Annotated in this window: 54 protein-coding genes; 8 read left to right on the forward strand and 46 right to left on the reverse strand. The window is 71.3% G+C overall.

The features are described from left to right. Positions 1-40: 40 nt before the first annotated feature. From P3G67_RS07965 to proS, 18 genes are all read right to left on the reverse strand, one after another. A complete protein-coding gene (locus P3G67_RS07965; protein WP_276093061.1) occupies positions 41-607 on the reverse strand; it encodes a TetR/AcrR family transcriptional regulator in 567 nt (188 codons plus the stop codon). Between the two features lie 58 nt (positions 608-665). Further along, positions 666-1,514 carry an RNA polymerase sigma factor WhiG gene (gene whiG, locus P3G67_RS07970; RefSeq protein ID WP_269859004.1) on the reverse strand — a complete coding sequence of 283 codons (849 nt, stop codon included), beginning with the start codon at positions 1,512-1,514 and terminating at the stop codon, positions 666-668. A gap of 270 nt (positions 1,515-1,784) precedes the next feature. Next, the gene (gene dprA, locus P3G67_RS07975; protein WP_276092825.1) at positions 1,785-2,939 is read right to left on the reverse strand and encodes a DNA-processing protein DprA; all 1,155 of its coding nucleotides are present in this window, start codon (positions 2,937-2,939) and stop codon (positions 1,785-1,787) included. Then, complete coding sequence (locus P3G67_RS07980; protein ID WP_276093062.1) at positions 2,936-4,555, reverse strand: YifB family Mg chelatase-like AAA ATPase; 1,620 nt, start codon at positions 4,553-4,555, stop codon at positions 2,936-2,938. Before P3G67_RS07980 ends, dprA begins: the two co-directional genes overlap by 4 nt. Further along, positions 4,555-4,914 (reverse strand): YraN family protein, encoded by a 360-nt coding sequence (locus P3G67_RS07985; RefSeq protein WP_269859006.1) that lies wholly within the window; start codon positions 4,912-4,914, stop codon positions 4,555-4,557. The genes P3G67_RS07980 and P3G67_RS07985 overlap by 1 nt, the downstream gene beginning before the upstream one ends. 169 nt (positions 4,915-5,083) lie before the next feature. Further along, complete coding sequence (locus tag P3G67_RS07990; RefSeq protein ID WP_269859007.1) at positions 5,084-5,410, reverse strand: DUF2469 domain-containing protein; 327 nt, start codon at positions 5,408-5,410, stop codon at positions 5,084-5,086. Between the two features lie 39 nt (positions 5,411-5,449). Then, positions 5,450-5,989: an NUDIX hydrolase gene (locus P3G67_RS07995; protein WP_391858223.1), complete on the reverse strand. Its 540-nt coding sequence runs from the start codon at positions 5,987-5,989 to the stop codon at positions 5,450-5,452. Positions 5,990-6,029: 40 nt separating this feature from the next. After that, a complete protein-coding gene (lepB, locus tag P3G67_RS08000; RefSeq protein WP_276092826.1) occupies positions 6,030-6,773 on the reverse strand; it encodes a signal peptidase I in 744 nt (247 codons plus the stop codon). A 32-nt stretch (positions 6,774-6,805) separates the two neighbouring features. Then, a complete protein-coding gene (gene lepB / locus P3G67_RS08005; RefSeq protein ID WP_391858224.1) occupies positions 6,806-7,789 on the reverse strand; it encodes a signal peptidase I in 984 nt (327 codons plus the stop codon). Next, on the reverse strand, positions 7,683-8,750 hold the full coding sequence (lepB, locus tag P3G67_RS08010) for a signal peptidase I (protein ID WP_276092828.1): 1,068 nt from the start codon (positions 8,748-8,750) through the stop codon (positions 7,683-7,685). The genes lepB (P3G67_RS08005) and lepB (P3G67_RS08010) overlap by 107 nt, the downstream gene beginning before the upstream one ends. Beyond that, on the reverse strand, positions 8,743-9,564 hold the full coding sequence (gene lepB, locus P3G67_RS08015) for a signal peptidase I (RefSeq protein ID WP_276092829.1): 822 nt from the start codon (positions 9,562-9,564) through the stop codon (positions 8,743-8,745). The genes lepB (P3G67_RS08010) and lepB (P3G67_RS08015) overlap by 8 nt, the downstream gene beginning before the upstream one ends. 95 nt (positions 9,565-9,659) lie before the next feature. Then, positions 9,660-10,010, reverse strand: a complete 351-nt coding sequence (gene rplS, locus P3G67_RS08020) for a 50S ribosomal protein L19 (protein WP_269859012.1) — start codon at positions 10,008-10,010, stop codon at positions 9,660-9,662. A gap of 130 nt (positions 10,011-10,140) precedes the next feature. Further along, positions 10,141-10,956 carry a tRNA (guanosine(37)-N1)-methyltransferase TrmD gene (trmD, locus tag P3G67_RS08025; protein ID WP_276092830.1) on the reverse strand — a complete coding sequence of 272 codons (816 nt, stop codon included), beginning with the start codon at positions 10,954-10,956 and terminating at the stop codon, positions 10,141-10,143. Then, positions 10,956-11,507, reverse strand: coding sequence for a ribosome maturation factor RimM (gene rimM, locus P3G67_RS08030; protein ID WP_276092831.1), 552 nt, complete (start codon positions 11,505-11,507; stop codon positions 10,956-10,958). The genes trmD and rimM overlap by 1 nt, the downstream gene beginning before the upstream one ends. 220 nt (positions 11,508-11,727) lie before the next feature. After that, a complete protein-coding gene (locus P3G67_RS08035; RefSeq protein WP_255932252.1) occupies positions 11,728-11,967 on the reverse strand; it encodes an RNA-binding protein in 240 nt (79 codons plus the stop codon). A 2-nt stretch (positions 11,968-11,969) separates the two neighbouring features. Further along, complete coding sequence (gene rpsP / locus P3G67_RS08040; RefSeq protein WP_269859015.1) at positions 11,970-12,413, reverse strand: 30S ribosomal protein S16; 444 nt, start codon at positions 12,411-12,413, stop codon at positions 11,970-11,972. Between the two features lie 206 nt (positions 12,414-12,619). After that, entirely contained in the window at positions 12,620-13,210 is a 591-nt protein-coding gene (locus tag P3G67_RS08045) for a hypothetical protein (protein WP_269859016.1), read from the reverse strand. A gap of 275 nt (positions 13,211-13,485) precedes the next feature. Next, positions 13,486-14,898 carry a proline--tRNA ligase gene (proS, locus tag P3G67_RS08050; RefSeq protein WP_269859017.1) on the reverse strand — a complete coding sequence of 471 codons (1,413 nt, stop codon included), beginning with the start codon at positions 14,896-14,898 and terminating at the stop codon, positions 13,486-13,488. A gap of 249 nt (positions 14,899-15,147) precedes the next feature. On the opposite strand from proS, the gene P3G67_RS08055 reads away from it, so the two are divergent. Continuing rightward, positions 15,148-15,981, forward strand: a complete 834-nt coding sequence (locus tag P3G67_RS08055) for an SAM-dependent methyltransferase (protein WP_391858220.1) — start codon at positions 15,148-15,150, stop codon at positions 15,979-15,981. Between the two features lie 46 nt (positions 15,982-16,027). Here the strand turns inward: P3G67_RS08055 and ftsH are convergent, their stop codons facing one another. From ftsH to nsdA, 7 genes are all read right to left on the reverse strand, one after another. Further along, positions 16,028-17,956, reverse strand: coding sequence for an ATP-dependent zinc metalloprotease FtsH (gene ftsH, locus P3G67_RS08060; RefSeq protein ID WP_276092833.1), 1,929 nt, complete (start codon positions 17,954-17,956; stop codon positions 16,028-16,030). 70 nt (positions 17,957-18,026) lie between these two features. Further along, the gene (locus tag P3G67_RS08065) at positions 18,027-18,590 is read right to left on the reverse strand and encodes a GNAT family N-acetyltransferase (protein ID WP_276092834.1); all 564 of its coding nucleotides are present in this window, start codon (positions 18,588-18,590) and stop codon (positions 18,027-18,029) included. A gap of 22 nt (positions 18,591-18,612) precedes the next feature. Further along, the gene (gene ffh / locus P3G67_RS08070) at positions 18,613-20,157 is read right to left on the reverse strand and encodes a signal recognition particle protein (protein ID WP_276092835.1); all 1,545 of its coding nucleotides are present in this window, start codon (positions 20,155-20,157) and stop codon (positions 18,613-18,615) included. 261 nt (positions 20,158-20,418) lie between these two features. Beyond that, complete coding sequence (locus tag P3G67_RS08075; RefSeq protein ID WP_276092836.1) at positions 20,419-22,875, reverse strand: [protein-PII] uridylyltransferase; 2,457 nt, start codon at positions 22,873-22,875, stop codon at positions 20,419-20,421. A gap of 59 nt (positions 22,876-22,934) precedes the next feature. Next, positions 22,935-23,273: a P-II family nitrogen regulator gene (locus P3G67_RS08080; RefSeq protein WP_269859022.1), complete on the reverse strand. Its 339-nt coding sequence runs from the start codon at positions 23,271-23,273 to the stop codon at positions 22,935-22,937. After that, entirely contained in the window at positions 23,270-24,655 is a 1,386-nt protein-coding gene (locus P3G67_RS08085; protein WP_276092837.1) for an ammonium transporter, read from the reverse strand. Before P3G67_RS08085 ends, P3G67_RS08080 begins: the two co-directional genes overlap by 4 nt. A 347-nt stretch (positions 24,656-25,002) precedes the next feature. Beyond that, positions 25,003-26,514, reverse strand: coding sequence for a transcriptional repressor NsdA (gene nsdA, locus P3G67_RS08090; protein WP_276092838.1), 1,512 nt, complete (start codon positions 26,512-26,514; stop codon positions 25,003-25,005). A 506-nt stretch (positions 26,515-27,020) separates the two neighbouring features. Here nsdA and P3G67_RS08095 point away from each other — a divergent pair. Further along, positions 27,021-27,698, forward strand: a complete 678-nt coding sequence (locus P3G67_RS08095; RefSeq protein ID WP_276092839.1) for a bifunctional DNA primase/polymerase — start codon at positions 27,021-27,023, stop codon at positions 27,696-27,698. Between the two features lie 58 nt (positions 27,699-27,756). Here P3G67_RS08095 and ftsY read toward each other — a convergent pair whose 3' ends face one another. Next, on the reverse strand, positions 27,757-28,986 hold the full coding sequence (ftsY, locus tag P3G67_RS08100; RefSeq protein WP_276092840.1) for a signal recognition particle-docking protein FtsY: 1,230 nt from the start codon (positions 28,984-28,986) through the stop codon (positions 27,757-27,759). Between the two features lie 213 nt (positions 28,987-29,199). On the opposite strand from ftsY, the gene P3G67_RS08105 reads away from it, so the two are divergent. Further along, complete coding sequence (locus P3G67_RS08105) at positions 29,200-30,654, forward strand: purine-cytosine permease family protein (RefSeq protein WP_276092841.1); 1,455 nt, start codon at positions 29,200-29,202, stop codon at positions 30,652-30,654. Positions 30,655-31,196: 542 nt separating this feature from the next. Here P3G67_RS08105 and P3G67_RS08110 read toward each other — a convergent pair. The 4 genes from P3G67_RS08110 to P3G67_RS08125 form a co-directional block, all read right to left on the reverse strand. After that, complete coding sequence (locus P3G67_RS08110) at positions 31,197-32,627, reverse strand: sugar porter family MFS transporter (RefSeq protein WP_276092842.1); 1,431 nt, start codon at positions 32,625-32,627, stop codon at positions 31,197-31,199. Positions 32,628-32,882: 255 nt separating this feature from the next. Beyond that, positions 32,883-36,497, reverse strand: a complete 3,615-nt coding sequence (gene smc / locus P3G67_RS08115; RefSeq protein WP_276092843.1) for a chromosome segregation protein SMC — start codon at positions 36,495-36,497, stop codon at positions 32,883-32,885. Between the two features lie 250 nt (positions 36,498-36,747). Beyond that, positions 36,748-36,948 (reverse strand): hypothetical protein, encoded by a 201-nt coding sequence (locus P3G67_RS08120; RefSeq protein ID WP_269859030.1) that lies wholly within the window; start codon positions 36,946-36,948, stop codon positions 36,748-36,750. Positions 36,949-37,301: 353 nt separating this feature from the next. After that, the gene (locus P3G67_RS08125; RefSeq protein WP_269859067.1) at positions 37,302-37,565 is read right to left on the reverse strand and encodes an acylphosphatase; all 264 of its coding nucleotides are present in this window, start codon (positions 37,563-37,565) and stop codon (positions 37,302-37,304) included. Positions 37,566-38,126: 561 nt separating this feature from the next. On the opposite strand from P3G67_RS08125, the gene P3G67_RS08130 reads away from it, so the two are divergent. Further along, the gene (locus P3G67_RS08130) at positions 38,127-38,948 is read left to right on the forward strand and encodes a CAP domain-containing protein (protein ID WP_313879769.1); all 822 of its coding nucleotides are present in this window, start codon (positions 38,127-38,129) and stop codon (positions 38,946-38,948) included. Positions 38,949-39,017: 69 nt separating this feature from the next. On the opposite strand, the gene P3G67_RS08135 is transcribed toward P3G67_RS08130, so the two are convergent. Continuing rightward, positions 39,018-39,608, reverse strand: coding sequence for a flavodoxin family protein (locus tag P3G67_RS08135; protein ID WP_276092845.1), 591 nt, complete (start codon positions 39,606-39,608; stop codon positions 39,018-39,020). Between the two features lie 131 nt (positions 39,609-39,739). On the opposite strand from P3G67_RS08135, the gene P3G67_RS08140 reads away from it, so the two are divergent. After that, positions 39,740-40,201: a winged helix-turn-helix transcriptional regulator gene (locus tag P3G67_RS08140; RefSeq protein ID WP_276092846.1), complete on the forward strand. Its 462-nt coding sequence runs from the start codon at positions 39,740-39,742 to the stop codon at positions 40,199-40,201. Here P3G67_RS08140 and mutM read toward each other — a convergent pair. The 10 genes from mutM to P3G67_RS08190 all read right to left on the reverse strand — a co-directional run bounded on the left by mutM (position 40,177) and on the right by P3G67_RS08190 (position 50,163). Further along, positions 40,177-41,049, reverse strand: a complete 873-nt coding sequence (gene mutM / locus P3G67_RS08145) for a bifunctional DNA-formamidopyrimidine glycosylase/DNA-(apurinic or apyrimidinic site) lyase (protein ID WP_276092847.1) — start codon at positions 41,047-41,049, stop codon at positions 40,177-40,179. The genes P3G67_RS08140 and mutM overlap by 25 nt on opposite strands. A gap of 132 nt (positions 41,050-41,181) precedes the next feature. Further along, positions 41,182-41,946, reverse strand: coding sequence for a ribonuclease III (gene rnc, locus P3G67_RS08150; RefSeq protein WP_276092848.1), 765 nt, complete (start codon positions 41,944-41,946; stop codon positions 41,182-41,184). A gap of 19 nt (positions 41,947-41,965) precedes the next feature. After that, the gene (gene rpmF, locus P3G67_RS08155; protein WP_003951102.1) at positions 41,966-42,139 is read right to left on the reverse strand and encodes a 50S ribosomal protein L32; all 174 of its coding nucleotides are present in this window, start codon (positions 42,137-42,139) and stop codon (positions 41,966-41,968) included. A 2-nt stretch (positions 42,140-42,141) separates the two neighbouring features. Continuing rightward, positions 42,142-42,777 carry a YceD family protein gene (locus tag P3G67_RS08160; protein WP_269859068.1) on the reverse strand — a complete coding sequence of 212 codons (636 nt, stop codon included), beginning with the start codon at positions 42,775-42,777 and terminating at the stop codon, positions 42,142-42,144. A 171-nt stretch (positions 42,778-42,948) separates the two neighbouring features. Beyond that, positions 42,949-44,040 (reverse strand): ATP synthase F0 subunit B, encoded by a 1,092-nt coding sequence (locus tag P3G67_RS08165; protein WP_276092849.1) that lies wholly within the window; start codon positions 44,038-44,040, stop codon positions 42,949-42,951. A gap of 126 nt (positions 44,041-44,166) precedes the next feature. After that, positions 44,167-44,646 carry a pantetheine-phosphate adenylyltransferase gene (coaD, locus tag P3G67_RS08170; protein ID WP_269859069.1) on the reverse strand — a complete coding sequence of 160 codons (480 nt, stop codon included), beginning with the start codon at positions 44,644-44,646 and terminating at the stop codon, positions 44,167-44,169. 26 nt (positions 44,647-44,672) lie between these two features. Further along, on the reverse strand, positions 44,673-45,269 hold the full coding sequence (gene rsmD, locus P3G67_RS08175) for a 16S rRNA (guanine(966)-N(2))-methyltransferase RsmD (RefSeq protein ID WP_276092850.1): 597 nt from the start codon (positions 45,267-45,269) through the stop codon (positions 44,673-44,675). Positions 45,270-45,485: 216 nt separating this feature from the next. Then, positions 45,486-46,013 (reverse strand): hypothetical protein, encoded by a 528-nt coding sequence (locus tag P3G67_RS08180; RefSeq protein ID WP_276092851.1) that lies wholly within the window; start codon positions 46,011-46,013, stop codon positions 45,486-45,488. A 105-nt stretch (positions 46,014-46,118) separates the two neighbouring features. After that, positions 46,119-48,377: an ATP-dependent DNA helicase RecG gene (gene recG, locus P3G67_RS08185; RefSeq protein WP_276092852.1), complete on the reverse strand. Its 2,259-nt coding sequence runs from the start codon at positions 48,375-48,377 to the stop codon at positions 46,119-46,121. 85 nt (positions 48,378-48,462) lie between these two features. Further along, positions 48,463-50,163: a DAK2 domain-containing protein gene (locus P3G67_RS08190; protein ID WP_276092853.1), complete on the reverse strand. Its 1,701-nt coding sequence runs from the start codon at positions 50,161-50,163 to the stop codon at positions 48,463-48,465. Between the two features lie 243 nt (positions 50,164-50,406). Between P3G67_RS08190 and rpmB the strand changes: the two genes are divergently transcribed. After that, positions 50,407-50,592, forward strand: a complete 186-nt coding sequence (gene rpmB / locus P3G67_RS08195) for a 50S ribosomal protein L28 (protein ID WP_014628431.1) — start codon at positions 50,407-50,409, stop codon at positions 50,590-50,592. 101 nt (positions 50,593-50,693) lie between these two features. Here rpmB and thiD read toward each other — a convergent pair whose 3' ends face one another. Beyond that, a complete protein-coding gene (thiD, locus tag P3G67_RS08200) occupies positions 50,694-51,482 on the reverse strand; it encodes a bifunctional hydroxymethylpyrimidine kinase/phosphomethylpyrimidine kinase (protein WP_276092854.1) in 789 nt (262 codons plus the stop codon). Positions 51,483-51,594: 112 nt separating this feature from the next. Then, entirely contained in the window at positions 51,595-52,554 is a 960-nt protein-coding gene (locus tag P3G67_RS08205) for a thiamine-phosphate kinase (protein ID WP_269859042.1), read from the reverse strand. 239 nt (positions 52,555-52,793) lie between these two features. On the opposite strand from P3G67_RS08205, the gene P3G67_RS08210 reads away from it, so the two are divergent. Then, positions 52,794-53,027, forward strand: a complete 234-nt coding sequence (locus tag P3G67_RS08210) for an Lrp/AsnC family transcriptional regulator (protein ID WP_255930328.1) — start codon at positions 52,794-52,796, stop codon at positions 53,025-53,027. A 19-nt stretch (positions 53,028-53,046) separates the two neighbouring features. Continuing rightward, complete coding sequence (locus P3G67_RS08215; protein ID WP_276092855.1) at positions 53,047-53,583, forward strand: DUF3515 domain-containing protein; 537 nt, start codon at positions 53,047-53,049, stop codon at positions 53,581-53,583. A gap of 25 nt (positions 53,584-53,608) precedes the next feature. Here P3G67_RS08215 and P3G67_RS08220 read toward each other — a convergent pair whose 3' ends face one another. Genes P3G67_RS08220 through P3G67_RS08230 form a run of 3 tightly spaced genes read right to left on the reverse strand, consistent with a single transcriptional unit; the run spans position 53,609 to position 56,567 of the window. Further along, positions 53,609-54,757 (reverse strand): D-alanine--D-alanine ligase family protein, encoded by a 1,149-nt coding sequence (locus tag P3G67_RS08220; RefSeq protein WP_276092856.1) that lies wholly within the window; start codon positions 54,755-54,757, stop codon positions 53,609-53,611. Between the two features lie 43 nt (positions 54,758-54,800). Next, positions 54,801-55,805, reverse strand: a complete 1,005-nt coding sequence (locus P3G67_RS08225; RefSeq protein WP_269859044.1) for an NAD(P)H-dependent glycerol-3-phosphate dehydrogenase — start codon at positions 55,803-55,805, stop codon at positions 54,801-54,803. Then, on the reverse strand, positions 55,806-56,567 hold the full coding sequence (locus P3G67_RS08230; RefSeq protein WP_276092857.1) for a lysophospholipid acyltransferase family protein: 762 nt from the start codon (positions 56,565-56,567) through the stop codon (positions 55,806-55,808). Between the last annotated feature and the right edge of the window lie 110 nt (positions 56,568-56,677).

The following is a 56,677-nucleotide window of genomic DNA, read 5'->3' on the forward strand; positions in this document are numbered from 1 at the left end:
GGTGGGGAGGGAGGGGGCGGGGGGGGAGGCCCCCAAGGGATTAGGAGACGGTGCTCCCGACCCCCCGCAATGCCATGGACACTGCGGCCTGGGTGATGGCGTCGGGGTCTTCGGCCGCGCCCAGTTCGATGCGGCGGACCGCGGCGTCGACGATGCCCTGGAGCAGCATGGCGGTCAGCCGGGGTTCTCGGTGGCCCAGTTCGCTGAGCGCTTCGACGACCATGGCGATCAGTCCGCCGTGCGCGGCGCGGATCTTCTCGCGGGCGCCCGGGTCGAGTTCGCCCGCCGAGATGGCGACGACCGCGCGGTGCCGGCGGTCACCGACCAGGGCGAGTTGCTGCCGTACGTACGCCTCGATCTTGCGCTCGGCGGTGTCGGCGGTTTCCATGGCCGCCTCGACCTCGGCGGCCCAGACGGGGAAGTCGGCCGCGCACAGTTCCTCCACCACGGCCGCCCGGGACCGGAAGTACTCGTAGACGGAGGAGCGCGCGAGGCCGGTGCGCTCGGCGAGGGCGGGGAACGTCAGCGCTTCCGTACCGCCCTCGGACAGCAGGGAACGCGCGGCGTCCAGCAGGGCGCTGCGCTGCATCGTCCGGTGCTCGGCCACTGAGGCCGCTCGAATCCTGGGCACCCCACCACTGTACGGACAACGGCCCCGGCCGGGGTCAGCAGCGCCCCACATCCGCCAGCTTCGCGCGGAGCTGGAGAACCGACTTGGTGTGGATCTGGCTGACGCGGCTTTCGGTGACGCCGAGGACATGGCCGATCTCGGCGAGCGTGAGGCCCTCGTAGTAGTAGAGGGTGACGACGGTCTTCTCGCGTTCGGGGAGGGTGTTGACGGCGCGGGCGAGGAGTCGGCGCAGTTCGCGGTCCTCGGCGACTTCCACGGGGTTGTCGGCGGCGCGGTCTTCGAGGGTGTCGACGAGGCTGAGCCGGTCGCCGCCTTCGGTGCCGACGTGCAGGAGTTCTTCGAGGGCGACGACGTTGGCGAGGGAGAGCTGGCCGAAGATGGTGTGCAGTTCCTCGACGGGGATGTCCATCTCGGTGGCGACTTCGGCTTCGGTGGGTGTGCGGTGGTAGCGCGCTTCGAGGGTCGCGTAGGCGCGTTCGACGGCGCGGGCCTTCTGGCGTACGGAGCGCGGGATCCAGTCGAGCGCCCTCAGTTCGTCGATCATGGCGCCGCGGATGCGGCTGATGGCGTAGGTCTCGAATTTGATGGAGCGTTCTGGTTCGAACTTCTCGATGGCGTCGATGAGTCCGAAGATGCCGGAGGAGACGAAGTCGGCCTGTTCGACGTTGGGGGGCAGGCCGACGCTGACCCGGCCGGCGACGTACTTCACCAGGGGTGAGTAGTGCAGGATCAGTTGCTCGCGTAGTCGTGGCTCCCCGGTGGCCTTGTAGGAGCGCCACAGCTCGTCGAGTGCGGAGGGGGCGGCGGTCTGCGCGCGCGGTGGAACTCCGCGGTCGTCGGTGGCCGCGGTCGCGCGGTCAGGCCCGGAGATGTGCTGGGGCATGCGTCGCCTTGAGCCGTTCTGCCGTGACGTGGGGTGGGGATTCGGGTCTCCGCGAGCGTAGCGTGAGCCGGGCGTCGCGTTGTGCTACGACGTTCGGGTGAGCCTCACGCAGATACGTTCCGCCATACAGGGAGTTGGGCTGGACGTCTCTTTGCCCTTTCCTGCCCTGCCTGTTGCGTATTAAAGCGTTCTGCGGTCATTCCCCTAACCTCGTCATCGGGTCGTCCCAGGTCAAGAACCTTCTTGTCACCTGATGGTGTGTTGACCGGGTCACCGGATCCGGGGGGTGCCACTCTCTCGGGCGGCGGCGGTCAGTCGCCAGCGGGTGCCGTGGCGTTCGACGAAGCCGAGGGTGTGGAGTTCGTGGAGGCGGCCGGCGGCTTCGTCCAGGCCGGTTCCGGCGGCGCGGGCGATGTGTTCGGTGTCGGCGTCGCCGTGGCCGGGGAGTCCTTCGAGTACCGCGGCGGTGGCGGGTGCCAGCAGGTCTCTGGGGTGTACGGGGCCTCGGCGTTCGGGTGCCAGGTCGTCGCCGATGCTGCCGGTGAGTTCGATGATGTCGGTGGCGTCGGTGACCAGTTGGCCTTCCTCGCGCAGGAGTTGGTGGACTCCCGCTGACAGTGCTGAGGTGACGGGGCCGGGTACGCCCATGGTGATGCGGCCGAGAGCGTTGGCGCGGCGGGCGGTGATCAGTGAGCCGCTGCGTAGTTGGGCTTCGACCACCACGGTGCCGCGGGCGAGTGCGGCGATGACGCGGTTGCGTTGGATGAAGCGGCTGCGGGTGGGGTGTTCGCCCGGTGGCAACTCGGCGATGATCATGCCCTGTTGGGTGATGCGTCGGAGTAACTCGGTGTTGCCGCGCGGGTATGGCTTGTCCACTCCGCAGGCGACGACGGCGATCGTGGCGCCATGGGCGGCGAGTGCGCCGCGGTGTGCTGCGCTGTCGATGCCGTAGGCGGCGCCGGAGATGACGGTCCAGCCTGCTTCGGCGAGATCGGCGGCGAGGGTTGCGGCGATGTGTGTGCCGTAGTCGCTGCTGGCTCGGGCGCCGACGATGGCGATGGAGCGCAGTGCCCAGGGGCGTAGCGCGGGGTGGCCGATGGCCCATAGTCCGATGGGGCGTTGGTCGCCGAGGTCGTTGAGTTGGCTGGGCCAGTCGGGGTCGTTGGGGCAGATGAAACGGCCGCCGAGGGTTTCGATGGTGGCCAGGTCGTTGTCTGGTCGGGCGTGTTGGGCGCGTAGTCGGTATCCGGCGGTGCGGGTGTCGCTGATGCCGGGTAGGGGGTGTCGGGTGGTGAGCATGTGCAGGGTTTCGGTGGGGCCGTGTTCGCGGAGCCATCGGCCGATGGCGGGGTCGCCGGGTTCGGCGATTCTGGTGAGGGCGGCGCGGGCCCGGCGCTCGTCGGTCGGTGTGGGTTCGGTGGTCATGTGCCGCTCCCTACGGTGGCGGGGATTCCGCGGTGTACGCCGGTGCGCAGTTGGAGGGCCTGGCCGACGTCGTCGTAGCTGGGGCGGTCGTGTCCGGCGAGGTCGGCGACGGTCCAGGCGACGCGGAGTACTCGGTCCAGGCCTCGTGCGGTGAGCAGGCCGCGTTCCATTTCGCGTTCGATGTCCCGCATGGCTCCGTTGCGTACTCTCCAGCGGGTGCGCAGTTCGTGTCCGGGGACTTCGCTGTTGGTGTTCCAGGGCAGGTCCTGGTAGCGGGCGGCGGCTCGTTGTCTGGCTTCGTGGACGCGTTCGGCGACGTGAGCGGTGGGTTCGCCTCTGGTGCCGTGGCCGATCAGTTCGGAGCGGCTGACGGTGTCGACGGTGACGTGTAGGTCGACGCGGTCCAGTAGTGGGCCGGAGAGTCGTGCCTGGTAGCGGCGTACCTGGTTGGGTGTGCACTCGCAGCCGCCGCCGAGGAGGGCGTGTCGGCCGCAGGGGCACGGGTTGGCGGCGAAGACGAGGAGGAACTTGGCGGGTAGCCGCATGACGCCTCCGCTGCGGGCGACGACGACGTGCCCGGATTCGAGGGGTTGCCGGAGGGCTTCCAGGACGCGGGTGCTGAATTCGGGGGCTTCGTCGAGGAACAGCACTCCGTGGTGGGCGAGGGAGACGGCGCCTGGTCTGGGGAGTCCGCTGCCGCCGCCGACGATGGACGGCATGGTGGCGGAGTGGTGTGGGGCGCAGTAGGGGGCGGTTTCGATGTGGGGTTTGCCGGGCGGCAGGACTCCGGCGATGGAGTGGACGGCGGTGACTTCGAGGGATTCCTGTCGGGTGAGGGGTGGCAGGAGTCCGGGGAGTCGTTCGGCGAGCATGGTTTTGCCCGCGCCGGGTGGTCCGGACAGGTAGAGGTGATGGCTGCCGGCCGCGGCGATTTCCAGGGCTTTGCGGGCGGCGGGTTGTCCTGCGACGTCGGCGAGGTCGGGTGGGTGTGCGCCGCGGGTGGTGCCCAGGCCGAGGCCTGGCCCGAGTCCGGGGATGGTGAGTCCGGTGCTGATGGTGTCGGGGTGTCTGTCGTTGTCGTCGGGTTCTTCTTCTGGGATGGGTTCGTCGTTGAGCGCGGCGATGAGTTGCCGCAGGCTACGTACGCCGAGGACGGCGATGTCGGGTACCAGGGTGGCTTCGGCGGTTGCGCGTTCGGGGACGACGACGTGGCGGTATCCGGCGTCGGCGGCGGCGAGTACGGCGGGCAGGACGCCGCGTACTGGTCGTACGCGGCCGTCGAGGCCGAGTTCGCCGATCATCATGAGGTCGGCGATGGCGGTTGGCGCGATGCGTTCGGCGGCGGCGAGTACGGCGCAGGCGACGGCCAGGTCGAAGCCGCTGCCGCTTTTGGGTACGGAGGCCGGGCTGAGGCCGACGGTGAGTTTCTTCTGCGGCCAGGTCTCGCCGCTGTTGACGAGGGCGGCGCGGACGCGGTCGCGGCTTTCGGAGAGGCTTTTGTCGGGGAGGCCGACGAGGGTGAACGCGGCGACGCCGGGTTCGAGGTCGGCTTGGACTTCGACGACGACTCCTTCGACGCCGACGAGTGCGACGGAGCAGGTGCGGGCGAATCCCATCACGCCACGCCCCGTACGTGTTCGAGGCGGGTGGCGCCGCGTTGCGGGACGAGGACGCCGATGAGGTCGATGCGGACGCCGCCTGGTGGTGGTCCGCCGTGTTGGGCGAGCCAGTGTTCGGCGAGATGTCGTAGCCGCTGGGCCTTGACTGGGGTCATGGCGGCCATGGGGTGCTGGTAGGCGCCGCCGGTTCGGGATTTGACCTCGCAGATGACGAGGCAGTCGCCTTCGGCGGCGACGATGTCGATCTCTCCCGCGGCGCAGCGCCAGTTGCGGGCGAGGACGGTCAGGCCGGTGTGGGTGAGTCGTTGGGCGGCGAGTTTCTCGCCGTAGCGGCCGAGGGCTGTGCGGGCGTTCATGGGTACCACCTCCGGGACCGACTGTGCCGGTTCCGGAGGTAGCCAGATGATCTTGAATGGGTTCTGTGGGCTACCGGCCGGTTGTGGACAACTCCGTCACCCGTGAGGGTGAAGCCGTCTCTTCAGCAGGGCCCCGCACCCTCACCCGGGCCCAGACCCACCCGTGAGGTCACGCGTTGAACCCGGAGTCGTTCGAGGGCAGATCGAGGTCGCTCTTGTTCAGCTCCTCGATGTTCACGTCCTTGAACGTCAGGACCCGTACCTGCTTGACGAAGCGGGCTGGCCGGTACATGTCCCACACCCATGCGTCAGCCATCGACACCTCGAAGAACACCTCGCCCTGGACCGAGTGCACCTGCATCTCGTAGTCGTTGGTCAGGTAGAAGCGGCGCTCGGTCTCGATCACGTATTTGAACAGACCGACGACATCGCGGTACTCCCGGTAGAGCTTCAGCTCCATCTCGGTCTCGTACTTTTCGAGGTCCTCGGCGCTCATGGCATGTTCCCCTTCAGCGGTACGTTCCTCCGCCGACTTTCACTCGCTCTCTGTCTCCAGAAGCAGCGGCGACGACGGAGGCCCCTCATCAAGCAGCCTACGCAGCAGCTCGGCGAGCCTGGTCGGATACACCGTCTCACGGGTGGCGAGCAGTTCCTCGCAGGTCCACCAGCGCAGTGCGCGCACGCTACGTCGTTCCAGCTCCGTGTGGCCGCCGGTGTCCAGTTCGGTGGCGTCGGTCCGGCCCAGGTAGTACCACTCGTCCTGCTCCCAGCGCCGCCCGTCGAAGTCGAACGCGCACGAGCGCTGCCAGACCACCGGGCCCAGCCGTATCGAGGTGATGCCCGTCTCCTCCGCCACCTCGCGGCGCGCCGCGGCCGGCAGGCTCTCCCCCGGCTCGGCCCCGCCACCGGGGGTGAACCACCAGGTGGTGGCCGGGTCGGCGGGCTCGAAGCCGTGCAGCAGCAGGATCCGGTCCGCCGGATCCAGCAGGATCACCCGGGCGGCCCGCCGCATCGGCCCGGCGGGCCCGGCCGCGACCGCCGCAACGGCTTCGACCTCTGCCCCCGGCTCGCCCATGGCCGAAGCCCCGGCCGCGGGTCCGACGCCGCTCACCGTCTCACGCCCCGGCCAGTACGCGGCGCCGTTGCGCGCGCCTGCGCCTGCGTCCCACGATCGGGCCGTACGCCGCGCCGCCGAGGATCAGCAGCACGCCCGCCGCGACCGCCGAGGCGATCCAGGTGATCGGTCCCGGTGTGGAGACCCCGCCGGGCAGGGCCGCGAAGGCGGTCGGGCGGGTGACCTCCTTGAGCTGGCCGAGCGGCCAGACGACGGCGTCCACCCGGGCCGCGACCTCGCCGCTGGGCACTGCCCCGTGGTCGACGTCGGACAGGTGCACCCGGGAGTCCATCGAGACCTGGCGGTTGTCGCCGAGCATGAACAGCTGCCCGCGCGGCACCGTGGTGGCCGGGATCGGCGCCTGGCCGCGCTGGAGCAGATACGGTTCGTCGACCGGCTCACCGTTGACCGTCAACCTGCCCTGCTTGTCGCAGCAGGCGATCCTGTCGCCGCCGACAGCCACCACCCGTTTGACCATCGGCTCGTTGCCCCACAGCGGATCGTTGAACACCACCACGTCACCACGGTGCACCTGGTCGCCGTGGATGCGCTGGGCGAGCACCCGGTCACCGGGGTTGACGGTCGGCTGCATCGAGTCGGTCGGCACGGTGTACGGCCGGTAGAGGAGCGCGCCCCAGACGAATCCGCCCAGGAACAGCAGACAGCCGACGGCCACGGCCACCCCGGACAGTACGTTGCCGAGGCGGCCGTGGCCGCTGTTCGCTTGGGTATCCCGGCTGCTCATGGGCGCACCCTACCGGGCGGTACCCGCGGTGGTCAGCAGTCCTCCCGCTGCTTTTTGACCATGCGGCGACGCCGCAGCAGCACCAGCGGAACCGCTCCCGCCAGCCCGCCGACCGCGGGGACGGCCCCGGCGGCGGCGTTGATGCCGGGCTGGTCGAACGTCGACGGGATCGGCAGCGTGCTCCACCGGGTGACCGGCCAGGCGACCACGATGGCGCGACCGACGACCTGGTTGACCGAGACCGTGCCGCCGCCGGGCAGCATCTGGTGGTAGCGGGAGTCCAGCGAGTCCTGCCGGTGGTCGCCCATCACCCAGATGCGGTTCGGCGGGATCTTGATCGGGCCGAACGGCTTGTCACCGCAGGGGGTGTTGCCGGGGAAGATGTACGGCTCGTCGAGCGGCTTGCCGTTGACGATGACCGGTCCGGTGCCCTTGCACTCGACCGTGTCGCCGCCGACCGCGATGACCCTCTTGATCAGGTCCTTCTCCTCGGCGGAGGGCATCAGGCCGATGAAGCTGAGCACCTTCTGGAAGGCGGAGGCCACCGGGTTGGTGGTGGTCGGCGGGTTCTCCTCCAGCCAGCCGCCCGGGTCGTGGAAGACCACGACCTCGCCGCGCGACGGCTTCGAGCCGAACCACGGGGTGAGCTTGTCGACCAGCACCCGGTCGCCGACCTGCAACGTGTTCTGCATCGACTGCGACGGGATGGAGAACGCCTGTACCAGGAAGGTCTTGATGATGAGAGCCAGGACCAGGGCGATGCCGATGAGGATCGGCAGTTCCTTCCAGAAGGAGCGCGGCTTCTTGGGCTCGCCCGCGCCCGCCCGGCCGCGCTTGCCCCAGGACCAGCGGCTGCCGGAGCCACCGGGGCCGGCGCCGTCCTGCTCGAACCGCTGCGTACCGTCCGCGTCAGGGGACTTGCCGAGATTCACCGCCGTCGCCTCTTTCTCGGCGGCGCCGACCGATGGGCCCTGCCCTTCGGGCTCGCCGGGTCCGGACCGTGCGCCGACCACCAGGTCCCCCACTTCCACTCCTCACTCCGCGCCACGGCCTGCTCCGCGCGCGATGCAGGCCCATCACTCCCATAACGAGCGGGAGTTCCGCAGGAGTCGGGAGTTGGACCATTCCTTGCCGATTATTGGCCTTCCCCAGGGCCGTCGCCCCATCCGCGCCCGGGTTGGTGGGCACCGATGCGAACGTTCCTGGTTCCGGCAGGGTCCGCCAGTGCGAGAAGGGCCAGGCGATCACGAACGCCCGACCCACCACCTGGCTCTCGGCGACCGTACCGCCTCCGGGCTCGTCCATGTGGTAGCGCGAGTCGGCCGAGTCGCTTCGGTGGTCGCCCATCACCCACAGCCGCCCGGCGGGGACGGTGAGGCTGAACCGGATCTGCGACGGCGGGTTGCCCGGCGCCACGTACGGCTCGTCCAGGGCCCTGCCGTTGACCATGATCCGGCCCTGGGTGTCGCAGCAGGCGACCTTGTCGCCGCCTACCGCGATCACCCGCTTGATCAGGTCCTGCTCGTTCGCCGCCGGAAGCAGACCGATGAAGGTGAAGAACTGCTTGACCTGCTTGATGCCCTCCGGGTCCGGCTTCGGTTTGGGTTCGCCGTCCAGCCAGTGGCCCGGGTCCTTGAACACCACCACGTCGCCGCGCTGCGGCTTCGCCCCGAACCACGGGGTGAGCTTGTCGACCAGCACCCGGTCGCCGATCCGGATGGTCTCCTCCATCGATCCGGAGGGGATCACGAAGGCCTGCACCAGGAAGGTCTTGAGGACCAACGCGATCAGCAGCGCCACCCCGATCAGGATCGGCACCTCCCTGGCGGCCGACCGGCGCCGTCGCCGCTTGACCCGCTGGGCGGCGCGTCGCCGCTCCGCCCGCCCTGGGGACGTGCGCCCCTCGGGCCCCACCGCTGCCGCCGGGCCCACGGCCGAGCGGTGGTGGCCGTTGCGGGACCGTCCGCGATTACCCATGCGCACCGCCGGTGGCCGGATGCGCGGGCGGCGGTACGTGGGCGAAGCCCGCCGGGCGGTGCAGAGCGCGCATCCGGTCGAACGGCCAGCCGATCCAGTCGGCGCGTCCGATCACCTCGTCCACCGGGACGGTGCCGCCGCCGGGGTCGCCGAGGTGGTCGCGGGAGTCCCGTGAGTCGCTGCGGTGGTCACCCATCACCCATAGCCTTCCCGGCGGCACGACGATGTCGAACGGGATCTGGGAGGGCGCGTCGCCGGGGTAGAGGTAGTCCTCCTCGACGGGCTGCCCGTTGACCATGATCCTGCCCCGCTTGTCGCAGCATGTGACACGGTCGCCGCCGACTCCGACCACGCGCTTGATGTAGTCCGTCTCGTCCGGCTGCGCCAGCCCGGCCATGCTGCCCACGGTGCGCACCAGGTGGGTCAGCGGGTTGCCCGGCGGCGGGTCCTGGACGAAGGATCCGGCGCCGTTGAAGACGATCACGTCGCCGCGCCGCGGCTGGTTGCCGAAACGGTACGCCAGCTTGTTGACGACAACCCGGTCGCCGACCCTCAGGGTGTTCTCCATCGATCCGCTGGGGATCAGGAACGGCTGCACCAGGAAGGTGTTGACCAGAACGAGCGTGCCCAGGCAGAGGACGGCCAGCAGCGCCACCTCCTGCCACAGGCGCAGCCCGTCCCACCAACCGCGGGCGGCGCGCAGCCGGGCTCGGGCGCCGCGCGGCCCGGGAACGGCGAAGCGCGACCGCCCGATCCGCCCCTGGGGGCTGGATGAGCGGTCGCGCTCCACGTCAGGTTGTGCTTCGGTGTCCATCGGGGGCAGAGCCTATCCGGCCCAGCTGTGCCCGCTGGTCCGAGGCGCCGGGGCCGGATCGGGCGGTGCGCGATCCGGCGCGGCGGGCGCGAGACTCAGCTCTCGCGCTTCTCCTTGATCTTGGCGGCCTTGCCGCGCAGCTCGCGCAGGTAGTACAGCTTGGCGCGGCGGACGTCACCGCGGGTCACGACCTCGATCTTCTCGACGATCGGGGTGTGCACCGGGAAGGTGCGCTCCACGCCGACGCTGAAGCTGACCTTGCGGACGGTGAAGGTCTCGCGGACGCCGGAGCCCTGCCGGCGGATGACCACGCCCTTGAACTGCTGCACACGGGAGCGGTTGCCCTCGATGACGCGGACGTGCACGTTGACCGTGTCACCCGGGCGGAAGCCGGGGATGTCCGAGCGCTTGGAGGCGTTGTCGACAACGTCGAGCAGGTGCGACATGATTGTCTGCTTTCTTCGCTGATGCCACAGGTCATCAGCGGTAGTTCGGAGATGAGTTTGGGGTGCCGCGTTGCCGTCCGGGCGTCGTTCCCCCTGTGGCAGGGGCGCACGGCGGGCGTACAGCAGCTGCCTATTCTTCCACGGGCCCGGCCGCTCGCCCAAATCGCCCGTCCTGGTCCTGGGTCCAGCCCAGTTCCGCGAGCAGGGCGCGGTCGTGTTTGTCCAGGGCGGCGGGGTCGCAGCGCTCGATCAGGTCGGGTCGCAGGGCGCTGGTGCGGCGGAACGCCTGGTCCCGCCGCCACCGCGCGATCTTGCCGTGGTGGCCGCTGACCAGCACTTCGGGGATGGCGCGGTCGCGCCACACCGGGGGCTTGGTGTAGACGGGGCCTTCCAGCAGGTCGGCCATGGCGCCGGGGGCGAAGGAGTCGTCGCGGTGCGATTCGGCGTTGCCCAGCACGCCGGGCAGCAGTCGGGCCACCGCCTCGGTGATGACCAGGACCGCGGCTTCGCCGCCGGCGAGCACGTAGTCGCCGATGGAGACCTCGTGCACCTCCCACCGCTCGGCGTAGGCGTCGATCACCCGGCGGTCGATGCCCTCGTAGCGGGCGGGGGTGAAGACCAGCCAGGGCTTGGCCGACAGTTCCACGGCGAGCCGCTGGGTGAAGGGGCGCCCGCTGGGCGTCGGCACCACCATGACCGGTCGGACCTCGGACGGGCCGGAGGCCTCGATGGCGTCCAGCGCCTCGCCCCACGGCTCGGGCTTCATGACCATGCCGGGTCCGCCGCCGTAGGGCGTGTCGTCCACGGTGTGGTGCCGGTCGTGCGTCCACTGCCGCAGGTCGTGCACGCGCACGTCCAGCTGGCCGCGGGCGCACGCCTTGCCGACGAGCGAGACGTTCAGCGGTTCGAGGTACTCGGGGAAGATCGTGACGACGTCGATCCGCATCAGGGCTGTTCCCGCTCCCGCGTGCTGTCGATCTCCGCGTCGCGCTCGTCCAGCAGGCCGGGCGGCGGGGTGACGACGGCGATCTGCCGCTCCAGGTCGATGTCCGGGACGATCTCGCTGACGAACGGGATCAGCACCTCGCTGCCGTCCGGGCGTTGGACGACCAGCAGATCCTGGTAGGGCAGGTGGGTGATCTCGGCGATCCGGCCGACGGCGGTGCCGTTCTCGGTCACCACGTCGAGGTCGATCAGCTGGTGGTCGTAGAACTCCTCGGGGTCCTCCGGCGTCTCCTGCGGGTCGACCTCGGCGATCAGCAGCGTGTTGCGCAGGGCCTCGGCACCGTTGCGGTCGCTGACGCCGGCGAAGCGCAGCAGCAGCCGTCCGCTGTGCACGCGACCGGTCTCGATGGTCAGCGGGCCCGCGGACGCCGGGTCGGTGGCGAGCACGGCGCCGGGCCCGAGCCGCAGCTCGGGCTCGTCGGTGCGTACCTCGATCGTGACCTCGCCCTTGATGCCGTGGGCGCGGCCGATCCGGCCGACTACGAGCTGCACGGGTTCACCTCCCGGTGAGGAGTACGAGATGGGAATGCGGCGGGGGCGGCTCCCCCCACTTCCCGTTGAGGGGTACGGCATGGAGTTCGTTGCGGGGAGGGCGGTTCTCCCGTCCCCGATTCTCAACCCGAACGGCTCGGGCCGGGGCGGCCGTAGCCGTCCCGGCCCGAGCCGGTGTTGGGGTGCCGGGGCGCCCGCCCCGGCAGAAGCCCGGTCCTGCTCAGCGGACCTGGTCCACGTCGACGAGGTCGACGCGGACACCGCGTCCGCCGAGGGCACCGACGACCGTACGCAGCGCGCGGGCGGTGCGGCCGTTGCGGCCGATCACCTTGCCGAGGTCGTCCGGGTGCACCCGGACCTCCAGCACGCGCCCGCGGCGCAGGTTGCGCGAGGCGACCTGCACGTCGTCCGGGTTGTCGACGATGCCTTTCACGAGGTGCTCAAGAGCCTCCTCAAGCATGCTCAGGACTCGGTCGACTCGGTGGCGGCCTCGGCCTCAGCGGCCTCGTCCGCCTTCTTCTCGGCCTTCTTCGCCTTGGGGGTGATCGCCTCACCCTTCGGCTCGTCCGCGGACTCCTTGGCGGCGGCCTCGAAGAGGGCGCGCTTGTCGGCCTTCGGCTCGGCGACGAGCAGCGGGGCCGGGGCGGGCTCGCCCTTGAACTTCTGCCAGTCGCCGGTCTTCTTGAGGATGGCGAGGACCGGCTCGGTCGGCTGGGCGCCGACGCCGAGCCAGTACTGCACGCGCTCGCTGTCGACCTGGATCAGCGACGGGTTCTGCACCGGCTGGTACAGGCCGATCTCCTCGATGGCCCGGCCGTCACGGCGGGTACGGGAGTCGGCGACGACGATGCGGTAGTGAGGCGAACGGATCTTGCCCAGACGCTTCAGCTTGATCTTGACTGCCACGGGAGTGGGTTCTCCTGGTATTGACGTGGTTGGGCAGCACGGATCGCCACGTGGGGTTGTGGGAGCCGGTTGCCCGACGGACGCGTCAGCCGAAGGAGAGAGGGGTCCTGCACGGCTGCCGAGTGCTCAGCGGACCATTCTGCCACACCGCGCCGCCCACTCGTGCCGCCGCCTCCCGTCCCGACGGCCGTCACGCTGCCGTCGCCTCATGCCGCGCCGACCACCTCCGGGATGCGGAACGGCTGTCCGCACGCACCGCACATGATCGGCGCCTGCTCCAGCACGGACGGGACGACCCTGACGTTGCGACCGCAGTCGCAGACCGCCTTGACGCGTACGCCGCCGCCGGACGAGCCGTGCCGGGCGGCCGGGCCGCGGAAGGAGCGGCTGGTGTCGGCGGCGGTCGCCGCGGTGTGCGCCTTCAGCGCGCGCTGCAGTCGCTCGATCGTCGGCCGGTACCGCTTCCTGGTCTCCGGGCGCATCACGACCAGCGAGAAGCCGCTGCTGGGATGCGGCTCCTCGGAGTGGTCCAGGCCCAGTTCGTCGGCGATCGCCAGGAACCGGCGGTTGTGGTAGCGGCCCGCGCGCGAGGTGTCACGTACGCCGCGGGCGGCGGCGATTCCGTGTACGGCCTCGTGCAGCAGCCTTTCGAAGGAGAGCTCGGTGCCGCAAGCGGACGAGGACTCTCCGATCAGGGACTCGGGGGCGGCCAGATCCGGCAGCTCGGGGTGGTGCCGTTGGATGTCGGCCCACGCGACTGCCAGCTCGGCGGCGAGAACTGGTGGTGTCGTGCTCACGTCGTGACAACGAGTAGACATGCCGCTGTGTTCCGATTCCGGGGCTATCCCAAATAATTTGCACGTACTCGTCAGTTCGGGCTCATGCATCCGACTGAGGGCGGGTGCGGACGTCTGTGGATGAGCTGTGCGTCCATGGAACAAGCCGGGGCGTACCACTGCGGCGGCTCCGGGGATGGCTCCCCGGGACATCGCGGTGGTACGCCCCGTCTTGTGGCTCGCTATTCGTGTTGTGTGCGGTCCCGTGTGGTCGGTACGGGACCGGCTGGCCGGGCTCAGTACGCCCGGGACACCAAGGCGACGGTACCGGGTGCGTCGTCGGCCTGCGGCACCGACCCGTCCTCACTCACCAGGCAGCGCACGGTGACGCTCTGCTCGGCAAGCCTGGCCTCGCCCTCCGGGCCCAGCTTGGCCCACGGGATGCGGGCCCAACCGGTCTGCGCCGCCTCGGCGGCCTCGTCGATGGTGGCCACGTCGGTGGTACGGGCCTCGCGCCGCTCGCGCGACTGCCGCAGCAGCAGCGCCTGGTCCTCCTCCAGCACCTTCGGCAGCACCGCGGCGAGCCCGTCGAGGGCCACCGGCTCCTTGCCGCCGGGGATGCGGCGGGCCAGCATGGCGGTGCCGTTCTCCAGGTCGCGCGGGCCGACCTCGATGCGCACCGGGACGCCCTTGAGCTCCCAGTCGACGGCGCGGCGGCCGAACGGGGTGTCGGTGCGGTCGTCCACCTGGACCCGGACGCCCGCGGCCTTGAGCTGGTCGCCGATCTCGCGGACCTTGGCGATCACCGCGTCGTCGCCCTTGATGGCGAGCACCACGGCCTGGATCGGGGCCAGCCGCGGCGGTACCCGCAGCCCGTTGTCGTCGCCGTGGGACATGATCAGTCCGCCGACCATACGGGTGGACACGCCCCAGGAGGTCTGCCAGACCAGTTCCTGCCGGCCGTCCTTGGACAGGTACTGGGTCTCGAAGGCACGGGCGAAGTTCTGGCCCAGCTCATGGCTGGTGCCCATCTGCAGGGCCTTGCCGTCGCCCATCATCGCTTCGAGGGTGAGGGTGTTGATCGCGCCCGCGAAACGCTCCTTGGCGGTCTTGCGGCCCAGCACCACGTCGATGGCCAGGACGTTGGTCATGAAGTCGCCGTAGACCTCGCGGTGGATGCGGGCGGCGTAGTCGCGGGCGTCCTCGTAGGAGGCGTGCGCGGTGTGGCCCTCCTGCCAGAGGAACTCGGTGGTGCGCAGGAAGACCCGCGGGCGCATCTCCCAACGCACCACGTTCGCCCACTGGTTGACCAGCAGCGGCAGGTCGCGGTAGCTCTGCACCCACTTGGAGAAGTACTCGTTGATGATCGTCTCGGAGGTGGGCCGGACGACCACCGGCTCCTCCAGGTCCTTGCCGCCCGCGTGGGTGACCACGGCGAGTTCGGGGGCGAAGCCCTCGACGTGCTCTGCCTCCTTGGTCAGGTAGGACTGCGGGATGAACAGCGGGAAGTACGCGTTCTGCGCGCCCGCGTCCTTGATCCGCGCGTCCATCTCCTGCTGCATCCGCTCCCACAGCCCGTACCCGTACGGTCGGATGACCATGGTGCCGCGCACCGGGCCGTTGTCGGCCAGCTCGGCCTTGTTGATCAAGTCCTGGTACCAGCGGGGGAAATCGTCCGCCTGGGGAGTGAGTACGGGAGCCTTTGCCATGGCGCAGATCGTACGGGCAGGGCGCGCCCGAGCGTGAATCGGCCGCCCTCCCGGGCTCGGGCGGGGCGCCGCGTGCGGGCCGCCCGGGTACGGCGGAGGGGGGCGCACAGAGGGCGCGTTCAAGCGCTCCTGCGTAGCCTCTGGACTACGGACGGGAAGCGGAGTTCCCTGGCTTGCGGGGGGTCTGGCGCACGACGTGAGGCGCAGACGGGGGCACTCGACGACGACTCGCGGGAATGAGGCCGCTCGATGACACCCATGCTCGTTTCCTCCGCGCCCGGGCTGACCGCACGGCCGGAGCGTTCCGATGGCGGCGCGCGTGACTGGGCGGAGATCCAGGAGCGGATGCTGGTGCCGCTGTACGAGGCCGTGTACGAACGGCTTGAGGTGGGGCCGCGCACCCGCCTGCTGGGCATCGGTTGCGGTGCCGGTCTGGCGCTGCTGCTGGCGGCGGCGCGGGGCGCGGCGGTGACCGGGGTGGACCGGGACGGGCGGCGGCTGGCGTTGGCCCGGGAGCGGCTGCTGCCCGCGCCGCAGTGGGGTGCGCGGCGGGCCGACTACGGGCAGGCGCGGCTGGTGCTGGGCGGCCCGGAGGGTGTGGCGGTGCCCGGTGGCGCCGCGTTCACGGTGGTGACGGCGTTCGATCCGGCGCTGCCCGGGGAGTGGCTGGTCCCCGCGCTGCGGGCGGCGGGCGGGCTGGCGCAGCGGGGGGCGGCGGTGGTGCTGGCCGGCTGGGGTCCGCCCGAGCGGTGTGCCACGGCGCGGGTGCTGCGGGTCGCGGAGCGGCTGGCAGGGCTGGCGGAGCCGGTGCGGGTGAGCGTACGGGACGGCCTTGAGGACACCGCGCGCATGGCCGGGCTGCGGTTGGACGGTTCGGGGCGGGTGGCGTGCCCGTTCGGCTACCCGGACATGGACAGCGCGGTGCGGGGGCTGGTGTCCACCGGTCTGTTCGACGCGGCGGTCGAGGCCACCGACCGCCCCCAGGTCGACAAGGAGCTGGCCGAGGCGCTGCACCCCTACCGCCGCCCGGACGGCACGGTCCGGATGGAGAACGTCTTCCGGTACGTGCTCGCGCGGGCCTGAGCGCCGGTACGGCGGAGGCCGGCCGCGGCGCCCACCGAGCGGAACGTCAGCTGTCCGTCCGTTCCGGGCGGGGGATGCCCGCCGTCCGGTACGCCTCGTCCTCCTCCAGCGTCTCGCGCTCCAGCAACGCCTCGGCGAGCGCGTCGAGTTGGGGCCGGTGCTCGGTGAGCAGGCGGCACGCGTGCTCGTAGCACTCGTCCACGATGCGCCGCATCTCCGCGTCGACCGCGTCGAGGGTGGCGGGCGCGGCGGCCAGCCCGTAGGCCTGCTGGGCGTCCTGCGGCAGGGCGGTGAGCCGGCCGATGCGTTCGCTCATTCCCCAGCGGGCGACCATGCCGCGCACGATGTTGGTGACCTGCTCCAGGTCGCTCTCGGCGCCGGTGGTGATGACGCCGAAGACGGTCTGCTCGGCGGCCATGCCGCCCAGCGCGCCGATGATCCGGCCGCGCAGGTACTCCTCGGTGTAGGCGTAGCGGTCGGCGTCGGGGGTGGACAGGGTGACGCCCAGCGCCCGGCCGCGCGGCACGATGGTGACCTTGCGGACCGGGTCCGCTCCCGGTTGCAGCATGCCGAGCAGCGCGTGTCCGCTCTCGTGGTAGGCGGTGCGCCGACGTTCCTCGTAGGGCATCACCAGGGGGCGTTCGGCGCCGAGTTGGACCTTTTCCAGGGCGTCGGACAGCTCGGGTTGACCGACGGCGTCCAGGTTGCGCTTGACGGCGAGCAGGGCCGCCTCGTTGGCCAGGTTGGCCAGTTCCGCGCCGGTCATTCCCGGGGTGGAGCGGGCGACGTGGGCGAGGTCGACCTGCTGGCCCAGCGGTACGTCGCGGGTGTGGATGCGCAAGATCGCCTCCCGCCCGGCCCGGTCCGGCGGGCTGACCTGCACGGTGCGGTCGAAGCGGCCGGGTCGCAGCAGCGCGGGGTCGAGGACGTCGGCGCGGTTGGTGGCGGCGAGCACGACCACGCCCTCGGAGCCGGAGAACCCGTCCATCTCGGTGAGGATCTGATTGAGCGTCTGCTCGCGTTCGTCGTGGCCGCCCATGCCGCTGCCGCTGCCGCGTGCCCGGCCGATGGTGTCGATCTCGTCGATGAAGATGATCGCGGGGGCGACCTTGCGGGCCTCGTTGAACAGTTCGCGAACCCGGCTGGCCCCGACGCCGACGATCATCTCGATGAACTCGGAGGCCGAGGCGGAGAAGAACGGCACGTCCGCCTCGCCGGCCACGGCGCGGGCCAGCAGTGTCTTGCCGGTGCCTGGCGGTCCGGCGAGCAGTACGCCGCGCGGCATCCGGGCGCCCAGTCTGCGGTAGGCGTCGGGCCGTTTGAGGAAGTCGACCACCTCGCTCAGCTCCGCCTCGACCTCGTCGATCCCGGCGACGTCGTCGAAGGTGGTGCGCCTGCCCTCCTCGGGCGCCACCGGTTTGGGCGGGGCCTTGCGGCCCAGTCCGCCGAGGCCGCCGCTGAGCGCTCCGCTCATCCGCCGCGCGATGATGATCCACAGTGCGACCAGGAGCAGCATGGGGGCCAGCGACAGCAGCAGGTTGGCGAGGAAGCTGCGCTGCTGCACCACGGGTTCGGCGGTGACCGTGACGTTGTGCCTGGTCAGCTGGGACCAGATCTTGTCGTCGGCGAAGGACGGGCGCTGGGTGTCGAAGTTCTTGTACGTGCCCTTGCCCGAGGGGACCGGCGCGCTGCTCTTGAGTTCGCCCTGGATCGCGTCGCCCTTGGCGTAGATCTTGGTGATGTTGCCCGCGCCGAGCTGCTTGCTGAACTCGGTGTACGAGATCGACTGGCTGGTGGGGCCGCCGAAGAACGACAGCAGCGCGTCGGTGATCAGGAAGACGGCCAGGGCGGTCAGGATCATGCCGCCCCAGCCGCCCAGCCGCCGGCGCGGCCGCTGCGGCGGGGACGGCGGTGGCGCGCCCTCCGACCGCCACGGCTGGTCCGGGCTCTGTCGGGGCGGTACGGAGTTGGTCATGGTTCGACCATACGGACAAGCTCTGACAGGCGGCGGGACCCCTACCCGGAACGTCCTCGTCCGCGCGGGCTCACAGGCCGGGCCACTCCTCCGCGGTGAGCGCGAACCGCTCGTGGTCCCGCCAGGCGCCGTTGATGTAGAGCATGCGCGGCGAGAAGCCCTCGTGCCGGAACCCGAGCCGCTTGGCCAGCGCGATGGAACGGACGTTGTCCGGCTGGATGTTGATCTCCAGACGGTGCAGCGCCAGGCCGTCTGCGGCGTCGGGGCCGCGGCCCGAAGGACCCGCGTTGGGCGTGGTGGGCGACGGGTGGGCGAAGCACCGGTCGATCACCTGGCGCATGCCCTCGGTCATCCGGCCGGTGCCCGCGTACGGCAGGTACGAGTCGTAGCCGAGGGCGCCGTTGCGGAACCGGCCGCGCACGATGTTGGCGACGTTGCACTTGCCGACGAGGCCGCCGTCCTCGTCGTTGACGACCAGGAAGGTCTGGAGCGTCGGCCCCTGGTTGCGCAGCAGTTCGGCGAACCCGTTGGGGTCGACCGGGTTCCAGGCGCCGATGTGCTCGGCGGACCGGGTGACGGCCTCGGCGTAGGCCGTCGCATCCGCTGGCCGTGGCGGCCTGATGTGAACGCGCATGGTGATCGGTCGCGGCCCCCGGTCAGCCCATGAACTTCTTGAACTCGTCGGGCAGTTCGAACTTGCCGTCGTCGCCCGCCGGGAGGCCGAACGGGTTGTCGGGCTGCTGTTCGCGGCGGGCGGCGGCCGCGGCCTCGTCGGCCTTGCGCTTCATCGGGTTGCCGCTGCGCTGCTTGCCCTTGGCGGGCTTGGCCTTCTTCTTGTTGCGGGCCCCGCCCCCCAGGCCCGGCATGCCCGGCATTCCGGGCATGCCCGGCATGCCGCCCTGCGCCATGCGGGACATCATCTTGCGGGCGTCGAAGAACCGCTCCACCAGGTTCTTGACCGCGCCGACCTCGACGCCGGAACCCCGGGCGATACGGGCCCGGCGCGAGCCGTTGATGATCGTCGGGTCGGTGCGCTCGGCCGGGGTCATCGACTTGATGATCGCGGCGGTGCGGTCCACGTCCCGCTCGTCCAGGTTGTTGATCTGGTCCTTGATCTGGTTCATCCCCGGCAGCATGCCGAGCAGCTTGGAGATGGACCCCATCTTGCGGACCTGCTCCATCTGCTGAAGGAAGTCGTCGAGGGTGAACTCCTTGGGGCCCTTCGCCAGCTTGGCCGCCATCTTCTCGGCCTCGGCCTGGCTGAAGGTCTGCTCGGCCTTCTCGATCAGGCTGAGCACATCGCCCATGCCCAGGATGCGGGACGCCATGCGGTCCGGGTGGAACGCGTCGAAGTCGTCCAGCTTCTCGCCGTTGGAGGCGAACATGATCTGCTTGCCGGTGACGTGCGCCACCGACAGCGCGGCGCCACCGCGGGCGTCACCGTCGAGCTTGGAGAGCACCACGCCGTCGAAGCCGACGCCGTCGAGGAAGGCCTGGGCGGTGTTGACCGCGTCCTGACCGATCATGGCGTCGACGACGAAGAGGATCTCGTCCGGGCTGACCGCGTCGCGGATGTCCGCGGCCTGCTGCATCAGCTCCTGGTCGATGCCGAGGCGGCCCGCGGTGTCCACGATGACCACGTCGTGCTGCTTGGTTCGCGCGTACTCGATGGAATCCCTGGCGACCTTCACCGGGTCGCCGACGCCGTTGCCCGGCTCGGGCGCGTAGACCGCGACGCCCGCCCGCTCGGCGACGACCGCGAGCTGGTTGACCGCGTTCGGACGCTGGAGGTCACAGGCGACCAGCAGCGGGGTGTGTCCCTGGCCGTTGAGCCAGCGGCCGAGCTTTCCGGCGAGCGTGGTCTTACCGGCGCCCTGGAGACCGGCCAGCATGATCACGGTCGGCGGGGTCTTGGCGAACCGCAGCCGGCGGGTCTCGCCGCCGAGGATGCCGATCAGCTCCTCGTTGACGATCTTGATGACCTGCTGGGCCGGGTTGAGCGCCTGCGAGACCTCGGCGCCTAGCGCCCGCTCCTTGACCTGCTTGATGAACGCGCGGACCGCGGGGAGCGCGACGTCCGCCTCCAGCAGCGCGATGCGGATCTCACGCGCGGTGGCGTCGATGTCCGCCTCGGACAGGCGGCCCTTGCCCCGGAGGTTCTTGAAGGTCGCTGCGAGGCGATCGGAGAGAGTGTCGAACACGGCGTCGCGGATCCTCGGGTCGGCGGCGGGCGGATATCGCCCTCCAGGGTATCCGGACACTCCAGGTGCGGTCTCCACCGCGGTCCGGCCGGCGGTAAAGAAGGGTGGAGAGGGTGGTGGATCCGCTCAGTCCCGCGCTTGGAGTTGCCCGTGGGGTGATCGGGTACGCGGGACCGCGAAGCGGGCGTACCGGCGCGGCTTCGCACAGTACGGGCGCCCACCGGCAGCGGCCCGCCCCGGACGGACCGCCACCGCAGCGCGTCACCCCAGCGCCGCCTCCAGCTCCCGGGCCACCTCTGCCGCCCGGTCCGGCGGAAGCGGGGTGCCGTCCAGGCCCACCACGTAGAACGCGTCCACCGCGTTGGCGCCCAGTGTGCTGATCCGCGCCGAGCGCACCGCCACCCCGGCCGCGTCCTCCAGGGCGCGGCCGATGCGGTGCAGCAGCCCCGGCGCGTCCTGCGCCCGGACCTCGATCACGGTGGCCACCTGGGAGGTGCCGCCCACCACCGTCACCCTCGGCGGCGGCGCCGGAACGCCCCTGCGGCGCGGATAGGCGGCCTCGCGCTCCGCCAGCCGGGACTCGATGTCCAAGGATCCCTCGAAGGCCCGCGCGAAGTCGGCCCGCAGCCGGGCCACCTCCGGCAGCGAACCGAACTCCGCCGCCACCCGCCAGCTGAGCAGGGTCACCAGGCCCGCCCCGATCGGGTCCGCGGTGCGCAGGTCCGCCGCGCGCACCGTCAGCCGGTGCAGCGCCAGTACACCCGCCGCCGCGGGCAGTAGCCCGGGCCGGTCCGGCACCGCCAGCAGCAGTTCCACGCCGACCGGCTCGGTGCCGTCCTCCGCCACCGGCTCCGACTCGGCCCGCAGCGCCAGCACCGGGGCGCCGGTGCGTGCCGCCTCGACCGCCAGCCGCTCCTCCTCGGCGGACAGCTCCCGGGTCGGCGGCCCCGGCGGCGCCTCACCCACCAGTAGCCCCGCCACCCGGCGCACCAGGTCGGCGACGAGCGAGGCCCGCCACGCGCTCCACGCCGCCGGCCCGGTAGCGAGCGCGTCGGCCTGGGTCAGCGCGTGCAACAGGTCGAGGCACTCCACCGACCTGACCGTCTTCGCCACCGACTCGACGGTGGCCGGATCGTCCAGGTCGCGCCGGGTGGCCGTCTCGATGAGCAGCAGATGGTGCCGTACCAGCAGGGCGAGGGTGTCGGCGTCGGCGCGGCCGAAGCCCAGGCGCGCGGCCACGTCCCGGGCGATGACCTCGCCTGCCACGCAGTGGTCGCCCGGCCAGCCCTTGCCGATGTCGTGCAGCAGTGCACCGATCAGCAGCAGGTCGGGGCGGCCGACCTGGCGGGTCAGCCTCGCCGCCTGCACGGCGGTCTCGACCAGGTGCCGGTCAACCGTCCAGCGGTGTACGGGGTTTCGCTGCGGGCGGCAGCGCACCCGCTCCCAGTCCGGCAGCAGCCCGGTGATCAGCCCCTCGGCCTCCAGCGCCTCCCACACCGGCACCGTGGCCTGCCCGGCGCCGAGCAGCGTGACCAGTTGCTCCCGGGCCTCCGCGGGCCACGGCACCGGCAGCGCGGGCGCGGCGGCGGCCAGCGCCCGTACCGCGGGCACGGAGATCGGCAGGCCCGCCTGGGCGGCGGCGGCCGCCGCGCGCAGCGGCAGCACCGGGTCGCGCTCCGGCCGGGCGGTGCGGGCCAGCACCGCCTCGCCCTCCTGCTCCACCACGCCCTCGGCCAGCGGCACCCGCTCCACGTCCACCGGCTCCACGCGGCCGCGTCCCAGGAACCGTTTGCGGGGCCGCGCCGACCGTGCGCGCAGCACCCGGCCGACCGCGCGCCAGGTCACGTCGCTCGCGTACGCCACCGTGCGGGCCGCCTCGTACACCTGCCGCAGCAGTGTGTCGGCGTCCAGCACGCCCAGCCAGGAGGCGACCTGGTCCTGCTCCTGCAGGCTCAGCCGGTCGGTGGCGCGCCCGGTGACCAGGTGCAGCGCGTCGCGGGTGTCCAGCAGCCGGGTGCGGGCCTGGGCCAGGCCCTCGCGGGGGGCGTCGGCCAGCCAGGAGGCGGCGACGGCGCGCAGCACGGTCGCGTCGCGCAGTCCGCCGCGCGCCTCCTTCAGGTCGGGTTCCAGCAGATGGGCCAACTCGCCCTGGCGGGCTGCCCGTTGCAGGCACAGCTCGTGCAGTTCGGGCAGCCGTTTGGGGGCCTGTGCGCGCCAGTCGGCGAACACGGCGGTGCGCAGGGCGGCGGTGATCGCCGGGTCGCCCGCGATGTGGCGTGCGTCGAGCAGGCCGAGCTGCACCTTCAGGTCGTCCTCGGCGGTCTTGCGGGCCTCGGCGGGGGTACGCACCGAGTGGTCCAGGGCCAGGCCGAGGTCCCACACCGGGTACCACAGGCGGTCGGCGAGCGCGGAGACCTCGCGGGTGCCGGCCGTCCCGTCGTGCAGCAGCAGCAGGTCCAGGTCGCTGCGCGGGGAGAGTTCGCCGCGCCCGTAGCCTCCGACGGCGACCAGTGCGGTACCGGTGGGCCGGGTCGGGAAGAGTCCGGTGAGCCACCGGTCGGTCAGGTCGGCGAGCGTGGCACGGCGCGACGGCCCCGGCTGGCCCTCCTCGTTGAGCAGGGCCAGCCGGGCCGCCGCGTATCCGGCATCGGGCGACCGTGCGCCGGCCGGTACACGGTGGGGGGTCCCGGAGGCCTCCGGGACGGCACGGTCAGTCATACGGTCTCCCAATGCCGGGCGCGATTCCGCATCGTCCAGGGTGGGTCGTCCGCGCGGGCCTAAAGGGCGTCGGGGCCGCGCTCGCCGGTCCGCACCCGGACCGCGGTGTCCACGGGGACGCTCCACACCTTGCCGTCGCCGATCTTGCCCGTCCTGGCGGCCTTCACCAGGACCTCGATCAGCTCGTCGGCGTCGGCGTCCTCCGCCAGGACCTCTATGCGGATCTTGGGCACCAGGTCGACGGTGTACTCGGCGCCGCGGTAGACCTCGGTGTGACCGCGCTGGCGGCCGTACCCGCTGGCCTCGGTGACGGTCAGGCCCTGCACCCCGAAGTCCTGGAGGGCGGTCTTCACCTCGTCGAGGCGGTGCGGCTTGATGACTGCGGTGATGAGTTTCATGCGTCCACCTTCGGCTCCGCGGCCTGGGCCGGGGAAGCGGTCTCGTTCTTCTTGCCGGTGACCGCCTTGCTCTCGGCCGCCACCGGGAGGCCGCCGAGCCGGGCGGCGGAGCCGACTCCGGCGAAGTCGTAACCGGTTTCGGCGTGTTCGCACTGGTCGATGCCGGAGACCTCGTCGTCCTCGCTGACCCTGAAGCCCATCACCAGGTCGATCACCTTGGCGAGGACCGCGGAGACCACCAGCGAGTACAGCAGGACGCAGACGACACCGACGGCCTGCTTGCCGAGTTGCTCGAACCCGCCTCCGTAGAACAGGCCCTTGGCGGTCTGGCCGACCCCGCCGGTGGCGAACAGGCCGATCAGCAGCGAGCCGGCGATGCCGCCGACCATGTGCACGCCGACGACGTCGAGCGAGTCGTCGTAGCCGAGCTTGAACTTCAGCCCCACCGCCCAGGCGCACAGCACACCGGCGATCACGCCGACCGCGATCGCGCCCATCGGGGAGACCGAGCCGCAGGCCGGGGTGATCGCGACCAGGCCCGCCACCGCGCCGGACGCGGCGCCCAGGGTGGTGAAGGAGCCGTGCCGGATCCGCTCGTAGCCGAGCCAGCCGAGCATGGCGGCGGCGGTGGCGACCTGGGTGTTGGTGAACGCGACCGCGGCGACGCCGTCAGCACCCAGCCACGATCCCGCGTTGAAGCCGAACCAGCCGAACCACAGCAGTCCCGCGCCGAGCATCACCAGCGGCAGGTTGTGCGGCCGGAACGGATCGCGCTTGAAGCCGACCCGCTTGCCGATGACGAGGATGACGCCGAGCGCCGCGGCGCCCGCGTTGATGTGCACCGCGGTGCCGCCCGCGAAGTCGATCACGCCGAGCTTGGCCAGCCAGCCGCCGGTGCCCCACACCCAGTGCGCGACCGGGAAGTACACCACGATCGCCCACAGTGTGATGAACAGCGCCCACGCGGTGAACCTGACCCGGTCCGCCAGCGCACCGCTGATCAGCGCCGGGGTGATCACCGCGAACATCAGCTGGAAGACGGCGAACACGTAGATCGGGATGCCGTAGCCGGGCCACAGCTGGGTGATCCCTATGTGCCGCATGCCCAGCCAGTCGGTGCCGCCGATGAAACCGCCGTGGTCGGTACCGAAAGCGAGGCTGAAGCCGAACAGGGTCCACAAGATGGTGATGATGCCGAGGCTGATGAAGCTCATCATCAGCATGTTCAGCACACTCTTGACCCGGACCATGCCGCCGTAGAAGAAGGCGAGCCCTGGCGTCATCACCATCACCAGGGCGGCGCTGATCAGCATGAACGCGGTATGGCCCGTGTCGAGTACGGGCTTGTCGGCAGCGAGCGTCGTCAAGATGCCGGCTGGCATCGGCGCCTCCTCGTCGTCGGTACGGCCCGCGTTGGCGTGGGGGAATGAAAGGGCCGGTTATCGCCTAGAGCGTGGCCCAGCCGGGTTTCAGTCGCCGCCGTGCGGTGTTTCGCCGCCGTGACGAAGATGGCGCGCGTGTTACGGCCGAGTGAACCGGTCCGCGCCGGTCATGGTGAACGCGGTACTCCGTATACCGGGTACCCGCTGGCCGCTACAGGCCACTGCTGCGGGCCCTTCGACGCGCAGACAGAACCGGCCGCGGCGGTTGCCCGTCGACCTGGCGGTGGGGGAGCCTAGTCGGGCTGATCGGGGTGGCCGCCGCGGCCGGAGTGAAGAGGTCCGTCACATCACACGGCCTGGGCCGCCGGATCCTGCTCGTAGTCGTCGGGAAGGTCGGTGCGCAGCCGGTCGCTGAGCGCGACGACCTCGGCCACCTGCCCGAAGTCGCGCACCGCGGTGTCGGTGGTGCGGCGGATGCGGGTGTTCACCCGCTCGGAACGAATCCTCCTGGCCACGCCGATCGCCTGCACGGCCAGTTCGGAGGCGTGCTCGGGGTCCTTCTGGAGCAGATGGACGCTGGCCATGCCGATGAGGTTCAGGGCGTAGCTGCGCTGGTGCTCCGGGTCCTGGGCGAACAGTTCCACGGCACGCTCCATCACCGGCTGCGCCAGCGAGGCGTATGTGGGGCTGCGGCCCGCGACGTACGCCAGGTCGCGGTAGGAGTGCGCGTTCTCCGCGTTCAGCTCGGCCTCGGAGAAGAACCGCATCCAGTCCGGGTCCTCGGCCGGGTGGCGGTCGGTGAAGGTGTCCTCGGCCATCCGCACCGCGCGGTGGCACTTCTGCACCTGGCCCATGCTGGCGTAGGCGCGGGCCTCCATCGCGTAGAGCATCGACTGTGTGGTGGCGGTGGCGGTGCCCCGGCTGCCGTACTGGGCGAGGTGGATAAGCTCCAACGCGTCGTCGGGACGGCCGAGGTGGATCATCTGGCGGCTCATGTTGGACAGCACATAGGCGCCGAGCGGGCGGTCCCCGGCCTCCTTCGCGGCGTGCAGCGCGAGCACGAAGTACTTCTGCGCGCTGGGCTGTAGGCCCACGTCGTAGCTCATCCACCCGGCGAGTTCGGCGAGTTCGGCGGTGACCTTGAACAACCGCCTGGACACCGGTTCCGGATGGCTCTCCTGGAGCAGGTCGGTCACCTCGTGCAGCTGCCCGACGACCGCCTTGCGGCGCAGGCCGCCGCCGCACTGGGCGTCCCACTGGCGGAACATGACCGTGGTGGCCTCCAGCAGGTCCAGCTCGGGGCCGGAGAGCTTGGTGGGCCGGGACGACCGCTCGGCACGCGGGGTGCGGGAGGGCGCGACGGCGTCGGCCGCCGGGGTGGGCACCAGCCAGCGCTGCATCGGCTCGATCAGCGCGGGCCCGGCGGACAGCGCCAGCGAGGCGCCGAGGAAGCCGCGCCGCCCCAGCATCAGGTCGCTGCGGGAGAACTCGCTGATCAGCTCGACGGTTTGGGGCCCCGCCCAGGGCAGGTCGACACCGGAGGTGGCGGGGGGCTGGTGCGCGCTGCGCAGGCCGAGGTCCTCGATGGCGACGACCGAGCCGAACCGCTCGGAGAACAGCTCGGAGAGGATTCTCGGGATCGGCTCGCGCGGCTGCTCGCCGTCCAGCCAGCGCCGTACCCGGGAGGTGTCGGTGCTGACGTGGTGCGCGCCGATCTGCCGCGCCCGGCGGTTGACCTGACGGGCCAGCTCGCCCTTGGACCAACCGCTGCGGACGAACCACGAACGCAGTTGTTCGTTGGCCTGCTTCTCCGCGACGCCGCTGGCCTCGGCCTCGCCGCTCGTGACGCTTCCGCCCACCGGAACGCCCCCATCCCACTTCTCTTCGCCGAACCGTCCAAAGGATGCCGCCAGTTGGGGCTCCCTGTCCTCAACGCGCCACCCCCGGTGACCGAATGCCTGTGCGTTCTCTGCCTCCGGCATACCCGCGGACGGCGCGACTTCCGTGGGCTCGTAAACCGAAAGTAATCCCGTGATCACCCATCCGGCGAGGGCAGATACCAAATCGCCACCATTCGCCACCCCTTCGAATGAACTCTTCCCTGCTCGCCCACGATTCACTTGACAGATGAACATCAGGTCCGGGTGGAGCGAAGCGCGCCAGGGCGCGCACTACGCCGCGCACCACACCCCGCGCCGCGATGCGCCGCCGGCGCGCCGCCGCCGACGGCGCGTCGGCCCTGGGGCGTGGGCAGGCAGCCCGAGCCACATATCGCGCTGATCCGTGCCGCCAGGGCCTCCACCGAGGGTGGTGGTGGGCGACGGGCGGGCGTAACCATCGACGAATTCCGAGTGTTGGAGGTGACATGGGCTTCACGATCGGCAGCTTCCGGGAGATTCGGGACATCACTCCCGGCGTGCGCCGCCGCACCCGCGCCTCGGTCCGCTCAACGATCGCGGAGTACACGGCGGTGCACGGCTGGGCGGTGGCCCCCGGTGCCCGCGCCACCCGGGGCGGTGGCCAGTGCAGTTGCGGTGATCCGGGGTGCGCGGCGCCCGGAGCCCACGCGTTGGACTTCGCCGCCGAGATCCCGGCCGGCGCGACCGGTGAACAGGTCGGCGCCGCCTGGGCGTTGACGCCGGGCGCGGCCGTACTGCTGCCCACCGGGCGGACGTTCGACGTGTTGGAGGTGGCCGAGGAGGCGGGCTGCCGGGCGATGGTGCGGCTGGAGCGGATGGGACTGCGGCTCGGCCCGGTGATCGGCACGCCGGACGGCCGTGCGCTGTTCTTCGTCGCGCCCGGCGCGGCGGACGAGCTGCCGCGGCTGCTCTACCGGATGGGCTGGGACGGCGCCGCTCTCGATCTGCGCTGCCGGGGACTGGGTGAGCACGTCACCGCCCCGCCGTCGGACCTCGGGGGGCTGGGGCCGGTGCGCTGGCTGCGGCCGCCCTCTCCGGACCGGCAGCCGCCGGAGGCCCGGCTGCTGCTGGGCACGCTGGCGTACGTGTGCCATCGGCACGGGACGCTGGCGCGGACGATGTGATCCCGGCATGCGTAAGGGGCGCCCGCAAAAGCGGGCGCCCCTTACCGGTAGGTGTCGGTCAGTCGCCGATCAGCGCGTCGACGAACGCCTCCGGCTCGAACGGCGCCAGGTCGTCCGGCCCCTCGCCGAGGCCGACCAGCTTGACCGGTACGCCCAGCTCCCGCTGGACGGCGACCACGATGCCGCCCTTCGCGGTGCCGTCGAGCTTGGTCAGGGCGATGCCCGTGATGTCCACGACCTCGGCGAATACCCGGGCCTGGACCAGCCCGTTCTGGCCGGTGGTGGCGTCGAGGACGAGGATCACCTCGTCCACCGGGCCGTGCTTCTCCACGACGCGCTTGACCTTGCCCAGCTCGTCCATCAGGCCGGTCTTGGTGTGCAGGCGGCCTGCGGTGTCGATCAGCACCACGTCGGCGCCCTCGGAGATACCCTCCTTCACCGCGTCGAAGGCGACGGAGGCCGGGTCGCCGCCCTCCGGGCCGCGGACGGTGCGCGCGCCGACCCGCTCGCCCCAGGTCTGGAGCTGGTCGGCGGCGGCGGCACGGAAGGTGTCGGCGGCGCCCAGCACCACGCTGCGGCCGTCGGCCACCAGGACCCGGGCCAGCTTGCCGGTGGTGGTGGTCTTGCCGGTGCCGTTGACCCCGACCACCATCAGCACGGCCGGGGTGTCCTGGGGGCTCTCGGTGTGCAGGACACGGTCCATGTCGGTGCCGACCAGCGCCAGCAGCTCCTCGCGCAGCAGGGTGCGCAGTTCCTCGGGGCTGCGGGTGCCCAGCACCTTGACGCGGGTGCGCAGCCGCTCGACCAGTTCCTGGGTGGGGGCCACGCCGACGTCGGCGGTGAGCAGGGTGTCCTCGATCTCCTCCCAGGTGTCCTCGTCGAGGCGGTCCCGGGAGAGCAGGGTGAGCAGCCCCTTGCCGAGGGTGGTCTGGGAGCGGGACAGCCGGGAGCGCAGCCGCACCAGGCGGCCCGCGGTGGGCTCCGGTACCTCGATGGGCGGGGCCAGCGGTTCCCCGGCGACCTCGGTGGGCTCCTCGACCTCCGGGGCCTCGACGGCGGCGGCCGCCTCCGGCAGGTCGACCTCCTCGATGGTCCTGCGGGGTTCTTCGCGGGGTTCCTCCGCCTCCTCGCCGACGTGCGGCTCGGCCGGCGGGGCGGTGATCTTCGGTTCTGCCGACGGCGGCGGCGCGGGCGGCAGCTGCTTCTTGCGGCGGCTGCTGACCACGAGGCCGCTGAGCGCGCCGACCGCGACCAGGGCGATGACTACAGCAAGGATGACGGTTTCCATAACGTCCTCCAGTATCAGCCACGGCGCAACGCCCGTGCCCGTGAAGACGCGGGGCTCACAGCTAAAGCAACTTAATGGGACAAAGGTCACCCTTGACGTCTTCCTGACGCGCATACGATCCTGATCTGCAATGCGCGTAGACGGGACTTAATGATCGTCTCATAGCCGCTGTCGCCCCTCCCCCTCGATTTCCCGCTCGGAGAAACCACCCTTATGGAGAAGACGCCTGCTCCCGATGCCGAAGGTGCCATCGAGACCCGCGGCATCGAGCCCGTCCCCGACTCCGAGCGGCACGGCCGCGTCAGAGAACTCTTCCCCACCTGGGTCGCGGCCAACATCAGCGTCCTGCTGCTCACCATGGGCGCGGGCCTTGTGGTCTCCAACGGCCTGAACTTCTACCAGGTCCTGCTGGTCGCCGTGCTCGCCCCCATTGTCTCGTACGGCATCGTGGGCGTGCTGACCATCGCCGGCAAGCGCGGTGGCGCGCCTGGCATGACGCTCTCCCGTGCGGTGTTCGGTCAGCGCGGCAACCTCTTCCCCGGTGCGGTCACCTGGATCGCGCGCTGGGGCTGGGAGACGATCAACGCGGTGACCGGCGCGTACGCGGTGCTCACCATCTTGAACCTGCTGTTCGGGATCAAGAGCAACACCCCGCTGATCGTCGTCACCCTGCTGTTCTTCGTCGGCGCCACCTTCACGGTCAGCGGTATGGGCCGCAAGGTGCTGCTGCTGTGCAACAAGTGGTCGGCGTACCTGTTCGGCGCGTTCAGCATCGCGGTGCTGGGTTATCTGATCGCCGAGACCGACTGGTCTGCGGTCTTCTCCCGCCCGGCGGGCTCAACGGCGTTGCTGGTGGCCGGAGTCGGCACCATCGCGGCCGGTGGCATCAGCTGGGCGCCGTCCGGTGCGGACTTCTCCCGCTACCTGCCGCGTACCGCCTCCAGCAAGGGCATCGTGGGCAACACCGTCGCGGGCGCGGGCATCGTCGTGGTGCCGCTGGTGCTGATGGGCGCGGTGATGGCGGTCGGCACCCCGGACCTGGCGAAGGCCACCGACCCGGTGTCGTTCATCGGCAAGCTGCTGCCGATGTGGCTGTCGGTGCCCTACCTGCTGATCGCGCTGATCGGCATGCTGCTCATCAACAGCATGTCGATGTACTCGGCCGGGTTCACCGCGCAGACCCTGGGCTTCAAGATCCCGCGCGCCTGGGCGGTCAGCGTCAACGCGGTCATCAGCCTGGTCTTCGGCTCGCTGCTGATGATCGTGGCGCCCAGCTTCATCAGCTCGTTCATCTCCTTCCTGACCCTGCTGGCGGTCTCGTTCTCGGCCTGGATCGGCGTCTTCGGCGTCGACATGCTGCGGGGTCGGGTGTACGACCCGAAGGCGCTGATGGACACCACCCGCACCAGCGCCTACTGGTACCAGGGCGGCTTCGCCTGGCAGGCGATGACCGCCTGGGCGGCGGGCCTGGCCACCGGTCTGTGCTTCACCGCGGTGTCCTGGTTCTCCGGCCCGCTGGCCGGCACCTGGCTGGGCAAGAACGGCCTCGGCTGGGCGGTCACCATCGTCGTCGCCGCCGTGCTGTACGCGGTGCTGCCCCGGCAGAAGGCGGTTGCCGCCGCTGAGGCGGCGGAGCCCGCCGACCTGGACAAGACCCTGGTCGGCTGACCTCAGACGCTCCAACTCGACGTCCCCCCTTCGCCGTTGCCCGGCGGAGGGGGGACGCTTTCGTACGGTGGCGCGACGCCTGGCCGGTGAACTTCCGTCTGGCCAGAGCCCGTTGGAACACCGACGGGCAGAGCCGTGGGAGGTCGGGTTGCTCCCCTCGCGGCGGAGACCGGCTGGGGATTCGGGGGCAGGCGCCCGCCCCCGGCGAGGGATGACCTGTCGGGGCGTGCGCTTCTGTTCGGGCCGCGGGCCCCGGGTCGCACGCGGGCCTCGGGGCTGGCGGGTCCGAACCGATGTCCCGCCGCAGCGGCGCGAGCCTGTCGGTGTTCGAACGCGCCCCGCCAGTGGGCCCCGCCCTCCGTGCCCCGCCTCCGGCCTCCCGTAAACCCGTAACCCGTATCCGGACGGGCGGTTGCCCGTCCCCCGGCCGAGCACACCGCCGCGCGCCGCCGAGGAAGCCCCGCCCCCGAAAACCCGTCGCCCCGGCTCAGCGGGGCTGAGCCGGGGCGGCGGTGCTGGAAGGGGCGGGCAAGCGGGGTTGGTCAGCCCATCTCTTCCAGGGCCTTGCCCTTCGTCTCCCGGACGAAGAACGCCACGAACGGGATCGAGAGGAGGGCGAAGAAGGTGTAGATCACGTAGGCACCGGACAGGTTCCAGTCGGAGAGCGACGGGAAGCTGACCGTGATGAGCCAGTTGGCGATCCACTGCGCGGCGGCGGCCACGCCGAGCGCCGCCGCCCGGATCTTGTTCGGGAACATCTCACCGAGCAGCACCCAGACCACCACGCCCCAGGACAGGGCGAAGAACAGCACGAACGCGTGGGCCGCGCCGAGCGCCACCGCGCCCTGCAGTCCCGGCATGTGGATGTGCGTGCCGGAACCGGTCTTGTACGAGAACGCCCAGGCGCACAGGCCCAGCGAGACGGCCATACCGGCGGAGCCGATCAGCGCGAGCGGCTTGCGCCCGATCCGGTCCACGAAGACCATCGCGATCACGGTGCCGATCACGTTGATGATCGAGGTGGTGAACGAGTACAGGAACGAGCTGGTCGGGTCGATTCCGACGGACTGCCACAGCGACGCGGAGTAGTAGAAGATCACGTTGATGCCGACCAGCTGCTGGAAGACCGACAGCCCGATGCCCACCCACACGATCGGCAGGAGGCCCGCCCGGCCGCCGAGCAGGTCCTTGAACGTGGACTTGTGCTCGCGGTGCATGGCGGTGCGGATCTCGGTGATGCGGGCGTCGAGGTCGGCCTGGCCGCCCTCGACCTCGGCGAGCACCTTGCGCGCGTCGGCCTCGCGGCCCGCGGAGATCAGGAAGCGCGGGGACTCCGGGATGGCGAAGGACAGCAGACCGTAGAGCGCCGCGGGGACCACCATCACGCCGAGCATCCACTGCCAGGCCTCAAGGCCGCCGAGGTGGCCGCGCTGCTGGCCGTGAGCCATCTGCAGGATGCCGTAGTTGACCAGCTGTGAGATCGCGATGCCGATGACGATCGCGGCCTGCTGGAAGGAGCCGAGGCGGCCTCGGTAGGCGGGCGGTGCGACCTCGGCTATGTACGCGGGGCCGATCACCGAGGCCATGCCGATGCCGAAGCCACCGATCACCCGCCACAGGGTGAGGTCCCACACCGCGAACGGCAGCGCGGAGCCGATCGCGCTCACCACGAACAGCAGCGAGGCGATCCGCATGACGCGGATCCGGCCTATGCGGTCGGCGAGGCGGCCCGCGGTGGCGGCGCCGATCGCGCAGCCGAGCAGTGCCGCGGCGACCACCTGGGCGAGCAGGGCGTGGCCGATGCCGAACTTGCCCTGGATGCCGTTGACCGCGCCGTTGATCACGGAGCTGTCGTAGCCGAAGAGGAATCCGCCCATGGCTGCGGCGGCGGTGATGAAGATGACGTGGCCAAGGTGGTCAGGCGCGGCCCCGGGGCCGTCCTTGCCGAGGTCCACTGCGCTGCTACTGGTCAAGGTGAACTCCTGGGGCTCCGCACTGAGCCCTCCCTGGGGGCCTGGATCTTCGACTGCTTCGAGTGTCAGGCGGTCCAACGCCCGTGACCACTCGGCTATACATCGAAAGTTAAAACGACGTTGCAGAGACTATGCCTTCAAGTTTCGAAGTCAATAGGGGGCAGTGGGTCTGTTTGGACACAATTATCGGCAGGGCATGTTCACGTATTGAACTCTTGACGGAAGCGTCGCCAAGCCGATACCAACGGCGTCCGACTACTTCTTTCCGTCCCCCAGCCGCTGGCTGATCACCTTCGACACCCCGTCGCCCTGCATCGACACGCCGTACAGCGCGTCGGCGACCTCCATCGTGCGCTTCTGGTGGGTGATCACGATCAGCTGCGAGCTCTCCTGAAGCTCCTTCATGATCCCGATCAGCCGTTGGAGGTTGGTGTCGTCGAGCGCGGCCTCCACCTCGTCCATCACATAGAACGGGCTGGGCCGCGCCTTGAAGATCGACACCAGCAGCGCCACCGCGGTCAGCGACCGCTCGCCGCCGGAGAGCAGGGAGAGCCGCTTGACCTTCTTGCCCGGCGGCCTGGCCTCCACCTCGACGCCGGTGGCCAGCATGTCGTCGGGGTCGGTGAGGATCAGCCGTCCCTCACCGCCGGGGAACAGCCTGGAGAAGACGCCCTCGAACTCCCGCGCGGTGTCGTGGTAGGCGGCCGTGAAGACCTGCTCGACGCGCTCGTCGACCTCCTTGACCACCTGCAACAGGTCGGCACGGGTCTTCCTGAGGTCTTCCAGCTGCTCGGAGAGGAACTTGTGCCGCTCCTCCAGTGCCGCGAACTCCTCAAGGGCGAGCGGGTTGACCTTGCCGAGCTGCTGGTACGCCTTCTCGGCGGCGCGCAGCCGCTTCTCCTGCTCGGCACGCACATAAGGGCGCGGCGCGGCCTCGGTGTCCGCCGCCTCTCCCTCGGCCGGCGGGATCGTCGCCGCGGCGTGAGGCGCCTCGGTTGACGATGGTGGAGGCAGACGGGTGGGCGGTACGAGCTGGTCGGGGCCGTACTCGGCGACCAGTCCGGCCGGTTCGACGCCGTGCTCCTCCAGCGCCTTGGCCTCCAGTTGTTCGATGCGCAGCCGCTTCTCGGCGCCCAGCACCTCGCCGCGGTGCACCGAGTCGGTGAGTTTGTCCAGCTCGGACTTCAGACCGCGTGCGGCGTCCCGTTCGGCGGCCAGCCGGGCCTCGCGCTCCGCCTTGGTCCGCTCCGCGGCCGACCGCTCCTGCTCGGCGCGGGCCAGCGAGACGGTGACGTACTCCAACAGGCCCCGGGCACCGGCCAGTACGGCGGAGGCCACCCGCCCCTCGTGCTCCTGGCGCGCCCTGCGCTGGGCGGCGCGCGCCCGCGCCTCACGCTCCATGCGCGCCGCCCGGTCCAGCGCGTCGGCGCGGCCCGCGAGGGCCTTGACCCGCTCCTCGTGGGTGCGCAGTTGCAGCCGGGCCTCCATCTCGGTCTGCCGGGCGTTGGCGCCGTCGGCGGCGAGCCGGTCCCGGTGCGAGGTGTCCGGTTCCTCCTCGGCCGGGCTCTGTTCGGCCTCCCGCAGTCGGCCGGTCAGCTCGGCGAGTTCCGCGCCGGCCTTGGCCAGCGACTCCTCGGCGCGGGCGACGGCCGCCGAGGCCCGCTCCGCCTCCCCGGCCGCGCCGCGCGCCTGTCCGCCGAGGCGGCCGAGTTGCTGGGCGACCGCCGACTTCTCCCTCTCCGCGTCCCGTCGCCCGGCGGCGAGCTGCTCCACCGTACGGGCGGCCTGCGCACGCCGCTCCTTGGCCCGGGCCTGGGTCTCGGTGAGCTCCTCGCAGCGGGCCGCGAGCTCGCGCAGCCGTGCCGCCGCCTCGTCGACCGCCGCCTGCACCTCCAACTGGCTCGGCGCCCCGGCCGACCCGCCGTGCGCGAAGTGCGCCGCCAGTACGTCGCCTTCGGCGGTGACGGCGGTGAGCCCGGGGTGCCGGGCGATCAACGCCTCGGCGTCCGCGAGGGTGTCCACCACCACGGTGTCGCGCAGCAGCCGGCGAAGTGCGGGCAGCAACTCCTCGGGCCCGCCCACGAGTTCGGCGGCGGGCCGCCCGGCGCCAGGAAACGTTCCGTCTGCCGTCCGGACAGCCTGCTCCGCCGCGGCCCCGCCGATGAGCAGGGCGGCCCGGCCCGCGTCGTCCTTGCGCAGCAGCCGCAGGGCCGCGGCGGCGGCACCCGGGTGGCTCACCGCGACGGCGTCGGCCGCGGCGCCCAGCGCGGCGGCGACCGGGACCTCGAACCCCGGTGCGACGGTGAGCAGTTCGGCGGCCGGTCCCAGCAGTCCGGTGAGCCGGTCGGTGGCGCCGAGCAGTATCCCGGTGCCGTCCTTGCGGCGCAGTCCGAGGGCGAGCGCGTCGTGCCGGGCGGAGAGCGCGGCGCGTTCCCGTTCGGCGGCGGTGGCGGCCTCGCGGGCGGCGGTCAGCTCCTCCTCGGCCCCCTCCAGCTCGGCCCTGGCGGACTCGTAACGTTCCTCCAACTCCGCGTCGCCCGCGGCCAGGCCGTCGACCTGGGCTCGTAGCTGCTCGTACTCCTCCTGTGCGGCCACCGCGCGCTCGGCCGCCTCGTCGCGAGCGGCGGCCAGTCGGCCGATCTCGGCCTCGGCGGCGCCGGCCCGGCTGCGGGCCGCATTGACCTGACCGTGCAGCCGGGCGAGGCCCTCGCGGCGGTCGGCGATCGCCCGGGCGACCGCCTTGAGCCGCTGGTCCTCCTGGGCGAGGGCGCGCTCCAGTTCGGCGCGGTGCGCGACGGTGTCGTCCAGCGCGGACCGGGCGGCCTCCAGCGCCGCGGCCAGCTCGGCCTCCTGTTCGCGGATGCGGGCCGCCTCGCGCTCCATGTCCTCCGGGTCGCGGCCACGCCGCTCCTCTGTCTGCGGTGCGGTGGCGTGCTTGACCTTCTGCTCGGCCAGGCCGATGGTGCCGCGCACCCGCTCGGCGAGTTGCGACAGCCCGTACCAGGTCTGCTGGGCCTCGGTAAGGCGCGGCCCGGTCTGCCGTACCTGTTCCTCGAGTTGGGCCTCGCGCCGCGTGGCGGTGGCCAGTTCGGCCTCGACCGCGTCGCGGCGTTCCTTCAGCGCCGTCTCGTCGGCGATCTCGCTGCGCAGTGCGGCGCGCAGGGTGACCAGGTCGTCGGCGAGCAGCCGCAGCCGGGCGTCCCGCAGGTCGGCCTGGATGACGGCGGCGCGGCGGGCTACGGCGGCCTGGCGGCCCAGCGGTTTGAGCTGGCGGCGCAACTCGGCGGTCAGGTCGGTGACCCGGGCCAGATTGGCCTGCATCGCGTCCAGTTTACGCAGCGCCTTCTCCTTGCGCTTGCGGTGCTTGAGGACGCCCGCCGCCTCCTCGATGAAGGCGCGGCGGCCCATCGGGTCGGCGTGCAGTACGGAGTCGAGCTGGCCCTGGCCGACGATGACGTGCATCTCGCGGCCGATACCGGAGTCGGACAGCAGTTCCTGGATGTCGAGCAGGCGGCAGGTGTCGCCGTTGATCTGGTACTCGCTGCCGCCGTTGCGGAACATCGTCCGCGTGATGGTGACCTCGGCGTAGTCGATGGGCAGGGCGCCGTCGCCGTTGTCGATGGTGAGCGAGACCTCGGCGCGGCCGAGCGGCGGGCGGCCGGTGGTGCCCGCGAAGATCACGTCCTCCATCTTGCCGCCGCGCAGGCTCTTGGCGCCCTGTTCGCCCATGACCCAGGACAGGGCGTCCACCACGTTGGACTTGCCCGAGCCGTTGGGGCCCACGACGCAGGTGATGCCGGGTTCGAAACGCAGGGTGGTGGCCGACGCGAAGGATTTGAACCCGCGCAGGGTCAAGCTCTTGAGGTGCACGCCGAGCTCTCCTCCTCCACTGCGCGGCGGCTGCCGCTGATGTCGCTGTCGAGGAGTCGGACTCTACAGTTCGAGCCCGGTTTCACCGGGGAGGATGCAGGGCACACCAGAGGTTAAGAAACGAAGAGGATCACGGGGGTGCGGTCGGGGGGGACACGACGAAGGGACGCCGAAGCGTCCCTTTACATAACTTCAAGCGGTGTGCTGATCCGGGCCGAGCGGTTTCGGCCGGGTCAAGCCAGCAGCCGGATCAAGCCAGCGCGGGCTCCGCCTGGGGTACGTCGATGGAGCTGAGCAGCGACTCTTCACGCGACGAAGCCAGAGCGTCGTTCTCGGCCTGGATCCGTACAAGCTCGGACTCCAGGTCCTGTACACGCTGCTGAAGTCGTCGCATCTCGGCGAGGAGTCGCGGGTCGGGACCGCCGACGTAACCGAGAAGCGCCTTTGCCATGATGGATGGTCCTCCACGCTGAGTGACCGACCTAAGCGGTGTGGGTCGTGAGGGGGTTGCCGCACCCGCCGTTTGCGCCGCCGCCGTTGTCCTTCTCACAGCCAAACAGCTAAGGTGCGCGGGGCTTCCAGCGTCTCACCAAAAGGTTTGACGGTCAACACGATCACACCCCTGTCGTGCGGCGCGCCGTCAACGTCACGCGGCGCGTCACTCGCCGCGGGGGCACCCGCAGGGGGCTCGGAGATCATCCTTTCGCGGCAGCCTGGCATGCCGATCCGGAAAAGGCAACCGCCACAGCCGAGCTCTACCGCCCAATTGCCCGCAGCCTATGCGCGGCTTCCCGGCCGACGCCATCAGCGGGTGCTGAATCCGTCATATCCGCCCCGCGGCTCACCCCAGATCTCCGTGACACCATCGACCCGACCTGGGGTTTCGCCGCCCCTGAGCCAGTCGAGCAGTCGCTCGCAGCGCTCCTTGGCGCCCTCCGCGACCACCTGGACGCGCCCGTCGGCGAGGTTGGAGACGTAGCCGCGCAGGCCGCCGATCTCCAGTGCCGTGACCCGGGTCCACCACCGGAAGCCCACACCCTGGACCCGGCCGCGCACCCAGGCGGTCATCCGTACCTGACCGTCGGCTCCGTCGGCTCCGTCGTCGCCGACATCACCGTTTCGGACGTGGTCGACGTCACCGTTCTGGACGCGCCCATCGCCGTTGCGGTCCGAGTCGTTCACCGGGTTTCCCTCTCTCCATGACCGCGTCCAGTCCTGTGTCATATGCCCGCAGGTCCGGCGCGGCCGACGGACGTCAACCGTACGCGGACACCGCGCGACGGCGGCCCGCGGCACCGATGGGACGGCTCACGCGGACATCCGGCACCCCGTCAATTACCTGGGTCACGCGCCGGTGTCGGCCCGGGTTCGATACAGTCACGCCGGATCAGGACTCACCCGTTCGAGTGAACGCGGGCGTTCTTCCGCAGCGCCGCGGGGCACCGCCGACACCGGGAAGCGAGGACCGCGCAGATGGGCCGCCATCGCCGCACTTCCGCCGAACCCGCCCCACCTGTCGCCCGTCCCGCGCCGCCACCCGCGACGCAGGCCCTTCGGACCGCCGCGTCGCCTGCCCCGTCCCACCGGCCGACGCCCGGCCGCGGCAGGGAGCCGCGGCCCAACCCCCCGGTGCGCACCGGCCTGTTGGGCGCCGCCGCCGCGCTCGCGGTCGGCGCGGTGGCCGTCGCCTCCGGACTGGTGCCGGTGCCGGGCGGGGCACCCGGCGGCTACACCCTGGGCGCCCCGGACGACGCCCCCGGCAACCTGCCGCGGGCCGACGGCGCTCCCACCACACCGGTGACCGGCGCCGTCCCGACGGACCGGGGCTCCGTGCCGACGAGCCGGGACGCCGGACGCGGTGCCGACCCGGGCGGGCCGGTGCCCGTCGGATCACCGGGCCGGTCGGCGCGGCCGTCACCGACCGCCGTACCGCCGCGGCGCGGCGCCGGCACACCCGCCGCCTCCGCCACCCCAACCGCCCCACCGAGCACCGCCGCCCCGGACGGCACCGACGGCGCGAGCGGCAGCGACGCCCCCTACGGCAGCATCGGCCAACCGTCGGGGCCCGGGGCGGCCGACCGAGCGGTGCGTCAGGTACTCGCCCTGGTGAACCAGCAGCGCGCCGCGGCGGGCTGCGTACCGCTCACCGAGGACCCCCGGCTGGGCACCCTCGCCCAGGACTTCAGCCAGGACATGGCCGCCCACGGCTTCTTCGGCCACACGGACCAGAACGGCAGGTCGCCGTGGGACCGGGCGGCCTCGCTGGGGATAGCGAACCTGGGCGGCGAGAACATCGCCCGTGGCCAGGCCGACGCCAAGGCGGTGATGGACTCCTGGATGGGCAACCCGGAGCACCGGGCGAACATCCTCGACTGCGAGTACCACACCATCGGGATAGGCGTCGACTTCACCTCCAGCGGCCCTTGGTGGACGCAGGACTTCGGCTTCTGAGGCCACCGGGGCGGCAGTCGCGCCCGATGGGCTCCGTCAGCCCTGCGGCACAATCCAATTGACGCTACGTCAGGCGGCCTTGCCCGCGACGAAGGTCCGCGCGGTGTCTGCGATCCGGCGGCCGAGGTGCTCGGCGGTGGCGATGTCGGCCTTGTGGACGGCGTCCGGACCCTCGTCGTTGTTGGACTGGGCGCCCGCGCCAAGGAAGATGCCCAGGCGGTTGAGGTCGTTCTCGGAGGCGGTGGAGGCGTTCCAGCCCGGGTGCAGACCGAGGCTCACCCAGTGCATGCCGTGCTGGGCGGCGAGCACGGTGAAGAACTGCAGGGTGTGCAGCTTGTCGCCGCTCTTGGAGGCGGAGTTGGTGAATCCGGCGGCCAGCTTGTCCTTCCACGCGGCGCTGAACCAGCGCTTGGAGCTGGCCTCCGCGAAGGCGTGGAAGGCGGCCGAGGCGGTACCCATGTAGGTCGGCGAGCCGAAGACGATGGCGTCGGAGGCGTCCAGCAGCGCCCACTGCTCGTCGGTGATCTTCTCGACGTCGACCAGATGGACGGTGGCGCCCGCGGCGGCGGCGCCGTCGCGCACGGCCTCGGCGAGGACGGCGGTGTGCCCGTAGCCGGAGTGGTAGGCGACGGCCACGACGGGGGTGACGGGAGTGGTCACGGTTGTGCTCCTTGGTGCGATCGGCCCCGGGCGCCGTCGATCAGGCACCTCGGGGTGGCACCAACAGGAGAGCACTTTCCAAAAGAAAGCGCAACCCTGTGGTTAGCGCTGCATGAGGGTACGCTTGGGTTATGGCTACGACCGAGACCTCCGCCTGTCCGTCCGCCGGCGCGGCAGGACTGGCGCAGCGGCCCGAAGGGCCTCCGTTGGAGGTGGCGGAGGGCGACGGGCAGGCGTTCGACGTGTTCGCCAAGGCCTGTCCGTCACGCTCGACGCTGGAGCACGTCACCGGGCGCTGGGGCAGCCTGACACTGGGCGCGCTCAGCGAGAGCACGCTGCGCTTCAACGAGTTGCGCCGCCGGGTCGACGGCGTGAGCGAGAAGATGCTGTCCCAGACCCTGCACGCGCTGGAGCGCGACGGACTGGTGCACCGCGAGTCGGCGGCCACCAACCCGCCACGGGTGGACTACCGCCTCACCCCGCTGGGCCGTGCGGTGGCCGAGCGGCTGCTGTCGCTGATCAACCTGGTGGAGGAGCGGATGCCCGAGGTGCTGGCCGCCCGGGAGGCCTATGAGGCCCGCGGCGGGCGCTGACAGCGCGGGCAGAAGTAACTGGACCGGTTCATCCACGGCCGCCGGCGGATCGGCGTGCCGCAACGGCGGCACGGCTCGCCCTCGCGGCCGTACGCGTCCAACGACCGGTCGAAGTAGCCCGATTCGCCGTTGACGTTGACGTAGAGGCTGTCGAAACTGGTGCCCCCGGCGGCCAGCGCGTCACCCATCACGTCGCGGATGTGGCCGACCAACTCCGCGGTGCGCGACCGGTTCATGGTGGCGGTGGGGCGGTCGTAGTGCAGTTTGCCGCGCCACAGCGCCTCGTCCGCGTAGATGTTGCCGACGCCGCTGATCAGCGACTGGTCGAGCAGCGCGCGCTTGAGCGTGGTGCGGCGGCGGCGCAGCGCGCCGTGGAAGGCGTCCTCGTCGAACGACTTCTCCAGCGGATCGGGGGCGATGTGCGCGAGCGGCAGCGGCAGGCCCACCGCGGCGTCCGGGCCGTCGGGGACCGCGTCGTGCACCGACAGACCGCCGAAGGTGCGCTGGTCGACGAAGCGCAGCTCGGTGTCCACCTCGTCGGTGAACCGGATCCGGATCCGCAGGTGCGTCTCGTCGGGCGCCTCCCGCGGCTGGACGAGCAGTTGACCGCTCATGCCGAGGTGTCCGAGCAGCGAACTGCCGTTGCCCAGCGGCAGCCAGAGGTACTTGCCGCGCCGGTGCGCCGGGCCGAGGCTGAGCCCGCGCAGCCGGTCGGCGAAGTCGGCCCCGCCCGCGATGTGCCGACGCACCGCGCGTGGGTGCAGCACCTCGACATCGGCGACCGTACGGCCGCTGACCCAGCGATCGAGTCCGCGGCGGACGACCTCCACCTCTGGCAGCTCGGGCATGTCCCCTCCAAGCGTTACGGGCCCCACCCCCAGGATGGGGTGGAGCCCGCCCGTCGCTCTCCACCGCCCTCGAAGGAGGCCCTGCGGGCCGCAGTGTCGGCGGTAGCGTGTCACACGGTTCTGAACGGCCGATCAGTGGGAGGCGGTCTGCTCCTGGGCGGAGGCTTCCCGCTGCTCGCGCTTGGCGCGGATCTCCCGCCAGGCGGACTCGGCCGCCTGCTGTTCGGCTTCCTTCTTGCTGCGGCCGGTGCCGGTGCCGTACGTGACACCACCGACGCGGGCGGCAGCCGTGAAGGTCTTCTCGTGGTCCGGCCCCGACTCGGTGACCAGGTACTCGGGGACACCGAGCGCCTCAGTCGCGGTCAGCTCCTGGAGACTGGTCTTCCAGTCCAGGCCCGCCCCGAGGTTCGAGGACTTCTCGATCAGCGGATCGAAGAGTCGGTGCACCAGCTCGGACGCCGCGTCCAGACCCTGGTCCAGATAGACGGCACCGATCACGGCCTCCAGGGTGTCGGCGAGGATCGACGCCTTGTCCCGGCCGCCGGTCCCCTCCTCACCCCGGCCCAGGCGGATGAAGCTGCCCAGTTCAAGGCCGCGGGCCACCTCCGCTAGCGCACGCGAGTTGACCACCGCGGCCCGCAGCTTGGCCAGTTGGCCCTCGGGCAGGTCCGGGTGGGCCCGGTACAGCGTGTCGGTGACGACCAGACCGAGCACGGAGTCACCAAGGAACTCCAGCCGCTCGTTGGTCGGCAGCCCGCCGTTCTCGTACGCGAACGAACGATGGGTGAGCGCACGCACCAGAAGGGCGGGATCGAGTGTGTACCCGAGCCGCCCTTCCAGGGGCGTGTGGGACGAGGCTGCCTTGATGGCGTCTGCCGACGACTTGGCGTCTGACATGAAGCCTGTCACCTACCGATCAGACCTCGAGGACCTGACGCTTGTTGTAGGTGCCGCAGCTCGGGCACGCGATGTGCTGCTGCTTCGGCTCGTGGCAGCGCTCACACGCCACGAGGGTGGGGACCGCAGCCTTCCACTGCGACCGGCGGTGGCGCGTGTTGCTGCGCGACATCTTCCGCTTCGGAACAGCCACGGCTATTTCTCCTGCTTCTCGTCGACGCCGCGCTCGGCGCCGCTCATGTTGTCCTTCTCGCCGGCCTTGAGGGATTCGGCGAGTCCCTGCAGTGCCGCCCAACGAACGTCGGCGGCATCGTGGTGGTGCTCCGGGTTGTCCGCCAGCCGCGCTCCGCACTCGGAGCACAGGCCAGGGCAGTCCTCCCGGCACACCGGCTGCAGCGGCAGTTCCAGCACCACCGCGTCACGCAGCACGGATTCGAGGTCGAACATGTCGTCCTCAAGGACGAGCAGTTCCTCCTCGTCGCCGTCCTCGGTCTCTTCCGCGTCACCGCCGAAGCGCTGGTCGGCGTCCGGGTAGGAGAACAGCTCCTGGAAGTCCGAGTCGAGCTCCCACTCGACCGGCTCCAGACACCTTACGCACTCCCCCTCGACCGGCGCATGGGCGGTACCCGTGACGAGCACGCCTTCCATGACCGATTCCAGCCGAAGGTCGAGTTCGATCGAGGCCCCTTCGGGCACACCGATCACCCCGGCGATGCCGAGGTCCGCGGGCGCGGGCACCGTACGGGAGACCTTCTTCATCGCGCCAGGCCGACGACCCAGCTCGCGTGTGTCGAACACGAGAGGGTCTCGGTGGTCAAGGCGGGCGTTGATGGCTTCCTGCTTTCCTCGGTGCGTGTGCCGTACGGCGCGGGCCGACCTGGAAGAGGGCAGCCGGAAACCGGCTCATCAAACAGGCCGGAGGTGTCAGGATACTGGACGCGGGCCCCTGGCCCAACTTCGGGCCAGCGCCAGCTCCGTTTCCGCGATCGGGGGCCGGCCCGGTCAGCGGCCCTGTTCCAGCTCCCGCAGGCGGTCCAGGTCGATCAGTCCGGTGTCGAAGAAGCTGGTCTCGTCCAGTCCGGTCGGCTGCACGGCGTGCTGCTGGTACGGCTGTTGCTGCTGGTGCTCGTGCGGCTGGTGCTGGTGCGGGATCTGATGCTCGTACCCCTGCTGCTGCCAGCCGTACGCCGGGTCGGTGTACTCGGTCTGCTGCGGGGCGTAGCCGTAGGCGTCGTAGCCGCCGCTCTGGTACGGGTCCTGCTGGTAGCCGCCGTAGTCGGCCGCCATCGGCGCGTACTCGGGCTGCTGCGGGTAGTCGTAGGCGGCGGGCTGCTCCTGGGGGACCGGCTCCGGCTGCGCGCCCGCCAGACCCGCCAGGTACTCGGCGTCGCTCTGCTGGGCGGCCATCGGGGTGCCGTCGGCCGCCAGGCCGTCCTGGGCCGCCATGTGGGCGGCCAGCTCGTCGACGGGGCGGTGCCCGGTGAGCTTCTGGCGGCCCCGGCCGACCGCCTCCAGGGTCTTGGCCAGCACCGCCTCGAACGCGCCCAGCTTGGCGTCCACGTAGGCGTCGGCCCGGCGGCGCAGTTCCTCGGGGTCACCGGTACGCTCCGGCGCCTCCTCGTCCGCCATGCCGTGCTCGTCGGTGCCGGGGCCGCGGCCGAGCAGCTTCTCGCGACCGCGGTCGACCGAGCCGAGGGTCTTGGTGAGGACCACCTCGAAGTTGGCGAGCTTGCTGTCGACGTACTCGTCGGCCTCCGCGCGGATCTCCTCGGCCTCCTGGCGGGCCTCGGCCAGGATCCGGTCGGCCTCGGCCTGGGAGCGCCGGGCGACCTCGGTGTCGGAGACCAGCGAGCCGCGCTGCTCGTGGGCGGAGGCGATGATCCGCTCGGCCTCTGCCCGCGCCTCGGCGACCATCTGCTCGCGGTCACCGAGCAGCGCCTGGGCCTGGGAGAGCGAGTCCGGGAGGGCGTCGCGCACCTCGGACAGCATGGCGAGCAGTTCGGCCCGGTTGACCACGCAGGAGGCCGACATCGGCATGGAGCGCGCGCCTTCGACGGCCGCGACGATCTCGTCGAGCTTCTTTTGCACGTCCATGTCCGTTAAGTCTTTCCTCGGCGGGCCCGGCGCGGGCCGGGTGGTTGGGTCAGACTCTACGACCACCGGGCGCGCCCGGCACGCCGCCTGACGAGCCGTCAGAAAGTTCCGGGCGCGGTGGTCGGCTCAGTCCCGGCCCAGCTTCTCGCGCAGCGCCCGCAGCACGGCGTCCGGCACCAGGTGGGAGACGTCGCCGCCCCACTGGGCGACCTCCTTGACCAGGCTGGAGGACAGGAAGCTGTAGGTGGGGTTGGTGGGGACGAAGAGGGTTTCCACGCCGGACAGCCCGTTGTTCATCTGGGCCATCTGCAGCTCGTAGTCGAAGTCGCTCACCGCGCGCAGCCCCTTGACGATGGCGGGGATGTCGCGCTGCTTGCAGAAGTCCACCAGCAGGCCGTGGAAGGCCTCCACCCGAACGTTGCCGAACTCCTCGGTGACCTGCTCGATCAGCGCTATGCGCTCGTCGACGGTGAACAGGCCCTGCTTCGCCTTGTTGATCATCACGGCGACGTAGACCTCGTCGTACAGCCGGGACGCGCGGGCGATGATGTCGAGGTGTCCGTTGGTGATGGGGTCGAATGACCCCGGACAGACGGCGCGGCGCAACAGTGGTTCCTCGCTCTCCGATGCGGTCATGACGCGTCGGCGGTGGCGTCGGCGCGTGTCGCGGCGGCGCGACCGTACCAAAGTGTGCCCTCGCCGTACCGACGGGCCCGAAGCCCCTCGAAGCCCTCGGGCCAGCGGAACTCTCCGCCCCTGGTGCTCCTCTCCACGGTGGCGAGCACCTCGTCGGCGAGCCAGCCCTGGGCCTGGAGTGTGAGCAGGATCTCGCGCAGTTGGTCGTCGGTGACCACGTAGGGCGGGTCCAGGAAGACCACGTCGAACGGGGCCGCGGGGGGCGGTCCGGCGATCAGCTTCTCGGCCTTGGCGGCGCGCACTTCGGCGCCGGGCAGGCCGATGGTGCGCACGTTCTCCCGGATGGTGCGGGCGGCCCTGGCGTCCGCCTCGACCAGCAGTACGTGTTCGGCACCGCGGGACAGCGCCTCCAGGCCCACGGCACCGGAGCCGCCGTACAGGTCGAGCACCCTGGCGCCGTGCAGGGAGCCGCGCAGCGACTCCCAGGTGGAGAACAGCCCTTCGCGGGCCCGGTCGGACGTGGGCCGGGTGCCCTGTCCTGGCGGGACGGCCAGTCGACGCCCTCCTGCGGCACCGGCGATCACGCGGGTCACCCTCGGTCACGTCCCCTTGAGTCGTTCTTGGCGGCGGCGCGACGGGTCGGCCGCCGCACCACAACGATACGTAGCCCCCGGCGGGCCCGCCTGCGGGGGCCAGGCACCGTTCCCGGGAACGACCCGCGTCCGGGGCCGCGCCCTTGGCTGGTTCGGTGTGCCTGTACCGCCTCAGCGGGGGCTGGTTGCTCGCCTCCAGCCCCCGCCGCGACATCGCTACGAGCCGTTGGGGGCCGGATCGGCCGGGGCCGATCCGACCAGGGCGGGCGACGCGTAACGGGACCAGGACAGGCAGCCGTCCGGCGGGCAGTGTTCGGGGTGGCGGGGGTCGTGCCCCAGCTCCCGCAGCTTGGTGCGGACCGAGTCCGGCGTACGGCCGAAGCGCGCGGCGGTCCGCGCTATGGACTCCCCGTCGTGGAAGCGGCGCAACAGCTCCTCCTCGTGTTGCGGTACCCACGGCGCACCGTGGCCGGGGAACAGTTCCCGCAGCACATCGCGGTCCGGGATCGGCTCCGCCACGTCGGCGACCAGCGCGAGCGCGCGCAGCGCCCTGTTCAGCGCTATCCGCACGGTGGCCACGTCCCCCATCGGCAGCCGCAGTTGGCCGCAGGCCAGCGGGGTCTGCGGATCGGCCTCGCTCCAGCCGGTGAGCATCAGGGTGACGGTGAGGTCGTCCTCACTGGCGAGTTCGATCCGGAAGACCTTGTCGCCGAGCGGCAGTTCGTTCAGATGGCGAAACGCCATGATCCAGCCCCCTAGGGTCCAAGTCAGCCCATCCTCGGTCGGATTGGCTCGGACTGGTTCCATTCTCCCAGGGGGGTCTGACAATTCGAGGTTCCGAGGCGGGGCTCAGCCCTTCTCCAGATACCCCTCGCGCGAGGCGTCGACCAGACTGTCCAACGCGCTCAACAGGTCCGGATGTCCGGCCAGTTCGGGGTCCTCCGCGACCAGCGCACCGGCCTCCTCGCGGGCCGCCTCGATGACCTCCACGTCGTCGATGACGGCGAGCATCCGCAGGGACGACCGGGTGCCGGACTGCGCCTGCCCCAGCACATCGCCCTCCCGGCGCTGCTCCAGGTCGATCCGGGACAGCTCGAACCCGTCCAGCGTCGCCGCCACCGCGTCCAGCCGCGCCCGTGCGGAGCTCGCCTCGGGCATCTCGGTGACCAGCAGGCACAGGCCCGCCGCGCTCCCCCGGCCGACCCGGCCGCGCAACTGGTGCAGCTGCGAGACGCCGAACCGGTCGGCGTCCATGATCACCATCGCGGTGGCGTTCGGGACGTTCACCCCGACCTCGATGACGGTGGTGGCGACCAGCACGTCGACCTCCCCGGCCGCGAACCGTCGCATCACGTCGTCCTTGGCGTCCGGCGCCATCCGGCCGTGCAGCACCTCCACCCGCAGTCCGCGCAGCGGACCCCTGGCGATCCGCTCGGCGACATCGAGCACCGCGAGCGCCGGGCGGCGCTCCGCCTCGTCCTCGCCCGACCTCTGCTGGGGCTCGTCTCCCTGGTTCGCCTCTCCACCCGCTCGCGGCCCCCGCTGGCGGCCCGCCTGCTCCCGTGCGTCGCTCACGTCCTCGTCGCCGATGCGCGGGCACACCACGTACGCCTGGTGCCCGGCCTCGACCTCCTCGCGTACCCGCTCCCAGGCGCGGGTCAGGAAGTGCGGCTTGTCCTTCGCCGGTACCACATGGGTGGCGATCGGGGAGCGCCCGGCGGGCAGTTGGTCGAGTACCGAGGTCTCCAGGTCGCCGAAGACGGTCATGGCCACCGTGCGCGGGATCGGGGTGGCGGTCATCACCAGCAGATGCGGGGGCTGCTTGCCCTTGCCGCGCAGCGCGTCACGCTGTTCGACGCCGAAGCGGTGCTGCTCGTCCACGACGACCAGCCCGAGGTCGTGGAACTGCACGGCGTCCTCGATCAGCGCATGGGTGCCGATGACGATCCCGGCCTCGCCGGTGACCAGGTCGAGCAGCGCCTGGCGGCGGGCGGCCGTGCCCATCGACCCGGTGAGCAGCACCACCTTGGTCCCGACGTCGGAACCGCCGAGCATCCCCGCCTCGGCCAGTTCGCCCATCATCTCGGTGATCGACCGGTGGTGCTGCTGGGCCAGCACCTCGGTGGGCGCCAGCATCGCGGTCTGCCCCCCGGAGTCCACCACGGCCAGCATCGCGCGCAGCGCGACCAGCGTCTTGCCGGAGCCGACCTCGCCCTGCAGCAGCCGGTGCATCGGGTGCTCGGTGGCCAGGTCGGCGAAGATCTCCGCGCTGACCGCGCGCTGCCCCTCGGTGAGGGTGAACGGCAGCTTGGCGTCGAAGGCGGCCAGCAGCCCGTCCTCGCCCGGCACCCGCGCGACGGCGGGCAGCGCGGCGTCGGCGGCGCGCCGCCGGGCCAGCGCGACCTGGAGCACGAACGCCTCGTCCCACTTGAGGCGTTGGCGGGCGGCGGCGATGTCGGCCTTGGTGCGCGGCCGGTGCACCTTCTCCAGCGCCTCGGGCAGCGGGGCCAGTCCGCGGGCGCCCCGCAGCCTGTCCGGCAGCGGTTCGCCGACGCCCGTCCAGCCGGTCGCCGCAAGGGAGTTGAGCACCGTTTCCACGGACTGGGCGATCTGCCAGGAGGCGATCTGCTTGCACGCCGGGTACAGCGGCAGCAGCCGGTTGGCGAACGTCTCCACGGCGTCCGTGCCGTCCTCCGCGTCCAGCAACTGGTAGTCGGGGTGGGCGAGTTGGCGAACCCGGTTGAAGACCGTGACCTTGCCCGCGAACATCCCGCGCCGACCGGGGATCAGCTTCTGGTGGTGGTAGTGCGCGGCCTTGTTGAAGAACACCAGTTGCAGTGAGCCGCTGCCGTCGGTGACCACGACTTCAAGGCGGAGCCCCTTGCCGTGGTTGTAGGTCTTCTTCTCGGCCTTGGCCACCCGGGCCACCACGGTGACGTGCTCGTCCAGCGGGAGGTCGGCGAGCCGGGTCAGCTCGCCGCGCTCGGCGTACCTGCGGGGGTAGTGGTGCAGCAGGTCGCCGGCGGTGTGCAGGTCCAGGTGGTCGGCCAGCACCTTTGCGGTGCGGTCGCCGACCACTTTGCGGAGGGGTTCGTCCAGGGCAGCCATCGTGTCCATCTTGGCGCACGGCACCGACAATCCGGCATCAGGCGGCCGTCGCCGTTGCGGTCCGCGGCGCGGCTGTGCCCATCCGTCACTCGACGCCGATGAGCAGCAGGCGGCTGCCCTGGCCGCCCTCGTAGAGGACGGTGTCCACTGCCAGGTGGGATTCGCGGACGTGGGACCGCAGGCGGTCGGCCAGGTCGGGCGGGGCGTCCTCGCCGAGGACCAGGGTGACCATTTCGCCGCCCGCCGCGAGCATGCGGTCGAGCAGGGTGACGGCGGTGTGCGCCACGTCGCGGCCGATGACGGCCACGTCACCGTCGATCATGCCGAGGGTGTCTCCGGCCTGGCAGACGCCCGCCATGGTCCACGACTCGTGCTCGGCGACGGCCAGTTCGGCGTACCGGGTGGCCCCGGCGGCGGCCGTCATCGCCACCACGTCCTCGTCGAACCGGCGGGACGGCTGGTGTACCGCGAGCGCCGCGATGCCCTGGACCACGGACCTGGTCGGGATCAGCGCGACCCGCACCCCGTCGGCGCGGAGCCGTTCCGCGGCCGCCGCGACGGTGGGCCGCAGCTCGTCCTCGTTGGGCAGCAGGACCGCCTCCCTGGCCCCCGCCCGTCGGATGACCTGCGCGATCTCGCCGCTGGCCAGCGGTTCGCCGGGGCGAGTGGGAACCACCACGGCCCCGGCCTCGGCGCACAGCTCGGCCAGTCCGTCGCCCTCGACCACGGCCACGATCGCCCGGCCGGCCGCGGTCGCCGGGCGGGTTGCCGCCGTCTGGGCCGCCGCGCCGAAGTGGGTGATGCGGATCCGGTAAGGCCGTCCGGCCTCGACGCCGGCCTCGACGGCGGCGCCCGCGTCATCGACATGGACGTGCACGTTCCACAGGCCGTCGCCGCCGACCACGACCAGGCAGTCGCCCAGCGCGTCGAGCTGTCTCCTGAGCCGGTCGACCGCCTCGTCCGGGGCCTCCAGCAGATAGATCACCTCGTAGCCGGGGCCGCCGGGCACCGCGTGCGGATCCCCCACCGCGTCCTGGCCGTGTCCCGCACAGCCGTACGGGACCAGCGGCGGGTGCAGGGCGGGTGAGGCGGGCAGCCGGTCGGTGGCGTCGCCGCGCAGCGCCTCGGCGAGCGCACCGAGCACCGCGACCAGGCCGAGCCCGCCCGCGTCCACGACCCCGGCGCGGCCCAGGACGTCGAGCTGGCCGGTGGTACGGGCCAGCGCGGCGTGGGCGCCCTGGTAGGCGGCGGCGGCGACGGCCGCCAGGTCGTCCGGGGCGTCGGCCTCACCGTTGTCCCGGGAAGCAGCGACGGGGGGTGTCCCCTGACAGGACGCGGAGGCGGCGTCGGCCGCGGCGGTGGCGACGGTGAGCATGGTGCCCTCGACGGGATGGGCGACCGCCTGGTACGCCGATCCGGCCGCGGCCCGTAGCGCCTTGCGCAGCCCGGCCGCGTCCGGCTGCTCGGCCAGCACCTCGCTCATCGCGCGCAGCAGTTGCGCCAGGATGGTGCCGGAGTTGCCGCAGGCCCCGATGAGCGCGCCGTGCGCCATGGTGCGTACCGCCTCGGCGACGCCTGGGGTGCTGCCCGATGCGGCGTAGCCGTCGAAGACGGCGTCCACGGACTGGGCGGCGGACTCGACGGTCAGATAGAGGTTGGTGCCGGTGTCACCGTCGGCGACCGGGTACACGTTGATCGCGTCGATCTCCTCGCGCGCCCGGCCGAGCGCCCGCAGGGCCAGCCTGCACCAGGTGCGCACCGCGGCGGCGTCGAGCGTGTGCGGCACCGGTTTCCTCCTGTGGGGCGGCCGACGTGTGGCACCCGACAGTAGTGGCGCCGAAGGCCGCGGCGGTCCCTAGGGTGCTCCGGTCGGCGGACGGCCCGCGGCGGGGGGGCCGTCGGGACCATGGTAGTTTTTCTGTACGGAGTGGGCGTTGTATGCTTCTCCGGTTGCCCGGCACCAGTCGGGCCTTCCTCTCGGCCCGCCGAGAACTCACCGTACGTGCATCTGAAGTCTTTGGAGTGACCCGTGGCTGCCAACTGCGACGTCTGCGGCAAGGGGCCGGGCTTCGGCAACAACATCTCGCACTCGCACCGCCGTACGCGCCGTCGTTGGAACCCCAACATCCAGACGGTGCGTGCTGTGGTCGGTCGGACGCCGAAGCGCCTCAACGTCTGCACCTCGTGCATCAAGGCCGGCAAGGTCGCGCGCTGACGTCCACCGCGTCGTCGTAGCGCAGCCCTGCGGCTCATCGAAAACCGGTCCACCTCTCGGTGGGCCGGTTTTTGCCGTCTCCGGAGCGTCCCGCGGGCCGCTCAGCGCCACTGCCAGGCGTGGTCGACCGGCCCGATTCCGGCGCCCAGCGGATATCCGGCGGCGATGGCACCGGTCACATAGCTCTTGGCGGCGCCCACCGCCTCGGGGACGCTCAGCCCGTTGGCCAGGTGGACGGCGATGGCGCTGGCCAGGGTGCAGCCGGTGCCGTGGGTGTGCCGGTTGTCGTGCCGGGTGGCGCGGAACCAGTGCTCGTCGGTGCCGTTGGTGAGCAGGTCCACCGGCGCGCCCGGCAGATGGCCGCCCTTGACCAGCACCCAGCGCGGTCCGAAGGCGAGCATGGCGCGGGCGGCGTCCGGCATCGCCGACTCGTCGGTCACCTTGACGCCGGTGAGCTGCTCGACCTCGTCCAGGTTGGGGGTGGCGACGGTCGCGGTGGGCAGCAGCCTGGCGCGTACCGGGTCGAGTGCCTCGGTGGCCAGCAGGGTGTCGCCGTGCTTGGAGACGCCGACCGGGTCGACCACCACCGGCACGTCGATCCCGTCGAGCAGTTCCGCGACGGTGCGCACAAGCTCCGCGGAGGCGAGCATGCCGGTCTTCACGGCCTGGACCCCGATGTCGTCCACGACGCTGCGGAACTGGGCTCGTACGGCCTCGGCGGGCAGCTCCCAGGCGCCCTGCACGCCGAGCGAGTTCTGCGCGGTCACCGCGGTGATCACGCTCATGCCGTGCGCGCCGAGCGCCTGCGCCGTCTTCAGATCGGCCTGGATACCGGCGCCGCCTGCGGAGTCGGAGCCGGCGATGGCCAGGACGCGTGGGGGAGTCTCCATATGCCCGAACCTAACGGGTCCATTCTCAACTGACCGTAAACGGCCGGCGAACGGTTTGCTTTCGGGGGCGAGCCCCCGTCCCTCTTCGACCGGGGCAGGCCCCGGATCTCCGCTATCCCCCGAAGTGGTCCCAGCCGCCCGCGCGGTCCCATGGCGCGCCGTCGACCGTCACCTGGGGGCCCGCCTTACCGGCGGCCAGTACCTCGCCGATCACCCGCCAGCGGGCGGGCAGCTTGGTGTCCGGCGGGAACGTCGCCACGATCGCGTGGTCCTCTCCCCCGGTGAGCACCCACTGCATCGGGTCGACGCCGACCGCCTGGCCGATGTCCTTCATCTGAGCGGGCACGTCGATGTCGCCGGACTTCAGGTCGATGTGCACCCCGCTGGCCGCCGCGATGTGCCCGAGATCGGCCACCAGGCCGTCGCTGACGTCGGTCATCGCGGTGGCGCCCAGATCGGCGGCGGCGGGTCCCGCGTGGTACGGCGGCTCGGGCCGCCGGTGCGCCTCTACGAACGCGCGGGGGCTGCGGAACCCGCGGGAGAGCACCGCGAATCCGGCCGCCGACCAGCCCAGCCACCCGGTGACCGCCACCGCGTCGCCGGGTCGGGCGCCGGAGCGTGTCACCGGCCGGCGGTTGCGTAGGTCGCCGAGCGCCGTGATCGCCACGGTGATGGTGTCTCCGCCGACCACGTCGCCGCCGACCACGGCCGCGCCCGCGACGTCGCACTCGTCGCGCAGCCCGTCCATCAGCTCGGTCGGCCAGGTGGCGGGCAGTTCGGCGGGAACGACCAGGCCGAGCAGCAGCGCGGTGGGCACCGCGCCCATGGCGGCGATGTCGGCGAGGTTCTGGGCCGCCGCCTTGCGGCCGACGTCATAGGCTGTGGACCAGTCCCGCCGGAAGTGCCGCCCTTCGAGCAGCACGTCCGTGCTGGCCACCACGCGCCGGTCGGGCGCTGCCACCACGGCCGCGTCGTCGCCGGGCCCCAGCTGTACGGCCGGGGTGGCGGTGAGCCGGGAGGTCAACTCCCTGATGAGCCCGAACTCCCCCAGCTCACCCACGGTCCCCTTCATCTCACTCGCTCCTTCAGCAACGCCTTGCGCAACGCAGTCCCCTTCACCCGCGGGCGGTCGGCCGTCGGCCGCCAGCTCGTCAACCCAGCCCCGGGAACCTCTCCGATGGCCTTGAAGGCATGGGAGGTTCCCCCTCCGCCGCGCCGACCGCACCGCGCGGGTCTCCCCGCCGCACGCGACGACGCGGTACGGTTGCCGTCCCCTTCCCACATGATCCTCGTAGCCGCCCTGGAGGTTCCGTGGTACAGGCCTACATCCTGATCCAGACCGAGGTCGGCAAGGCCTCGGCGGTAGCGGAGGTGATCTCCAGCATCCCCGGAGTCATCATGGCCGAGGACGTCACCGGCCCCTATGACGTGATCGTGCGCGCACAGGCGGACACAGTCGATGAACTCGGCCGCATGGTGGTCGCCAAGGTCCAGCAAGTGGACGGCATCACCCGCACGCTGACCTGCCCGGTCGTCCATCTGTAGCCCCGCCTATGCTCGGTCGGTGAGTTCTTCCGTCCACCGGCCGCGCGATTTGTCCAAGTTGTCCCGACTAGCTCGCCTTTGTGGTTCGCTGCCCGTCGCCGCCGTTCTGCTGGCGGCGGCGGGCTGTTCGTCCAGCGCCACGGACACCGTCGCCGTGCCGACCCCGTCGACCGCCGTGGCGACGGTGTGCCGGACGCTGCACAACGCGCTCCCGGAGAAGGTCAACGGGCTGGCCCGGCACGCGACCCACCCGGCGTCGGACCTCACCGCCGCGTGGGGCGACCCCGCCATCGTGCTGCGCTGCGGAGTGCCCACGCCCGATGTCCTGAATCCCGGCAGCGCACATTACAACCCGACCGCGGACGCGGCGTCGATCAACGGCGTGGACTGGCTGCCGGAAAAGCAGTCGGACGGCAGTGTGCGCTGCACCACCACGCTGCGCAAGGCGTTCGTGGAGGTGACGATCCCGTCGAAGTACACCGGACCGTACGGCGACATCAGCGCGCTCACCGATCTCGCCGACGCGGTCAAGAAGTCGGATCCGGCGGGGCTTTGAGCGGTGCCCCGCCGGTTCGGCGTGCTCAGCGCAGCCCGGTGGAGCGGCGCAGCGCCGCCTGCAACAGCCGGTCGATCAGCTCCGGATAGCTGACTCCGCTCTCCTGCCACATCCGCGGGTACATCGAGATCGGTGTGAAGCCCGGCATGGTGTTGATCTCGTTGATCACGAACTCGCCCTCGTCGGTGAGGAAGAAGTCCGCGCGTACCAGGCCCTCGCAGGACGCCGCCTCGAACGCGGCGATCGCCAGCCGCTGCACCTCGGCCGTCTCCTCGGCGGTGAGCGGCGCGGGCACCACGCCCTCGGCGGAGTCGATGTACTTGGCCTCGAAGTCGTAGAAGTCATGCGCGGTGACCGGCGGGATCCAGGCCGGGACGCTGGCCCGCGGGCCGTCCTCGAACTCCAGCACCCCGCACTCGATCTCGCGCCCGGACAGCAGCGCCTCGACGATCACCTTGGGGTCGTGGCGGCGGGCTTCCGCCATCGCCTCCTCAAGACCGGAGATGTCGTCGACCTTGCTGATGCCCATGGACGAGCCCGCCCGCGCGGGCTTCACGAACACCGGCCAGCCGTGCTCAGCCGCGAACTCCACGACCCTCTCGCGGGCCGCGGCGGGGTCGTGCTCCCACTCGCGGGGGCGGATCGCCTCGTACGGGCCGACCGGCAGCCCGAAGGAGGTGAAGACCCGCTTCATGTACTCCTTGTCCATGCCCACCGCGGAGGCCAGCACGCCTGCGCCGACGTACGGCACCCCGGACAGCTCCAGCAGGCCCTGGAGCGTGCCGTCCTCACCGTAGGGGCCGTGCAGCACCGGGAAGACCACGTCGACCTCGCCAAGCGCCTTGGGGACCGCGCCCGGTTCGGTGTAGACCACCTCGCGGCTGGCCGGGTCCACCGGCAGCACGACCGAGCCGTCCGGTGACTCGGCGAGCTGGTCGACGCTCGGCAGGGCACGGTTGGCGATGGCCATCCGCTCCGGGTCGTCGGCGGTCAGCGCCCAACGCCCGTCGGTCGTGATGCCGATGGGCAGCACGTCGTACTTGGCGCGGTCGATGGCACGCAGTACAGCGCCCGCGGTGAGGACGGAGATGGCGTGCTCGGAGCTACGGCCGCCGAACACGACGGCGACCCGCGGCTTGCGCGGCGGCCGCTCGCTGCTGTGGAGAGAAGGCATGTTGCTCATGTCGCTCTGACCCTACCGTTCGGTTCCGGACACACTAGCGACGCTCGGCCTTCGCGGAGCGCGACATCAGCTCCTTGAGCGCCACGAGCGGCGGTTTGCCCTCGTGCACGATCTCCACCACGGTCTCGGTGATCGGCACCTCGACACCGTGCCTGCGGGCCAGATCCAGCACCGATTCACAGGATTTGACGCCCTCGGCGGTCTGCTTGGTGACCGCGACCGTCTCCTCCAGGGTCATCCCGCGGCCCAGGTTGCGCCCGAAGGTGTTGTTGCGGGACAGCGGCGAGGAGCACGTCGCCACCAGGTCGCCCAGCCCGGCGAGGCCCGCGAAGGTGTGCGCGTCGGCGCCCATCGCCAGGCCGAGCCGGGTGGTTTCGGCCAGGCCGCGGGTGATCAGCGACGCCTTGGCGTTGTCGCCGAGCCCCATGCCGTCGGCGATGCCGACCGCGAGCGCGATGACGTTCTTCACGGCGCCGCCGAGTTCGCAGCCGACCACGTCGGTGTTGGTGTACGGCCGGAAGTACGCGGTGTGGCAGGCCGCCTGCAACCGCTGGGCGACCGCCTCGTCCCGGCACGCGACCACCGCGGCGGCCGGTTGCCGGGCGGCGATCTCCTTGGCCAGGTTGGGGCCGGACAGCACCGCCACGCGCTCCGGACCGGCCTTGGCGACCTCCTCGATCACCTCGCTCATCCGCTTGGCGGTGCCGAGTTCGATGCCCTTCATCAGGCTGACCAGCACCGTGTCCGAGGGCAGCAGCGGCGCCCACTCGGTGAGGTTGGCGCGCAGCGTCTGGGACGGGATGGCCAGGATCACGAACCGCGCGTCGCGAGCGGCCTCGGCTGGATCGGTGGTGGCCCGTACGCCGGGCGGCAGTTCGACGCCCGGCAGGTAGTCCGGGTTGGAACGGGTGGTGTTGATGGCGTCGACCGGGGCGGCGCGGCGGCCCCACAGGGTCACCTCGCATCCGGCGTCAGCCAGGATCATCGCGAAGGCCGTGCCCCAGGATCCGGTGCCGTACACCGCGCAGCGCGTCGTCACTTACGCTCCACTCTCTTCGTTCTCGGTCGCCGCCGCACGCCGGGCCGCCTGTTGGGCGCGGACCGCCTTGCGGTGGTCGTAACGCTCCGTGGGCGCGGGCTCCCCGCGGACTTCGGCGAGCAGCTCGGTGATCGCATCCATGATCACGTCCGTTGCGGCGCGCAGGTTCTCCGCGGTGGGCTCCCGGTCGTAGAACGCGGACAGGTCGACCGGCGGCCCGGCCAGCACCCTGAACGTCTTGCGCGGAAAGAGCTTCAGCTTGCCGTACGGCGGCAGCGCCTCGTTGGCGCCCCACTGCGCGACCGGGATGACCGGCGCCTTGGTGAGCAGCGCGACCCGGGCCGCGCCGGTCTTGCCCGCCATCGGCCACTGGTCGGGGTCGCGGGTGAGGGTGCCCTCGGGGTAGAACGCCACGCACTCGCCGGAGTTGATGGCCTCCACGGCGGCCCGGAAGGCGTTGGCGGCGTCGGTCGACTCGCGGTAGACCGGGATCTGGCCGATGCGGCGCAGCATCCCGCCCACGACCGGGGCCTTGAACAGCGCGTACTTGGCGAGGAAGCGCGGGACACGGCCGGTGTTGTACTGGAAATGCGCGTACGACAACGGGTCCAGGTACGAGTTGTGGTTGACCACGGTGATGAATCCGCCGTCCGCTGGAATGTTCTCCATTCCGCGCCAGTCCCGCTTGAAGAACACGATGAGCCATGGTTTCGCGATGACGGCGGCCAAGCGGTACCAGAAGCCGATTCTGCGGCGGGACACCAGGACATCCTCCTCGATTGGCGCTGCCCGCGGTTTCATCTGCGCTTTCGGACAGCCGCACAAGTTTCGCCCCAGGCCCGCGCTCTGTCGAGAAGCACCCGCCGTGAACG

The sequence above is a fragment of the Streptomyces silvisoli genome (assembly GCF_029269905.1).
Lineage (GTDB): Bacteria > Actinomycetota > Actinomycetes > Streptomycetales > Streptomycetaceae > Streptantibioticus_A > Streptantibioticus_A silvisoli_A.

Coding starts and splice junctions, on each gene's coding strand:
- P3G67_RS08055 (WP_391858220.1), top strand. CDS start 15,148: ATGACACCCATGCTCGTTTCCTCCGCGCCCGGGCTGACCGCACGGCCG.
- P3G67_RS08080 (WP_269859022.1), bottom strand. CDS start 23,273: ATGAAACTCATCACCGCAGTCATCAAGCCGCACCGCCTCGACGAGGTG.
- P3G67_RS08105 (WP_276092841.1), top strand. CDS start 29,200: ATGGAGAAGACGCCTGCTCCCGATGCCGAAGGTGCCATCGAGACCCGC.
- trmD (WP_276092830.1), bottom strand. CDS start 10,956: ATGCGGATCGACGTCGTCACGATCTTCCCCGAGTACCTCGAACCGCTG.
- P3G67_RS08165 (WP_276092849.1), bottom strand. CDS start 44,040: ATGGACGTGCAAAAGAAGCTCGACGAGATCGTCGCGGCCGTCGAAGGC.
- P3G67_RS08085 (WP_276092837.1), bottom strand. CDS start 24,655: ATGCCAGCCGGCATCTTGACGACGCTCGCTGCCGACAAGCCCGTACTC.
- recG (WP_276092852.1), bottom strand. CDS start 48,377: ATGGCTGCCCTGGACGAACCCCTCCGCAAAGTGGTCGGCGACCGCACC.
- P3G67_RS07995 (WP_391858223.1), bottom strand. CDS start 5,989: ATGGGCGAGCCGGGGGCAGAGGTCGAAGCCGTTGCGGCGGTCGCGGCC.
- P3G67_RS08065 (WP_276092834.1), bottom strand. CDS start 18,590: ATGCGCGTTCACATCAGGCCGCCACGGCCAGCGGATGCGACGGCCTAC.
- P3G67_RS08095 (WP_276092839.1), top strand. CDS start 27,021: ATGGGCTTCACGATCGGCAGCTTCCGGGAGATTCGGGACATCACTCCC.
- ftsY (WP_276092840.1), bottom strand. CDS start 28,986: ATGGAAACCGTCATCCTTGCTGTAGTCATCGCCCTGGTCGCGGTCGGC.
- P3G67_RS08125 (WP_269859067.1), bottom strand. CDS start 37,565: ATGACCGCCTGGGTGCGCGGCCGGGTCCAGGGTGTGGGCTTCCGGTGG.
- mutM (WP_276092847.1), bottom strand. CDS start 41,049: ATGCCCGAGCTGCCAGAGGTGGAGGTCGTCCGCCGCGGACTCGATCGC.
- P3G67_RS08220 (WP_276092856.1), bottom strand. CDS start 54,757: ATGCCTTCTCTCCACAGCAGCGAGCGGCCGCCGCGCAAGCCGCGGGTC.
- P3G67_RS08120 (WP_269859030.1), bottom strand. CDS start 36,948: ATGGCAAAGGCGCTTCTCGGTTACGTCGGCGGTCCCGACCCGCGACTC.
- ftsH (WP_276092833.1), bottom strand. CDS start 17,956: ATGACCAACTCCGTACCGCCCCGACAGAGCCCGGACCAGCCGTGGCGG.
- lepB (WP_276092828.1), bottom strand. CDS start 8,750: ATGGGTAATCGCGGACGGTCCCGCAACGGCCACCACCGCTCGGCCGTG.
- P3G67_RS08075 (WP_276092836.1), bottom strand. CDS start 22,875: ATGACTGACCGTGCCGTCCCGGAGGCCTCCGGGACCCCCCACCGTGTA.
- P3G67_RS07985 (WP_269859006.1), bottom strand. CDS start 4,914: ATGAACGCCCGCACAGCCCTCGGCCGCTACGGCGAGAAACTCGCCGCC.
- proS (WP_269859017.1), bottom strand. CDS start 14,898: ATGGCAAAGGCTCCCGTACTCACTCCCCAGGCGGACGATTTCCCCCGC.
- P3G67_RS08140 (WP_276092846.1), top strand. CDS start 39,740: ATGGCTACGACCGAGACCTCCGCCTGTCCGTCCGCCGGCGCGGCAGGA.
- P3G67_RS08035 (WP_255932252.1), bottom strand. CDS start 11,967: ATGCTTGAGGAGGCTCTTGAGCACCTCGTGAAAGGCATCGTCGACAAC.
- P3G67_RS08205 (WP_269859042.1), bottom strand. CDS start 52,554: ATGAAGGGGACCGTGGGTGAGCTGGGGGAGTTCGGGCTCATCAGGGAG.
- P3G67_RS07990 (WP_269859007.1), bottom strand. CDS start 5,410: ATGAGCGCCGAGGACCTCGAAAAGTACGAGACCGAGATGGAGCTGAAG.
- dprA (WP_276092825.1), bottom strand. CDS start 2,939: ATGACCACCGAACCCACACCGACCGACGAGCGCCGGGCCCGCGCCGCC.
- rplS (WP_269859012.1), bottom strand. CDS start 10,010: ATGTCGCACCTGCTCGACGTTGTCGACAACGCCTCCAAGCGCTCGGAC.
- rnc (WP_276092848.1), bottom strand. CDS start 41,946: ATGTCAGACGCCAAGTCGTCGGCAGACGCCATCAAGGCAGCCTCGTCC.
- P3G67_RS08180 (WP_276092851.1), bottom strand. CDS start 46,013: ATGGCGTTTCGCCATCTGAACGAACTGCCGCTCGGCGACAAGGTCTTC.
- P3G67_RS07980 (WP_276093062.1), bottom strand. CDS start 4,555: ATGGGATTCGCCCGCACCTGCTCCGTCGCACTCGTCGGCGTCGAAGGA.
- whiG (WP_269859004.1), bottom strand. CDS start 1,514: ATGCCCCAGCACATCTCCGGGCCTGACCGCGCGACCGCGGCCACCGAC.
- thiD (WP_276092854.1), bottom strand. CDS start 51,482: ATGGAGACTCCCCCACGCGTCCTGGCCATCGCCGGCTCCGACTCCGCA.
- lepB (WP_276092829.1), bottom strand. CDS start 9,564: ATGGACACCGAAGCACAACCTGACGTGGAGCGCGACCGCTCATCCAGC.
- lepB (WP_276092826.1), bottom strand. CDS start 6,773: ATGAGCAGCCGGGATACCCAAGCGAACAGCGGCCACGGCCGCCTCGGC.